The 53433-nt window shown below is 59.2% G+C and carries 64 protein-coding genes (1 of these 64 only partly in view); 49 read left to right on the top strand and 15 right to left on the bottom strand.

The features are described 5' to 3' along the window. Window positions 1-113: the 3' end of a chromophore lyase CpcT/CpeT gene (locus tag AB5Y90_RS05800; RefSeq protein WP_368166649.1), read on the top strand. 526 nt of this gene lie to the left of the window's left edge; only the last 113 of its 639 coding nucleotides appear in the window; the start codon falls outside the window, past its left edge; the stop codon is at window positions 111-113. Window positions 114-225: 112 nt separating this feature from the next. Here the strand turns inward: AB5Y90_RS05800 and rpmE are convergent, their stop codons facing one another. Then, entirely contained in the window at window positions 226-441 is a 216-nt protein-coding gene (gene rpmE, locus AB5Y90_RS05795) for a 50S ribosomal protein L31 (RefSeq protein WP_005340673.1), read from the bottom strand. A gap of 147 nt (window positions 442-588) precedes the next feature. Here rpmE and priA point away from each other — a divergent pair, with 147 nt between their 5' ends. Further along, entirely contained in the window at window positions 589-2796 is a 2208-nt protein-coding gene (priA, locus tag AB5Y90_RS05790) for a primosomal protein N' (RefSeq protein WP_368166648.1), read from the top strand. 64 nt (window positions 2797-2860) lie between these two features. Here the strand turns inward: priA and AB5Y90_RS05785 are convergent, their stop codons facing one another. Then, window positions 2861-3952 (bottom strand): hypothetical protein, encoded by a 1092-nt coding sequence (locus AB5Y90_RS05785; RefSeq protein ID WP_368166647.1) that lies wholly within the window; start codon window positions 3950-3952, stop codon window positions 2861-2863. 167 nt (window positions 3953-4119) lie between these two features. Here AB5Y90_RS05785 and AB5Y90_RS05780 point away from each other — a divergent pair, with 167 nt between their 5' ends. The 5 genes from AB5Y90_RS05780 (at window position 4120) to dtd (ending at window position 10018) form a co-directional block, all read left to right on the top strand. After that, window positions 4120-5553, top strand: coding sequence for a DUF2867 domain-containing protein (locus AB5Y90_RS05780; protein WP_368166646.1), 1434 nt, complete (start codon window positions 4120-4122; stop codon window positions 5551-5553). A gap of 169 nt (window positions 5554-5722) precedes the next feature. After that, window positions 5723-6949 (top strand): aromatic amino acid transporter, encoded by a 1227-nt coding sequence (locus tag AB5Y90_RS05775; protein WP_236767749.1) that lies wholly within the window; start codon window positions 5723-5725, stop codon window positions 6947-6949. A gap of 254 nt (window positions 6950-7203) precedes the next feature. Further along, window positions 7204-8445, top strand: coding sequence for a malic enzyme-like NAD(P)-binding protein (locus tag AB5Y90_RS05770; protein ID WP_266134967.1), 1242 nt, complete (start codon window positions 7204-7206; stop codon window positions 8443-8445). 176 nt (window positions 8446-8621) lie between these two features. Then, a complete protein-coding gene (locus tag AB5Y90_RS05765) occupies window positions 8622-9494 on the top strand; it encodes a virulence factor BrkB family protein (protein ID WP_005340664.1) in 873 nt (290 codons plus the stop codon). Window positions 9495-9580: 86 nt separating this feature from the next. Then, entirely contained in the window at window positions 9581-10018 is a 438-nt protein-coding gene (dtd, locus tag AB5Y90_RS05760; protein ID WP_368166645.1) for a D-aminoacyl-tRNA deacylase, read from the top strand. On the opposite strand, the gene AB5Y90_RS05755 is transcribed toward dtd, so the two are convergent. Then, window positions 10007-10687 carry a spermidine synthase gene (locus tag AB5Y90_RS05755; protein ID WP_266134983.1) on the bottom strand — a complete coding sequence of 227 codons (681 nt, stop codon included), beginning with the start codon at window positions 10685-10687 and terminating at the stop codon, window positions 10007-10009. The genes dtd and AB5Y90_RS05755 overlap by 12 nt on opposite strands. A gap of 51 nt (window positions 10688-10738) precedes the next feature. On the opposite strand from AB5Y90_RS05755, the gene AB5Y90_RS05750 reads away from it, so the two are divergent. Then, a complete protein-coding gene (locus AB5Y90_RS05750; protein WP_115544223.1) occupies window positions 10739-11647 on the top strand; it encodes a bifunctional GNAT family N-acetyltransferase/hotdog fold thioesterase in 909 nt (302 codons plus the stop codon). 54 nt (window positions 11648-11701) lie between these two features. Here the strand turns inward: AB5Y90_RS05750 and AB5Y90_RS05745 are convergent, their stop codons facing one another. From AB5Y90_RS05745 to gntU, 4 genes are all read right to left on the bottom strand, one after another. Then, the gene (locus tag AB5Y90_RS05745) at window positions 11702-13819 is read right to left on the bottom strand and encodes an AsmA family protein (RefSeq protein WP_266134968.1); all 2118 of its coding nucleotides are present in this window, start codon (window positions 13817-13819) and stop codon (window positions 11702-11704) included. A gap of 143 nt (window positions 13820-13962) precedes the next feature. After that, on the bottom strand, window positions 13963-16032 hold the full coding sequence (recG, locus tag AB5Y90_RS05740; protein WP_368166644.1) for an ATP-dependent DNA helicase RecG: 2070 nt from the start codon (window positions 16030-16032) through the stop codon (window positions 13963-13965). A gap of 190 nt (window positions 16033-16222) precedes the next feature. Next, window positions 16223-17572: a CDP-diacylglycerol--serine O-phosphatidyltransferase gene (pssA, locus tag AB5Y90_RS05735; RefSeq protein WP_307896000.1), complete on the bottom strand. Its 1350-nt coding sequence runs from the start codon at window positions 17570-17572 to the stop codon at window positions 16223-16225. Window positions 17573-17722: 150 nt separating this feature from the next. Then, window positions 17723-19063: a gluconate transporter gene (gene gntU / locus AB5Y90_RS05730; protein ID WP_005355418.1), complete on the bottom strand. Its 1341-nt coding sequence runs from the start codon at window positions 19061-19063 to the stop codon at window positions 17723-17725. Between the two features lie 245 nt (window positions 19064-19308). Between gntU and AB5Y90_RS05725 the strand changes: the two genes are divergently transcribed. Genes AB5Y90_RS05725 through AB5Y90_RS05715 form a run of 3 tightly spaced genes read left to right on the top strand, consistent with a single transcriptional unit; the run spans window position 19309 to window position 22262 of the window. Then, on the top strand, window positions 19309-19818 hold the full coding sequence (locus AB5Y90_RS05725) for a gluconokinase (RefSeq protein ID WP_005340649.1): 510 nt from the start codon (window positions 19309-19311) through the stop codon (window positions 19816-19818). Further along, window positions 19815-21611: a phosphogluconate dehydratase gene (gene edd, locus AB5Y90_RS05720; RefSeq protein ID WP_111900466.1), complete on the top strand. Its 1797-nt coding sequence runs from the start codon at window positions 19815-19817 to the stop codon at window positions 21609-21611. The genes AB5Y90_RS05725 and edd overlap by 4 nt, the downstream gene beginning before the upstream one ends. 9 nt (window positions 21612-21620) lie before the next feature. Further along, window positions 21621-22262, top strand: coding sequence for a bifunctional 4-hydroxy-2-oxoglutarate aldolase/2-dehydro-3-deoxy-phosphogluconate aldolase (locus AB5Y90_RS05715; RefSeq protein WP_182969982.1), 642 nt, complete (start codon window positions 21621-21623; stop codon window positions 22260-22262). Window positions 22263-22346: 84 nt separating this feature from the next. Here AB5Y90_RS05715 and AB5Y90_RS05710 read toward each other — a convergent pair whose 3' ends face one another. Next, window positions 22347-23354, bottom strand: a complete 1008-nt coding sequence (locus AB5Y90_RS05710; RefSeq protein ID WP_005355407.1) for a substrate-binding domain-containing protein — start codon at window positions 23352-23354, stop codon at window positions 22347-22349. A gap of 89 nt (window positions 23355-23443) precedes the next feature. Between AB5Y90_RS05710 and AB5Y90_RS05705 the strand changes: the two genes are divergently transcribed. Next, a complete protein-coding gene (locus AB5Y90_RS05705) occupies window positions 23444-24094 on the top strand; it encodes a Qnr family pentapeptide repeat protein (protein WP_368166643.1) in 651 nt (216 codons plus the stop codon). Window positions 24095-24227: 133 nt separating this feature from the next. On the opposite strand, the gene envC is transcribed toward AB5Y90_RS05705, so the two are convergent. Both envC and gpmM read right to left on the bottom strand, forming a co-directional pair. Continuing rightward, window positions 24228-25580: a murein hydrolase activator EnvC gene (gene envC, locus AB5Y90_RS05700; protein WP_368166642.1), complete on the bottom strand. Its 1353-nt coding sequence runs from the start codon at window positions 25578-25580 to the stop codon at window positions 24228-24230. Window positions 25581-25589: 9 nt separating this feature from the next. Continuing rightward, a complete protein-coding gene (gene gpmM, locus AB5Y90_RS05695; protein ID WP_005356867.1) occupies window positions 25590-27119 on the bottom strand; it encodes a 2,3-bisphosphoglycerate-independent phosphoglycerate mutase in 1530 nt (509 codons plus the stop codon). 246 nt (window positions 27120-27365) lie between these two features. On the opposite strand from gpmM, the gene AB5Y90_RS05690 reads away from it, so the two are divergent. Genes AB5Y90_RS05690 through gpsA form a run of 3 tightly spaced genes read left to right on the top strand, consistent with a single transcriptional unit; the run spans window position 27366 to window position 29325 of the window. Next, a complete protein-coding gene (locus tag AB5Y90_RS05690) occupies window positions 27366-27797 on the top strand; it encodes a rhodanese-like domain-containing protein (protein ID WP_005340640.1) in 432 nt (143 codons plus the stop codon). Between the two features lie 50 nt (window positions 27798-27847). Next, the gene (gene secB, locus AB5Y90_RS05685) at window positions 27848-28318 is read left to right on the top strand and encodes a protein-export chaperone SecB (protein WP_005340639.1); all 471 of its coding nucleotides are present in this window, start codon (window positions 27848-27850) and stop codon (window positions 28316-28318) included. Window positions 28319-28320: 2 nt separating this feature from the next. Next, window positions 28321-29325 (top strand): NAD(P)H-dependent glycerol-3-phosphate dehydrogenase, encoded by a 1005-nt coding sequence (gpsA, locus tag AB5Y90_RS05680; RefSeq protein WP_368166641.1) that lies wholly within the window; start codon window positions 28321-28323, stop codon window positions 29323-29325. Window positions 29326-29394: 69 nt separating this feature from the next. On the opposite strand, the gene nfuA is transcribed toward gpsA, so the two are convergent. Together nfuA and AB5Y90_RS05670 are read right to left on the bottom strand one after the other, a co-directional pair. Continuing rightward, window positions 29395-29973 (bottom strand): Fe-S biogenesis protein NfuA, encoded by a 579-nt coding sequence (gene nfuA, locus AB5Y90_RS05675; protein ID WP_005340636.1) that lies wholly within the window; start codon window positions 29971-29973, stop codon window positions 29395-29397. A gap of 80 nt (window positions 29974-30053) precedes the next feature. Then, complete coding sequence (locus AB5Y90_RS05670; protein ID WP_257124151.1) at window positions 30054-30782, bottom strand: ComF family protein; 729 nt, start codon at window positions 30780-30782, stop codon at window positions 30054-30056. Between the two features lie 38 nt (window positions 30783-30820). On the opposite strand from AB5Y90_RS05670, the gene bioH reads away from it, so the two are divergent. The 4 genes from bioH to AB5Y90_RS05650 all read left to right on the top strand — a co-directional run bounded on the left by bioH (window position 30821) and on the right by AB5Y90_RS05650 (window position 33024). Beyond that, window positions 30821-31585, top strand: a complete 765-nt coding sequence (gene bioH, locus AB5Y90_RS05665; RefSeq protein ID WP_069527609.1) for a pimeloyl-ACP methyl ester esterase BioH — start codon at window positions 30821-30823, stop codon at window positions 31583-31585. A 71-nt stretch (window positions 31586-31656) separates the two neighbouring features. Further along, a complete protein-coding gene (locus AB5Y90_RS05660; RefSeq protein WP_005342675.1) occupies window positions 31657-31890 on the top strand; it encodes a flagellar basal body rod C-terminal domain-containing protein in 234 nt (77 codons plus the stop codon). A 1-nt stretch (window position 31891) separates the two neighbouring features. After that, window positions 31892-32659, top strand: a complete 768-nt coding sequence (locus AB5Y90_RS05655; RefSeq protein ID WP_257124152.1) for a putative metalloprotease CJM1_0395 family protein — start codon at window positions 31892-31894, stop codon at window positions 32657-32659. 86 nt (window positions 32660-32745) lie between these two features. Further along, entirely contained in the window at window positions 32746-33024 is a 279-nt protein-coding gene (locus AB5Y90_RS05650) for a hypothetical protein (protein WP_005340630.1), read from the top strand. 69 nt (window positions 33025-33093) lie between these two features. Here the strand turns inward: AB5Y90_RS05650 and AB5Y90_RS05645 are convergent, their stop codons facing one another. Then, window positions 33094-35403: a Tex family protein gene (locus AB5Y90_RS05645; RefSeq protein WP_257124153.1), complete on the bottom strand. Its 2310-nt coding sequence runs from the start codon at window positions 35401-35403 to the stop codon at window positions 33094-33096. Between the two features lie 201 nt (window positions 35404-35604). Further along, on the bottom strand, window positions 35605-36078 hold the full coding sequence (gene greB, locus AB5Y90_RS05640) for a transcription elongation factor GreB (RefSeq protein WP_005355349.1): 474 nt from the start codon (window positions 36076-36078) through the stop codon (window positions 35605-35607). Between the two features lie 249 nt (window positions 36079-36327). Here greB and ompR point away from each other — a divergent pair, with 249 nt between their 5' ends. Both ompR and envZ read left to right on the top strand, forming a co-directional pair. Continuing rightward, window positions 36328-37050, top strand: a complete 723-nt coding sequence (gene ompR, locus AB5Y90_RS05635; RefSeq protein ID WP_005340625.1) for a two-component system response regulator OmpR — start codon at window positions 36328-36330, stop codon at window positions 37048-37050. Then, window positions 37047-38357 carry a two-component system sensor histidine kinase EnvZ gene (gene envZ, locus AB5Y90_RS05630; RefSeq protein ID WP_139747017.1) on the top strand — a complete coding sequence of 437 codons (1311 nt, stop codon included), beginning with the start codon at window positions 37047-37049 and terminating at the stop codon, window positions 38355-38357. The genes ompR and envZ overlap by 4 nt, the downstream gene beginning before the upstream one ends. 37 nt (window positions 38358-38394) lie before the next feature. Here envZ and AB5Y90_RS05625 read toward each other — a convergent pair whose 3' ends face one another. After that, the gene (locus tag AB5Y90_RS05625; protein WP_005355344.1) at window positions 38395-39309 is read right to left on the bottom strand and encodes a DMT family transporter; all 915 of its coding nucleotides are present in this window, start codon (window positions 39307-39309) and stop codon (window positions 38395-38397) included. 356 nt (window positions 39310-39665) lie between these two features. Here AB5Y90_RS05625 and rpsJ point away from each other — a divergent pair, with 356 nt between their 5' ends. The 28 genes from rpsJ (at window position 39666) to rplQ (ending at window position 53289) form a co-directional block, all read left to right on the top strand. Next, window positions 39666-39977 (top strand): 30S ribosomal protein S10, encoded by a 312-nt coding sequence (rpsJ, locus tag AB5Y90_RS05620; RefSeq protein ID WP_005307944.1) that lies wholly within the window; start codon window positions 39666-39668, stop codon window positions 39975-39977. Window positions 39978-39999: 22 nt separating this feature from the next. Next, entirely contained in the window at window positions 40000-40632 is a 633-nt protein-coding gene (gene rplC, locus AB5Y90_RS05615; RefSeq protein WP_005340620.1) for a 50S ribosomal protein L3, read from the top strand. A gap of 17 nt (window positions 40633-40649) precedes the next feature. Beyond that, window positions 40650-41255 carry a 50S ribosomal protein L4 gene (gene rplD, locus AB5Y90_RS05610; RefSeq protein WP_005340616.1) on the top strand — a complete coding sequence of 202 codons (606 nt, stop codon included), beginning with the start codon at window positions 40650-40652 and terminating at the stop codon, window positions 41253-41255. Then, window positions 41255-41554, top strand: a complete 300-nt coding sequence (rplW, locus tag AB5Y90_RS05605; RefSeq protein ID WP_342690021.1) for a 50S ribosomal protein L23 — start codon at window positions 41255-41257, stop codon at window positions 41552-41554. Before rplD ends, rplW begins: the two co-directional genes overlap by 1 nt. A gap of 15 nt (window positions 41555-41569) precedes the next feature. Beyond that, window positions 41570-42391: a 50S ribosomal protein L2 gene (gene rplB / locus AB5Y90_RS05600; protein WP_005340614.1), complete on the top strand. Its 822-nt coding sequence runs from the start codon at window positions 41570-41572 to the stop codon at window positions 42389-42391. Between the two features lie 22 nt (window positions 42392-42413). Next, window positions 42414-42692: a 30S ribosomal protein S19 gene (gene rpsS, locus AB5Y90_RS05595; protein ID WP_005307960.1), complete on the top strand. Its 279-nt coding sequence runs from the start codon at window positions 42414-42416 to the stop codon at window positions 42690-42692. 10 nt (window positions 42693-42702) lie between these two features. Further along, window positions 42703-43047, top strand: a complete 345-nt coding sequence (gene rplV / locus AB5Y90_RS05590; protein ID WP_005319741.1) for a 50S ribosomal protein L22 — start codon at window positions 42703-42705, stop codon at window positions 43045-43047. 3 nt (window positions 43048-43050) lie between these two features. After that, window positions 43051-43764: a 30S ribosomal protein S3 gene (gene rpsC, locus AB5Y90_RS05585; RefSeq protein WP_005307962.1), complete on the top strand. Its 714-nt coding sequence runs from the start codon at window positions 43051-43053 to the stop codon at window positions 43762-43764. A 13-nt stretch (window positions 43765-43777) separates the two neighbouring features. After that, entirely contained in the window at window positions 43778-44191 is a 414-nt protein-coding gene (gene rplP / locus AB5Y90_RS05580) for a 50S ribosomal protein L16 (RefSeq protein WP_005340612.1), read from the top strand. After that, window positions 44191-44382 carry a 50S ribosomal protein L29 gene (gene rpmC / locus AB5Y90_RS05575; protein ID WP_005307965.1) on the top strand — a complete coding sequence of 64 codons (192 nt, stop codon included), beginning with the start codon at window positions 44191-44193 and terminating at the stop codon, window positions 44380-44382. Before rplP ends, rpmC begins: the two co-directional genes overlap by 1 nt. Beyond that, window positions 44382-44630 (top strand): 30S ribosomal protein S17, encoded by a 249-nt coding sequence (gene rpsQ, locus AB5Y90_RS05570; RefSeq protein ID WP_005307966.1) that lies wholly within the window; start codon window positions 44382-44384, stop codon window positions 44628-44630. The genes rpmC and rpsQ overlap by 1 nt, the downstream gene beginning before the upstream one ends. Before the next feature lie 147 nt (window positions 44631-44777). Then, window positions 44778-45146, top strand: a complete 369-nt coding sequence (rplN, locus tag AB5Y90_RS05565; protein ID WP_005307975.1) for a 50S ribosomal protein L14 — start codon at window positions 44778-44780, stop codon at window positions 45144-45146. An 11-nt stretch (window positions 45147-45157) separates the two neighbouring features. Continuing rightward, window positions 45158-45475 carry a 50S ribosomal protein L24 gene (rplX, locus tag AB5Y90_RS05560; protein WP_005307977.1) on the top strand — a complete coding sequence of 106 codons (318 nt, stop codon included), beginning with the start codon at window positions 45158-45160 and terminating at the stop codon, window positions 45473-45475. Between the two features lie 13 nt (window positions 45476-45488). Next, on the top strand, window positions 45489-46028 hold the full coding sequence (gene rplE, locus AB5Y90_RS05555) for a 50S ribosomal protein L5 (RefSeq protein ID WP_005331162.1): 540 nt from the start codon (window positions 45489-45491) through the stop codon (window positions 46026-46028). 10 nt (window positions 46029-46038) lie between these two features. Next, window positions 46039-46344 carry a 30S ribosomal protein S14 gene (rpsN, locus tag AB5Y90_RS05550; RefSeq protein ID WP_005340609.1) on the top strand — a complete coding sequence of 102 codons (306 nt, stop codon included), beginning with the start codon at window positions 46039-46041 and terminating at the stop codon, window positions 46342-46344. Window positions 46345-46365: 21 nt separating this feature from the next. Beyond that, entirely contained in the window at window positions 46366-46758 is a 393-nt protein-coding gene (gene rpsH, locus AB5Y90_RS05545; RefSeq protein ID WP_005307980.1) for a 30S ribosomal protein S8, read from the top strand. A 13-nt stretch (window positions 46759-46771) separates the two neighbouring features. Next, on the top strand, window positions 46772-47305 hold the full coding sequence (gene rplF, locus AB5Y90_RS05540; RefSeq protein WP_005340607.1) for a 50S ribosomal protein L6: 534 nt from the start codon (window positions 46772-46774) through the stop codon (window positions 47303-47305). Between the two features lie 9 nt (window positions 47306-47314). After that, complete coding sequence (rplR, locus tag AB5Y90_RS05535; protein ID WP_005340606.1) at window positions 47315-47668, top strand: 50S ribosomal protein L18; 354 nt, start codon at window positions 47315-47317, stop codon at window positions 47666-47668. 14 nt (window positions 47669-47682) lie between these two features. Beyond that, window positions 47683-48183, top strand: a complete 501-nt coding sequence (gene rpsE, locus AB5Y90_RS05530) for a 30S ribosomal protein S5 (RefSeq protein ID WP_005340605.1) — start codon at window positions 47683-47685, stop codon at window positions 48181-48183. 6 nt (window positions 48184-48189) lie between these two features. Beyond that, a complete protein-coding gene (gene rpmD, locus AB5Y90_RS05525; protein WP_005307985.1) occupies window positions 48190-48369 on the top strand; it encodes a 50S ribosomal protein L30 in 180 nt (59 codons plus the stop codon). Between the two features lie 2 nt (window positions 48370-48371). Then, window positions 48372-48809, top strand: coding sequence for a 50S ribosomal protein L15 (gene rplO / locus AB5Y90_RS05520; RefSeq protein WP_005340604.1), 438 nt, complete (start codon window positions 48372-48374; stop codon window positions 48807-48809). 8 nt (window positions 48810-48817) lie between these two features. Further along, a complete protein-coding gene (secY, locus tag AB5Y90_RS05515) occupies window positions 48818-50146 on the top strand; it encodes a preprotein translocase subunit SecY (RefSeq protein WP_005340602.1) in 1329 nt (442 codons plus the stop codon). A gap of 27 nt (window positions 50147-50173) precedes the next feature. Further along, complete coding sequence (gene rpmJ, locus AB5Y90_RS05510) at window positions 50174-50287, top strand: 50S ribosomal protein L36 (RefSeq protein WP_005319705.1); 114 nt, start codon at window positions 50174-50176, stop codon at window positions 50285-50287. A 139-nt stretch (window positions 50288-50426) separates the two neighbouring features. Beyond that, window positions 50427-50783: a 30S ribosomal protein S13 gene (gene rpsM / locus AB5Y90_RS05505; RefSeq protein WP_005307991.1), complete on the top strand. Its 357-nt coding sequence runs from the start codon at window positions 50427-50429 to the stop codon at window positions 50781-50783. Between the two features lie 14 nt (window positions 50784-50797). Further along, on the top strand, window positions 50798-51187 hold the full coding sequence (gene rpsK, locus AB5Y90_RS05500) for a 30S ribosomal protein S11 (RefSeq protein ID WP_005307993.1): 390 nt from the start codon (window positions 50798-50800) through the stop codon (window positions 51185-51187). A gap of 39 nt (window positions 51188-51226) precedes the next feature. Further along, on the top strand, window positions 51227-51847 hold the full coding sequence (gene rpsD / locus AB5Y90_RS05495) for a 30S ribosomal protein S4 (RefSeq protein WP_005340600.1): 621 nt from the start codon (window positions 51227-51229) through the stop codon (window positions 51845-51847). 25 nt (window positions 51848-51872) lie between these two features. Then, the gene (gene rpoA / locus AB5Y90_RS05490) at window positions 51873-52862 is read left to right on the top strand and encodes a DNA-directed RNA polymerase subunit alpha (RefSeq protein WP_005307997.1); all 990 of its coding nucleotides are present in this window, start codon (window positions 51873-51875) and stop codon (window positions 52860-52862) included. 43 nt (window positions 52863-52905) lie between these two features. Beyond that, complete coding sequence (gene rplQ, locus AB5Y90_RS05485; RefSeq protein ID WP_005307999.1) at window positions 52906-53289, top strand: 50S ribosomal protein L17; 384 nt, start codon at window positions 52906-52908, stop codon at window positions 53287-53289. Window positions 53290-53433 lie beyond the last annotated feature (144 nt).

Below are 53433 nucleotides of genomic sequence, written 5' to 3'. Positions count from 1 at the left end.
TCTGGATTGGCCCCGATAGCGTCAGATTGCTGGATCGCGCCTATGACAACGCAGGGAGTCCGCGCTGGGGTAGCCCGGGTGAGGGGTATGTCTATTTGCGTCGTTCCAAATGATTTGGCCAGTAGGGGAGAGAGCGTCTGGCTGCGGGAACATGAAGGATGAAAAACAGGGATCGTAAAAAAGGCGCCCGATGGGCGCCTTTTTCAGAATTCTTCAGAAGTAAAATTACTTCTTGGTGGTCATCGCACCGAAACGCTTGTTGAACTTGTCTACGCGGCCGCCGCTAGAAACTTCTTTCTGCTTGCCGGTGTAGAACGGGTGGCACTCGGAGCACACGTCCAGGTTCAGATCTTTACCGATGGTAGAGAAAGTGTTGATGACGTTACCGCAAGAGCACTTGGCGGTGATGGCTACGTAGTCAGGATGGATACCAGCTTTCATGGACAACCTCAATTAATAGGCCGTGTCGCCATCCGATCTCTTGTCGGACACCACACGATTGTTGAACACAGTTTCAAAGGCTGCGAATAATATAGGAAATGCCTGAGATCAGGCAAGTGGCTTCGCAGAAAAAATAGGCAACCCCTGGTGAATTCTTCCCAAACGCTGGATCTGGTTCGTGTCGCTGTCCCGGTACCGTTACGCCGTCACTTCGACTATCTCTCTCCCCTGCCGTTACCTGCCCCCGGTTGCCGGGTCGAGATCCCTTTCGGTCCCCAGACCATGGTCGGGCTGGTGGTGGATCATCCGGCTGACAGCCAGGTGCCCCGCAACAAGCTCAAGCCCATCAAACGGGTATTGGATACGGCTCCGGTGCTGGGGCCGGATATTCTGGCGCTGATGAACTGGAGCGCCAGCTACTACCAGCATCCGCTGGGGGAAGTGCTGCCCCACGCCCTGCCGGTGCTGGTGCGCAAGGGGGAGCCTGCCGCTTATCGTGAACTGGAGTTCTGGTTTGCTACCGAGGCTGGCATGGCCATCGACCTTAACGAGCTCAAGCGGGCGGCCAAGCAGCAGCAAGCGCTCGCCTTGCTGCGCAAGGGGCCGCAGACCCCCTCCGCCCTCAAACAGGAGGAGATCCAGAGCGCCACACTCACCGCGCTGGAGAAGAAGGGGCTACTGGAGAAGCGCTCGCTGGAGCCGAGTCACGACGGCGATTGGGCTACCCGTTTCGAGCCGGGGGAGGGGCTGCGCCTCAATGGCGAACAGGCGTTGGCTGTCTCTGCCGTTACCAGCCAGAGCGACAAGTTCGGCGCCTTCCTGCTGGACGGCATCACCGGCTCCGGCAAGACCGAGGTCTACCTGAGCATCCTCGAGCCGTTGCTCAAGGCGGGCAAGCAGGCACTGGTGATGGTGCCGGAGATCGGCCTCACCCCGCAGACCATCAACCGCTTCCGGCGCCGCTTCAACGTGCCGGTGGTGGCGATGAACTCCGCCATGAACGATCGGGAACGGCTCGACGCCTGGCTCGCCTGCCGCGACGGCGCCGCCGCCATCCTGATCGGCACCCGCTCGGCGGTGTTCACCCCGTTTCACAACCTCGGCATCATCATCATCGACGAAGAGCACGACGGCTCCTTCAAGCAGCAGGACGGTTTTCGCTACCATGCGCGGGATCTGGCGGTGATGCGGGCCCATCGTGCCGGTATTCCGATCCTGCTTGGCTCGGCTACCCCATCGCTGGAGACATTGCACAACGCCCGCACCGGCAAATATCACCATCTCACCCTGACTCGCCGTGCCGGTAACGCCCAGACCGCCCGTCAGGTGATCCTGGATATCAAGAGCGTGCGGCTGCAGGCCGGGCTATCCCCCCAATTGGAGCAGCTGATGGCGGAGCATCTGGCGGCGGGCAATCAGGTGATGCTGTTTCTCAACCGCCGTGGCTATGCCCCGGCTCTGATCTGTCACCAATGTGGCTGGAGCGCCGCCTGCGAGCGTTGCGATGCCTGGTACACCTGGCATCAGGCCGGGCGGCGGCTGCACTGCCACCACTGCGACAGCGTGCGTCCCTTGCCCCACCACTGCCCCGAGTGTGGCAGCAACGAGCTGATTGGATCGGGAGTGGGCACCGAGCAGTTGGAACAGCTGCTTACCACTGTGTTCCCGCAATATCCGGTAGTGCGCATCGATCGGGACAACACCCGCCGCAAGGGGGAGCTGGAGACCCATCTCGGCGACATCAAGGCGGGCAAGTACAAGATCCTGATCGGCACCCAGATGCTGGCCAAGGGCCACCACTTCCCGGATGTGACGCTAGTGGGTCTGCTGGATGTGGATGGTGCCCTGTTCAGCGCCGATTTTCGCGCCGCCGAGAAGCTGGCCCAGCTCTACACCCAGGTGGCGGGTCGCGCCGGTCGCGCCAGCAAACCCGGGTTGGTAGTGCTGCAGAGCCATCATCCCGAGCACGCCCTGCTGCAGGATCTGACCCAGAATGGTTACGGCCACTTCGCCGATACGGCGCTGAAAGAGCGCCGTCTGCTGGGGCTGCCGCCCTTCAGCTATCAGGGGCTGTTCCGCGCCGAGGCCAACGGCCGCGACGAGGTGCTGCTGTTCCTCTCCCGTCTCGCCGATACCCTGCGCAGCGCCCGCTATCCCCACGTTCAGGTGCTGGGGCCCATTAGCGGCTTTATGGAGCGCAAGGCGGGCAAGTTTCGCATGCAGTTGCTGGTGCAGGGGCAGAACCGGGCACCGCTGGCCCAACTGCTGGATTGGGCGGTGAAGGAGCTGGAAGGCTGGCCCGAGACCAAAAGGGTGCGCTGGAGTCTGGATATCGACCCCACCGAGCTGAATTGATAGTGCCGGAGCCGGTCGCTGGCAGAGCTCGTCAGCGACCGGGCTGCTGATTCCGTTTAAAGGCTCAGACCCGCAGATCGATCTGCTGCACCCAGCCTCCTTTACCCTGTTCGGTGAGATAGAGGCCGGATTGGCGCAGCACCCCCTGATTGCCGTTCTCCCCCAGATGGTTAAAGGGGGTGTCGAGGGGGCGCAGCAGGATGGCGCCGATCCCCAGTTCGACCAGAGCTATAGGTGCGTGCTCCGGATGCCAGAACTGCAGCGCTGAAAACTGGCTATCCCCCTCATCCAGCACCCCGTTGCCATCCTCATCCAGGGTGGCCAACTCGCCGAAGCCATTGCCGGAGCGGGCCCCGAACAGCTCGCCGCCATCGTCTATGGCGCCGTTGCCGTTGCGATCCAGCGCCACAAAGCCGCTCCCTTCCCGCAGACCCGGCAGGCTATCCTCTTTGCCATCCTGATCAATATCGAAAGTGACCCGTGCCTCGGTCAGATCGGCAATCTTGCCATCCAGACTGAGCACTAGCGGATCTTTGAGGGCATTGAGGGTGGTGCGCCGCTGGCTCACCTCCAGCTGGCGCCAGTCGAGCACAAAGCCGAGATCGAGCTGAATAGTCTGACCATCCCGAGTCGCTATGCTGGCCGATGCCACCACGTTGAGCTGCTCCTGTTGCAACAGGCTGTCAGTCACCTCCACCAGTTGATCCGGCTCGGCGGCTTGAGCCGCGGCGTCTCCTTGGGTCACCCCTTCGCCCCCCTCTTCGGTGGGCTTGATCGGCTTGGGCAGCTCGATTTCGTGGCCCAGCATCGCCTCGATCATCAGCTTGATCAGCCGCTGGCGGTTATCCAGTCCATCGTCGGGAATACCATCCTGCTCTTTGCCGACGTCCGCTGCGGGCGGGGCGGGAGGTGTTGTCGCTTGCTTGCTGGCGGCGGATTGCCTCGAGGTTTGCAGCATCAGGGCGCTGGTGAGGGTCAGGGTGCTACTGCGTTCGCCGGCCACTGCCGCGTTGTTGCCTTCCGGTGGATTGACGGCGGGTGGCACTGGCCCGAGGTTGCGCACCTTGCGGCTCTGGGCCTGCTGTTGCCGGTATTGCACCTCCCCCTGGAGGTCGTAGTGATCGATGCGCATACGTTCGCCCTCGGCGTTATACATCTGGTCAGTTATCGACCGGTTAGTGAGCAGGGCTTAACACCAAATCAGACTAATCAGGGAGGTGGTTAGTACTAGGTTGCAAGGTGGTGGCGTGGCAGGATGATGGGCATGCGGGTGCTAGCCCGTTTGCCCAAGCGCAGGGCGCAACATGTGAAGAGGAAGAGAGGATGAGAAATTGTCTGGTGATGGGAGCGGCAGGCTATATCGGTTCCTATCTGGTGCCCCACCTGCAAACGCTGGGCTACAGGGTGATTGCCGGGGCGCGCCGTCCCTGCCGCTTGCCTGAGGGAGTCGAGTTTCGCCTCGCCGACAGCCTCAAACCCATCACACTGCTGCCTGCGCTGGCGGGCATCGATACCGTCTTCTATCTGGTGCATGCCATGGGGGCGGGGGCCGATTTTCACCGGCTGGAGCAGCAGGGGGTGAAGAACTTTGCTGCCGCTGCCCGTGCCGCCGGGGTGCGCCGCATCATCTATCTCGGGGCAATCCAGCCCGAGCAGTGCAACAGCCGCCATCTCAACTCCCGCCGCCACTGTGGCGAGCTGTTTCGCGAATCCGGTGTGCCGACGGTGGAGCTGCGCGCCGGCATCATCATCGGGCCCGGTTCGGCGGCGTTCGAGGTGATGCGGGATCTGGTATTCAACCTGCCGCTGATGGTGACGCCCAAATGGGTGCGCTCGCGCACGCCGCCGATTGCGCTGTCCAACCTGTTGCACTATCTGGGCGGGCTGGTAGAGGCAGACGAGGTGGATGGCCGCATCTTCAATGCGGTCGGCCCCGAGCTGCTCAGCTATCAGCAGCAGTTGCAGAAGTTCGCCTCCCATATCGGCAAGCGCTGCCCCATCATTCCCATCCCGTTTCTGAGCCCGCGCCTCTCTGCCTGGTGGCTGCAGTTCGTCACTTCTGTGCCGCAGCCGGTGGCCAAGGCGCTGGTGGGCGGTCTCAAGCACGACATCCCGGCCGATGATGGCCCGCTGCGAGCCCTGCTGCCACAGACCCTGCTCAGCTTCGATGAGGCGCTGGCGGAGAGTCTGGCGCTGGAGCAGAAGCTGGGGGCCGAACAGCAGGGGCAGGAGACGCCCCTCGGCCTGCGCTGGCGCCATCCCGAATATGGCTTCTACGACCGTACCGCCAGCGGCGAGGCCATCTGTCTCGCCTCCCCCGAGGTGGTGTGGCAGGTGTTGCAGAAGCTGGGGGGAGAGCAGCGTTACTTCTACATGAACGAGCTGTGGGTGGTGCGCGAATGGATGGATCATCTGATCGGCGGCCCGGCCCGCACCCGTGGCCGCACCAATCCGGATCGTTTCGTGAAGGGGGATATGCTCGACTCCTGGCAGATCCTCGGGGTGGATGAGGGGCGCAGGCTCGATCTCTTGTTCAACATGAAGGCCCCGGGCGTCGGGCGGCTGGAGTTCAACATCCTGCCGGAGGAGTCCGGGTTGACCCGCATCCGGGTCACCGCTCACTGGCACCCGCAGGGCGCCTGGGGGCTGGCCTACTGGCTCGCCATGCTGCCGTTCCACCTCTTTATCTTTCAGGGGATGACAGAAGCCATCGCCCGTCAGGCCGAAGCGAGGGCAGGTATCCCGGTGATGGATTAACCCCTCTTCACACCATTCCCGCTTATAGAGTGCCCCGTTCGGGGCATTTTTTATGCGGCGGCCATGCCCGGTTATGGCAGATAGTGGTAGGCGTCTTATGGCAAAGGCTGGCATCATGCCGCGGTCTTGTTTACCGCGGATAGATAATCAGTCAGAAAAAGAAGGGATTATGAAGAAAAAACCGTCAATTTTGGGGGGCGCCTGCATCATTGCCAGCGTCTGCGTGGGAGCCGGCATGCTCGGTCTGCCGAGTTCGGGGGCGGGGGCCTGGACCCTCTGGTCGGTGCTGGCGCTGACTGTCACCATGGTGATGATGACTCTCTCCGGCTGGATGCTGCTGGAATCCTTCCAGCACCACGACATGCGGGTCTCCTTCAATACCGTGACTCGCGAGCTGCTGGGGGAGAAGCTCAATCTCCTCAACAACCTCTCGGTCTACTTTGTTGGCGGCATTCTGCTCTACGCCTATATCACCTCCTCCGGTGCCATCCTGCAGGGGATACTGGGGATCGACAGCAAGCTTGCATCCGTGCTGTTCGTGGCGCTCTTCTCTGCGGTGGTGTGGCACTCGACTCGCGCCGTTGACCGTATTTCGGTGGTACTGATCGCCTTCATGATCCTCAGTTTCGCCCTCGGTGTGGCCGGTCTGCTCGGCAGTATCAAGCTGCCGACCCTGCTCGATCTGGCGGGCAGCGAGAGTCGCTACGCTCCCTATGCCATGGCGATGCTACCGGTGGCGCTCACCTCGTTTGGTTATCACCACTCGGTGGCCTCTCTGCGTGCCTACTACCAGAACGAGCAGCAGGCCAGATGGGCCATTCTGGGGGGAACCCTGATCGCGCTGGCGCTCTACGTGCTCTGGTTGCTGGGGATCTTCGGCAACCTGCCCCGTCAGGATTTTGCCCCCGTGATTGCCAAGGGGGGCGATGTGAGCGTGCTGCTCTCCGCCCTCTCCGGGGTCATTGAATCGGAGAAGGTGGCCAGCGCCATCAACGGCTTCTCCATGGCGGCCATCCTCTCCTCCTTTATCGGAGTGGGGCTCGGGGTGTTCGACTATCTGGCTGATCTGTTCAAGTTCGACAACAGCCGCGCCGGTCGCTGCAAGACCTGGGCGGTCACCTTCCTGCCGCCGCTGGTGCTCTCCCTGCTCTTCCCGTTCGGCTTCCTGCTGGCCATCGGCTATGCCGGTGCCGCCGCCACCATCTGGACCTGCATCATCCCGGCATTGCTGGTGCTGCGCACTCGGGCGCGGGCCGAGCGGGGCGAGGTGATTCCCCACTTCGTCACCCCCGGCGGCAAGCTGATGGCCTGGCTGCTGATCCTGTTCGGATTGGCGACCGCGCTGTTCCACTTCCTGTCGATGGCAAATCTGTTGCCGGTCTATCTGGGCAACTGAGTCAGGTCTACAGCACTGACAGAAAGGGCGGCAAGGCCAACTTGCCGCCCTTTTTGCTCCATTTTCACTCCATGCGGCAGAATCTATAACTAAAGTGGTAGGTGTGGGTGGGGTAAGGTGCTGAAATAACTGGTCTGATCTGGCTGATGGCAGCATGATCTGCTGGGCATGCCCGCCGCTTTCTTTTATGATCCCCGCCCTTCTGCGTGCCCCCTGTCGGCACCTCATTTGCACCAACCACATCGGGGTCCCCCATGTCCGATCTGCGTCAAGAAGCTCTCGATTACCACGCCCAGCCCGTACCGGGCAAAATTGCCATCGCCCTGACCAAGCCTGCCGAAACCGCCCGTGATCTGGCGCTGGCTTACAGCCCGGGTGTTGCCGAGCCGGTGCGCGAGATCGCTGCCAACCCGGCCGATGCCTACCGTTATACCGGCAAGGGCAATCTGGTGGCCGTCATCTCCAACGGCACCGCCATTCTGGGTCTGGGCAATCTGGGGCCGCTCGCCTCCAAGCCGGTGATGGAGGGCAAGGCCCTGCTGTTCAAGCGCTTCGCCGGTATCGACGCCATCGACATCGAGGTGAAGCACGAGACCAGCCAGCAGTTCATCGACACGGTGGCGGCTATCGCTGATACCTTCGGCGGCATCAATCTGGAAGATATCAAGGCACCTGAGTGCTTCGAGATTGAAGAGGCGCTGATCGCGCGCTGCGATATTCCGGTGTTCCATGATGACCAGCACGGTACCGCCATCGTCACCGCCGCCGGGCTGCTCAACGCGCTGGAAGTGCAGGGCAAGCAGATCAGCGACAGCCGCATCGTCTGCATGGGGGCGGGGGCTGCCGCCACCGCCTGTATGGATCTGCTGATCAAGTGTGGTGCCAGGGCGCACAACATCTTCATGCTGGATCGTCAGGGGGTGATTCACACCGGCCGCAGCGATCTCAACAAGTACAAGCAGCGTTTCGCCAACGAGACCCCGCTGCGCACCCTGATGGATGTCATCGAAGGGGCGGATGTGTTTGTCGGTGTTTCCGGCCCCGATGTGTTGCCCGCCGAAGCGGTCGCACTGATGGCACCCAATCCGGTGATCTTCGCCTGCTCCAACCCGGATCCGGAGATCAAGCCTGCGCTGGCCCACGCGGTGCGCAGCGACCTTATCATGGGTACCGGCCGCTCCGACTACCCGAACCAGATCAACAACGTGCTCTGCTTCCCCTTCATCTTCCGCGGCGCCCTCGACGCCCGTGCCAGCCGCATCAACGATGCCATGAAGATCGCTGCGGTCGAGGCGATCCGCGCGCTGGTCAAGGAGCCGGTGCCAGCCGAGGTGCTGACCGCCGCCGGGGTGAGCGAGCTCGCCTTCGGCAAGGATTACGTCATTCCCAAGCCGATGGATGCCCGTCTGCTGCCGCGGGTTGCCCGCGCCGTGGCGCTGGCGGCGGTGGCCTCCGGCGTTGCCCGCATCGAGCTGCCCGCGGACTACATGCTGTAATCCGGCGTTGCAAACGGCCCCATAGCGGGGCCGTTTTGATTTCTGCTTCTGGCGACAGCCAGAGACGCCAGTCGGGTGACAGGTTGGGGCAGATGGAGGCAAATCGGGTTCAAAGGTGGTCAAACAGCGCTCTCCTCTGACACAATATTGCAACTATGACGCTAACGAGAATCAAGATGCAGCAGCCTGTCAGTGGCCGTTTGGCCCACGCCCTCTCCTTCTTGCGCCATGATGGTCGCCACTTTGCCCAGTTTGTCTGGGGCCGTTTCCAGCAGGACAGATTGACGGTTACCGCCGGTTATCTGGCCTATGTCACCCTGCTTTCACTGGTGCCGATGATCGCCGTGGTCTTTGGCATGATGTCAGCCTTCCCGGTGTTCCAGAGCCTCAAGCAGGCGATGGAGCAGTTCGTCTACCACAACTTTGTGCCGACAGCGGGCGACATGCTCAAGGAGTACATCGACGGCTTCGTCGCCAATGCCACCAACACCACAGCGGTGGGGATTGGGGCGCTGGTGGTGGTGGCGCTGATGCTGATCTCCGCCATCGACAAGAACCTCAACTACATCTGGCGTTCGACCCAGGGCCGCCCGCTGGCGCAGGCCTTTGCCATGTACTGGATGATCCTGACCCTGGGGCCTGTGCTTATCGGGGCCAGTATCGCCATCTCTTCCTACATCTTCTCGCTGCGGCTGTTTGGCGCCGAGAGCCTGTTTGGTATCGGTTATCTGCTGTTGCGCGGCTTGCCGTTCCTCTTCTCGGTGCTCACCTTCCTGCTGGTCTATACCGTGGTGCCGAACTGCAAGGTGCGGCTGATCCACGCCTTTATCGGTGCGCTGGTAGCGGCGACCCTGTTCGAGCTGGCCAAGCGCGGTTTTGCCATCTACATCACCAACTTCCCCTCCTATCAGGCCATCTACGGCGCGCTGGCCACCATCCCAATCCTGTTTGTCTGGGTCTATCTCAGCTGGCTGGTGGTGCTGCTGGGGGCTGAAACCACGGCCTGCCTCGGTGAATATGAGAAACCGGCGAGCGAAGAGCTTGGCTAAGCCATCGCCTTGCCCACCGGTTTATTGGTAGCATCGACGACCGCCCCTGCGAGGGGGCGGTCGTTCTGTTTTCAAAGGAGAGGGATGTGATTGCATTGATTCAGCGGGTCAGCGAGGCCAGCGTGACCGTCGAGGGCGAAGTGACAGGCGCCATCGGTCAGGGGCTGCTGGTGTTGCTTGGGGTGGAGCAGGGGGATGATGAGGCCAAGGCCAACAAGCTGCTGCACAAGGTGAGCGGATATCGGGTGTTCAGTGACGAGAACGGCAAGATGAACCTCAATGTCGGTCAGGTCGGCGGCAGCCTGCTGGTGGTCTCCCAGTTTACCCTGGCGGCCGACACCAAGAGCGGGATGCGCCCCAGCTTCTCCTGCGGTGCCCACCCGAGCGAGGCCGAACGCCTCTATGACTACTTCGTGGCGAAGGCTGCTGCCAGCGGCATCCCGACCGCAACCGGCCGTTTTGCCGCCGACATGAAGGTGGCGCTGGTCAACGACGGCCCGGTTACCTTCTGGTTACAGGTCTGAGGATGCTTGATCCCGTGGTATGACGTGGACAATCACGTTGATGAAACCTGCGACCGGATAGGGGGTAGCCGGGCCAATCCACTGTTCTATCAGTGTCAGGGCGTGGGTTAGCTCCAGTTCGGTGCGCGGCAACAGGTTGATGACCAGAGTGCCGCAGAGGCGGGGAGCCAGCGCCCGGTAGAGCCGCTCCTGAAAAAGCAGCAGCGGGTTGCCATCCTGACTGAAGAGATCGAGCAGGATGAGGTCGTACTGCTGCTCGCTCTGCTCCAGAAAGGCGAGGGCATCGGCCTGATGGAGTGCCGGAGCGGCGTGTTCATCGCTCTCCTGATGCTGGAAAAACTGCTGATAAACGGTCAGCACCTCTTCGTCGAGGTCAACGCACTCGTGGCGAGCATCGGGCCAGCGCTGACCCAGATGGCGGGTGAGATCGCCGCCACCCAGCCCCAGTTCTAGGATCTGCCCGGCCTGTTCTGGCAGCAGGCAGGCGATGACCCGCTGATGGGGTAGACAGAGGGCGGCGGGGTTGGCGAGCGACATGGCGGATTGCACCACGCCATCTATCTCCAGCCAGCGGTGCTGGTCATTTTCCTGCACGGTGAGGCGGCGCTGGGGTTTGACGCTGAGGTGCAACAAGTGATCGGCTTGGTACGCTTGCAGATTGAAGTCCATGAATTTGCACGGCAAGATGGTTTCCGACCAGTGTAACTCAAGGATGAAACTATGTACCGGGTAGTCACCCCTCAGACAGTCGCCGAGCTGGATGCCTACTACCAGTTGCGCTGGGAGCTACTGCGTAAGCCCTTCAATCTTCCCGTCGGTTCCGAGCGGGACGAATACGACACCGTCGCCATTCACCGGCTGATGCTGGCACCCGATGGCACTCCCATTGCGGTGGGCCGCCTCTTTATCGGTGGTGACGAGGCGCAGATCCGCTTTATGGCGCTGCGTCCCGAATACCGCGGCCAGGGGCTGGGTGCCCAAATGGTGGAAGATCTCGAGCAGTTGGCCCGCAGCGAGAAGGTGAAACGGCTGGTGATGAACGCCCGTCAGGAGGCGGTGGAGTTCTATCGCAAGTGCGGCTTTCTCGAAGTGGGGGGCGGTCCCGTCTCCTTTGGCCGGATTCCCCATCGCCAGATGATCAAATCCCTGAGCCCGTTGCAGACTATCCAGTATCGGCCGGAGTGGTGTCAGGATCTCACCACCCGTTGGTCGCGCGGGGTGCCCATCAGCGAGAAGATGGGGATGCACATCAGCCACTACGACGGCCAGACTTTCCACCTCAAGGCCAATCTGGCGGCCAACTTCAACGTGCATGGCAGCATGTTCGCCGGCAGTGTCTACAGCCAGTGCGTGCTGGCGGGCTGGGGGCTGATCTGGCTGCAGCTTAAAGAGGAGGGGCTGGTGGGCGAGCCGGTGCTGGCCGAGAGCACCATCAAATATCATGGCCCTGTTGATGAGGAGCCGGAGGCGCGAGTGGCCCGCGAGGGTATGCCCGCCGTGCTGCAGCCGCTCAAACGGGGGGAGCCTGCCACCTTCAGCCTCAAGATCCAGCTGTTCAGCGGCAGCAAGCTGGCGGCGGAGTTCTGCGGTCACTACGTGGTGCAGCCGCCCCGCCGTCCGGGCCAGTAACCGCGTCGTTTCCCCATCAAACAACAAGGCCTCATCATGAGGCCTTGTCTGTTTTTACCCTTGCTGGCTGTCGCTTGTCTGCCCGGCTTGGGTCTGCACTTGGGCCTGGTTTTGGGCTTTCGTTGCGGGAGCCGGTCGCCAGAGCGGGGCGCTGTTGCCTTGCGGCGGATAGCGTACTCCCACTTCCCAGCCGCAGGCGTCCTGCTTTTGCGGGAAGTTCCAGGCCAGCGTGGGTTCCGTCAGCGGCCCGCGCCACTGGCCGAGCAGCTCGGCGCAGCGGTTGCTATTGAGGATCCCCAGATCCAGCTGCCACTGCTCGTTGACCAGGTCGATCCCCCCTTGCAGCGCCAGCAGATGAGTGATGGTGGAGGCGCCAGCCTGCTCGATCTGCAGTTGCCCCTTGTCGATCTTGCCCTGCAGCTTGATGCGGTAGAAGGGGGTGTCACCCTCCTGCATCGCCTGCCACAGCTGATCCGGCGTCAGGGTGGGCGGGGTCGTCCCTTTGAACCACTCATCCAGCAGCGGATCTATCTTCACCTTGTCCCAGAACGGCTCGTCGGCATCGAGGGCAAAGCTGCCTTGCAGGGTCTGGCGCCACTCGCCCGCCGTTTTGCCGTGTTCGGCTTGCAGGTCGGCGCTCACGTCCGCCTTGCCAGCGAACGAGACAGGGGAGTGGAATATCTTGCCCCATTGCTGCAGATCCAGCTTGGTCGCCTGCAGTTGGAGGCGGCTGCTCTGGCCCGGTTCGCGGCCCCACTGGCCACTCAGGCTGAGAGTGCCCTCATCCGGCAGCGAGCTGGTGAGTTTGCCCAGTTGCCAGGAGCTGGGGGTCAGCTCCCCATCCAGCTCGCCGTTGCGGGCGCTGAGGCCATCCCACACCAGCTCGAACCACTTGCTCTCGATACGGGCGCGGCCGAGCAGCGGGCCGGGTTGGTTATCGCGCAGGGCGAGATCACTCAGATAGAGCTGCCAGCCGGTCAGCGACAGGGGCAGGGTATCGTCGAAGGAGAGCACCTTGAGCTTGTCGAACGCCAGCTTGCGGATATCGACCTGCTGCGGGCGCCAGCTCTGCCAATCCTGCCACCACCCTTGCGGCAGGCTGATATCCATGCCGCTTAGCGCCACGTCTTTCAGGGTCAGCTTCTGCTGCAGGGTATCGAGGGAGAGCTCGACATTGAACTCCCCTTCATAGGCCTTGCCCTGCAGTTCGCCGTCGATCTGCTGGGGCGAGAAGGCGAGCTTGCCCTTGATCTCCTCCAGCTGGAACAGGCCACGGCCCATGTCGCCCAGGGTGCCGCTCAGATAGCCGGTGGGCTGGTTGCCCGCCTGCCAGTTGAAGGCGGTGAGCTGGCCGCTGAAGTTGTTGAAGGAGAGCTCCTGATTGATGTCGTTGAGGCTGACGCCGTCCAGCTGACCGCGATCCAGCGACACGCTTTGCAACGGGAAGCGCAGTGGGAAGCCTTGCTGTGTCAGATCCCCCAGCTCCACCCGCATGCCGCGCGCCTTGAGATCGTGCAGTTGCAGGGTGCGGGCTGGCCAGTCCAGCACCATGCCGGTCTCCAGCAGACCGTCGAACATGTTGGTCACCAGCTTGTCGGTGCGCAGCATTTCTCCTTCCAGCCGTCCTTGCAGGTTGAGACGGGCGAAGGTGAACTGCGGGGTCTCCAGCTGGCCGATATTGAGGCTCAGGTTGGCCTGTGGTTGCCGTTTCGGGTCGATCAGCTCCCAGTCGCTCAGGGTGGCATTGAGGCCGCGCAGGGTCAGCTCGGGGCTCTCCAGACTGAGGCGATCGATAGTGCTGTCACTGATGGTGAGGGAGTGCACCGGCAGGTTCGGCAGCTGGTTGGGCAGCGGCAGCTTGATGGCGGGACGAATGAGATCGAGATGGGCGATGCGCACGTCGCGGCTCAGCCAGTCGATGCTCTCGATCTCCAGATAGATCTTGTCGAGTGAGACTGCATCGCCGTAGCGTACCTGCTCTGCCAGCAGGGTGTAAGGGTGCAGCGGGTTGAACACCAGTCGCCCTATGGTGACCGGCACGCCGGTCTGCTGGCTGATCCAGCTGGCGATGGGGCCTTTGGCGCGCTCGGCGTCGAACAGGCCGAGGGCAACCCAGACAAACAGCAGCAGGAAGGCGAAGGTGTAGAGCAGGCCGCGTAGCCAGGAATTCATGGTTGCTTTCCTCCTGTTTTGGGATCTGTTGTCAGGCGTTTGAGTAGTGGTCTCGCAGACCGAGCCAGCGCCGTATCAAGGGTTCGACATGACTCGGATGCCTATCCATAAGGACATGTGCCCATCTTCTGCATTTACTTCGATCAGGCATTGGAATAGTGATCCCGTAAGCCGAGCCAACGGCGAATCAAGGGTTCGACATGGCTTGGGTGCCTATCCATGAGGAAGCGCGCCATTTTTTGCACCTGTGGAATAAGCGGCTGATCCCGCACCAGATCGGCGATCTTGAGATCGGCCAGACCGGTCTGGCGGGTGCCGAGCAGTTCCCCCGGGCCGCGCAGTTCCAGATCGCGCTGGGCGATGAGGAAGCCGTCGTTGGTCTCCCGCAGCACCCCGAGCCGGCTCTGGGCCGTCTTGGACAAGGGGGCATGATAGAGCAGCACGCAGTGAGAGGCCACCGCCCCCCGGCCAACCCGGCCGCGCAGCTGGTGCAACTGCGCCAGCCCGAGACGTTCTGGGTTCTCGATGATCATCAGGCTGGCGTTGGGCACATCCACCCCCACCTCGATGACGGTGGTGGCGACCAGCAGTTGCAGTATGCCTGCCTTGAACTCCTCCATCACCCGCTGTTTCTCCACCGGCCGCATCCGGCCGTGCACCAGCCCGATATGCAGACCGGGCAACAGGTTCTGCAGCTCGGCGGCGGTATCCTCGGCAGCCTGGCACTCCAGCACCTCCGACTCCTCGATCAGGGTGCATACCCAGTAGGCCTGCTTGCCCTCGGTGCAAGCGAGCTTGACCCGCTCGATCACATCGCCGCGTCGGCTGTCGGGCAGCGCTACCGTGGTGATGGGGGTGCGGCCCGGCGGCAGCTCGTCGATGACCGAGGTGTCGAGGTCGGCATATGCGGTCATTGCCAGAGTGCGGGGGATGGGGGTGGCGGTCATGATGAGTTGATGAGGATGTACCCCTTCCCGCTCCCCTTTCTCGCGCAGGGCGAGGCGCTGATGCACCCCGAATCTGTGCTGTTCATCGATGATGACCAGCGCCAGACGCTGGAACACCACCTGCTCCTGAAAGATGGCATGGGTGCCCACCACCATCTTGACGCTGCCATCTTTGATCGCGGCCAGCGCCTCCTCCCGCGCCTTGCCTTTCTGCTTGCCCGCCAGCCAGCCGACTCCGATGTCGAGCGGCTCCAGCCACTTGGCAAAGTTGATGGCGTGCTGTTCCGCCAGCAGCTCGGTCGGCGCCATCAAGCCCACCTGACAGCCGTTGCCGATGGCCTGCAGGGCGGCCATCGCCGCGACCAGGGTCTTGCCGGAGCCCACATCCCCCTGCACCAGCCGCATCATGGGGTGGCTCTGTTGCAGATCCTTGCTTATCTCCGCTACTACCCTACTCTGGGCGCCGGTGGGTTTGAACGGCAGAGCGCCGAGCAGCTGTTCAACCAGCTCGGGCGCCGGTTTGAGGGCGTGGGCCAGCTGGGTTTGTGCCTGAGCACGCACCTTGAGTACCGAGAGGTTGTGAGCCAGCAGCTCCTCCAGCACCAGTCGCTGCTGGGCCGGATGCTGGCCGCTTTCCAGTAGCGGCAGCGCCACCGAGGGAGGCGGGCGGTGCAGCAATTTCAGGGCGGCGGCCAGCTCAATCTGATGGGGATAGAGGCCAGCGGGCAGCAACTCCTCGACGCCGTAGAGGTCGAGCTGGGCCAGCGCCTGATCGGTGAGGTTGCGCAGGGTGAGCTGGCGCAGCCCTTCGGTGGTCGGGTAGACGGGGGTGAGCGCCTCTTCGGTCTGGCCTGCCTGCTCCTCGCCGAGCAGCTTGTACTCGGGGTGAGCCATCTCCAGCCCGTATTTGCCGGGGCGCACCTCGCCAAAACAGCGGATCAGGCGGCCCGCCGCCAGACTGTTTTTCTGGGCGGCGGTGAAGTTGAAGAAGCGCAGGGTGAGGGTGCCGGTACCGTCGCTGATGCGACAGACCATCATGCGGCGGCGCCCCATCACCAGCTGAGTGTCCTGGATTTCGCCCTCGACGGCGCCGTGCAGGCCGGGCGGCAGATCGCCGATGGGCCACACCTGGGTGCGGTCCTCGTAGCGCAGGGGGAGGTGGAACAGCAGATCCTGTACCGTGGCCAGCCCCAGCCGCTCGAGCTTCTCCAGCATCTTGCTGCCGACACCCTTGAGGCTATCGAGAGGAATTTTATCCAATTTCATCAATTAGATGCCCGAAAACACTGTAAATATGTCCAGATGATAGGGGTTGTTGAGGGGCCGATGCAAGCCGAGTTGCTGCTGGCAGGGCCGCCAAGGCGGGGGAAACGGCCGATATAACAAAGGCCTGCCGAAAACGGGAGGCCTTTGTGTGGTTGCCAACAGGCAAGGTGCGGGCGCATGGCGCCCAAGGTCAGATGATGCGTTTGAGCAGCAAATGGGCCTTGACCCGGTGGATCCGTCCCAGCAGCTTGCGCACCTGTTCCGGGTAGTCCTGGATCTGCTCAACCTGATCGAAGTGGCTGATCCGCTTGGTGTTGGTCAGGATGTTCTCCCGCTCCGCGTTGAACTGGGGGCGCAGCAGGTGGCGACGATCGTGTACCAGCAGGCCGTTCTCCAGATCCAGCGCCCAGGCGCGGGGGTTGAGGTTGTTGCCTGTTAGCAGGGCCCACTCGTCATCCACGAAGATCCCCTTGAGATGGTAGGAGTTGCGCTCGCAACACCAGAGCATCAGGTTGAGGCGGCCGTCGTCGATGTGGCGCTGGTTGCGCTCGGCAAACTTGCGCAGGTTGGTCTCGTAGAGATAGGGCAGGCCACCGATGGTGGAGAACTTCTCTTCCGGCGGAATGAAGAAGTCGTTGGCGGTCTTGTCGCCCACTACGATGGTCACCTTGCAACCGCGCTGCAGCAGATCCTCGATATCCTTGCTCAACTCCTTGGGGGGGTTGAAGTAAGGGGTGCAGATGAAGATCTCCCGCTCGGTGGCGCGCACCAGATTGCGGATCATCAGGTTGAGCTGATTGTTGCGCTTGCCCAGACCCACCATGGGGGTGACGGCCACCTCCTGGGTGTTGACCGGCATGGTGCTGAAGCGGTACTGGCTCTGGCGCAGGCTCTGCTTGAAGCGGCGGATTGGCCCCTTCAGCTGTTTGGCGCTGGGGATGTCGCTGTGATCCAGTCGCTGCACCGCGTCGCTCTTCACGAACAGGTCGTCCACATAGTTGACCATGCTGCGGGCCAGCTCCGGGCTGGTGATCTGGTGATAGCGATCGAAGCGGTATCGATCCTGCTGATGCAGGTAGATGTCGTTGAGGCTGGCACCGGAGTAGAGCACCACATCATCGAAGATGAAGCCCTTGAGGTGGAGCACGCCGAGCAGCTCGCGCCCTTTGACCGGCACGCCGTAGATTTCGAACTGGTGCTCGTGTTCGGCAGCCATGGCCTGATACATCAGGTGGTTGCCGCCCTGCTTGCCTTTGCCGATCAGGCCGCGCTGGGCACGGTGGAAGTCGACGAACAGCTTGATGTCGAGGGCCGGATTGCGCTGCTTGGCGGCGTAGAGGGCGGCGAGGATCTCCCGGCCAGCTTCGTCATCCTGCAGATAGAGCGCGACCAGATAGATGCGCCGGGTGGCACTGGCGATAAGCGCAAGAATGCGGCGTTTGAAATCCTGGGCGCTGTAGAGCACTTCAAACTGATCCGCTGCGACGGCGATCTGGGGCAGGCGCGCCAGCAGTTGTCGATAATGGGCCGATGAATGCATAGATAAACCTGAAATCACGGGGTTAAGCGTTCCACTCGGAGCGATGAATAGGCGATTCTAGCAATCTCGCCCTCTCAGCCAAAGAAAGAATCATCAGAAAGATGAAAAAGGCCTCACGAGTGAGGCCTTTTTGTCAGCATTTTGCCCTTGTCAGAGGAAGCTGTAGATGATCATCGCCATCACGCCGCCAGTGGTGCCGATGATGGTCTCCATCACGGTCCAGGTCTGCAGGGTCTGCTTCTCGGTCAGGCCGAGGTAGCGGTTCGCCAGCCAGAAACCGGAGTCATTGACGTGAGAGAGCACGATGGCACCGCCGCCGATGGCGATGGTGACGGCAGCCAGCTGGGCACCGTTCAGGCCGAGCGGCTCCAGCATCGGCAGCACCAGACCGCAGGCGGTCAGCATGGCGACGGTGGCAGAGCCCTGAATCACCCGTACCGCAGCGGCCAGAATGAAGGCCAGCGCGACGATGGGCAGACCGGAGTCGGCCAGCATGTTGCCCAGAGCGGCACCCACACCGGAATCAACCAGTACCTGTTTGAACACGCCACCGGCACCGGTAACCAGAATGATGACGCCGGCCGGCTGGATGGCGCTGTTGCAGACGCTCATCACCTCGTCACGGGACATGCCGCGGCGAATACCCAGCAGGTAGAAGGCGGCCAGACAGGCGACCATGATGGCGGTGAAGGGGTGACCGATGAACTCCAGCCAGTTGTGCAGGGTAGAGCCCGCCTCGACGAAGCGGCCGACGATGGTCTTGAGGCCGATCAGCAGCAGCGGCAGGCCGATGAGACCCATGGCCAACCCGAAGGAGGGCAGGGATTTGCTGTCATCGTGAACGCTGTTCTGGGCATCGGCAGGCAGCGGTACATCGACGATCTTGCTGATGAAGTCACCGAACAGCGGGCCAGCCAGGATCAGCGCCGGTACGGCGGCGATCAGGCCGAACAGGATCATGTAACCGAAGTCGGCACCCAGCTGGGATGCCACCAGGATCGGGCCCGGCGCCGGAATAAGGAACGCCTGACAGGTGGCGATACCCGCCAGCAGGGCGATACCGATCTTCACTACGCTGCCGCCGCCACGACGGACGATGGCGAAGGCGACGCCGATCAGCAGCACCACGGCCACGTCAAAGAAGAGCGGCAGGGCGCAGACAAAGCCGGTCAGGGCCATGGCCCAGTTGGCGCGCTTGACGCCAAACTTGCCGAGCAGAGTGTGGGCTACCCGGTCGAGAGCACCGGTCACTTCCATCACCTTGCCGAACATGGCGCCCAGCGCCACCACTACCGCGACGAAACCGAGGGTGCCACCCATCCCTTTCTGGATGGTGTTGGCGATGTCGGCCGGGTTCATGCCAGCGGCGAGACCCGCCACCATGGAGACCAGGATCAGGGCTACCACGGCGTGGAGCCGGGCCTTCATCACCAGGAAGAGCAGCAGCACAATCGAGCCGGCGGCTGTCATGATCAGGGAGAGGTCAGACATTGTTATGCGTTCCTTTTTCCAAGTTCAGTCGTGACACCTTGCCGATCCGTCGGCAAACCATATCTTTATGATTTATTTAGATTTATGGCAAGGGCTCAACATCATATGCCCAGGTGACTATGGGTTTGCTCAGTCTGTGGCAGACTTCACATTTTTAATCGTTACCGGTAACATGTTACCGGTAACGTGTTAGATTAGAACCCATCAACAGCTGGTTTTTTGAAAAGTGGGACAGAGGTCAAATTATGGCGGGTAAGTGCATTATCGTGATGGGTGTGTGTGGTAGCGGCAAATCCAGCGTGGGTCTGAAAGTGGCCGAAGCGCTGGGCGCCAAGTTCATCGATGGTGATGACCTGCACCCCAAGGCCAACATCCAGAAGATGGCTGGCGGCAACCCCCTCAACGATGAGGATCGTGCCCCCTGGCTGGAGCGGATCCGCGATGCCGCCTACAGTCTCGAGCAGAAGAACGAGACCGGCATCATTGTCTGTTCCGCCCTCAAAAAGAAGTACCGCGACCAGATCCGCGAAGGCAACGAGTCGGTCAGCTTCATCTTCCTCGATGGCAGCCAGCCGCTGATCCTCGAGCGGATGCGTGCCCGCAAAGGCCATTTCATGCGTGAAAGCATGGTACAAAGTCAGTTCGATACGCTGGAGCGCCCGGATGGCGAAGCTGGTGTATTCCACATCGATATCGACGGCACCTTCGAACAGGTGGTTGACCGCGCCGTCACAGCATTGGAGCAAGCCCAATGATTCATCAGGTAATTTCCGACGTCACCGCCCGCATCCGCGAGCGCAGTGTCGCCCGTCGTCAGGCATTTCTGGCCCGCATCCAGCGTCAGGCAGAGCAGGGCAAGACCCGCGCCGCGCTGGCCTGCGGCAACCTGGCCCACGCCGTGGCCGCCTGCAGCAGTGACGAGAAGGGCCGTATTCTCGATATGACTCGCGCCAACGTCGGCATCGTCACCGCCTACAACGATATGTTGAGCGCACACCAGCCCTATCAGGGCTATCCGGATCAGATCAAGGCAGTGCTGGCCGAGCTGGGCCACAGTGCCCAGGTCGCCGGCGGCGTGCCCGCCATGTGCGATGGCGTGACCCAGGGGCAGCCGGGGATGGATATGTCCCTCTTCTCCCGCGACCTGATCGCCCAAGCGACCGCGCTGTCGCTCTCTCACAATACCTTCGACGCCACCCTGCTGCTCGGCATCTGCGACAAGATCGCTCCGGGCCAGATCATGGGGGCCCTCTCCCACGCTCACCTGCCGACTGCATTTGTGCCTGCCGGCCCGATGGCGAGCGGCATCAGCAACGATGAGAAGGTGAAGGTGCGTCAGAAGTACGCCGCCGGTGAAGTGGGTCGCGATGCCCTGCTGGAGATGGAGTGCGGTGCCTACCATGCGGCAGGCACCTGTACCTTCTACGGCACCGCCAACACCAACCAGCTGGTATTCGAGGCCATGGGCCTGATGCTGCCGGGCTCCGCCTTTGTGCATCCCCATAGCGAGCTGCGCCGCGCCCTGACCGCCGAAGCGGCCCGCCGTATCAGCGCCATGATCCCGGGTTCCCCGGCCTATCGCCCGCTGAGCGAGGTGCTGGATGAGCGCTCGCTGGTCAACGGTCTGGTGGCCCTGCTCGCCTCCGGCGGCAGTACCAACCACAGCATCCACATGGTGGCGCTGGCCCGCGCGGCCGGTCTGGTACTGACCTGGGATGACATCAGCGATCTCTCCGACGTGGTGCCGCTGCTGGTTCGCATGTACCCGAACGGCCCGGCCGACGTCAACGCCTTCGAACAGGCAGGCGGCGTGCCCGGCCTGATGCGCCGTCTGGCGCAAGAGGGGCTGATCCATATGGATGCCACCCCGGTCTTTGGCGAGATGCAGGATTACCTCAGCCGTCCGGCTCTGGTGGATGGCCAGCTGGTATGGCAGCCGGTCGGCGAGAGCGGCGATGCGAGCGTGTTGTCGCCTTCCGGCAGTGTATTCCAGGCCACCGGCGGTACCAAGTTGCTGGCGGGCAATCTGGGCCGCGCCGTGGTCAAGGTCTCCGCCGTGGCTCCCGAGTATCGGGTGATTGAAGCCCCGGCGCGGGTTTTCTCCTCCCAGCATGCGGTGGAAGCGGCCTACAAGGCGGGCGATCTCAATCAGGATGCCGTGATCGTGGTGCGCCACAATGGTCCGGCCGCCAACGGCATGCCGGAGCTGCACAAGCTGATGCCGGTGCTCGGCAACCTGCAGAAGGCTGGTTACAAGGTGGCGCTGGTCACCGATGGCCGCCTCTCCGGTGCCTCCGGCAAGATCCCGGCCGCCATCCATGTCACTCCGGAAGCGCTGCACGGCGGGGCCATCGGCCTGCTTGCCGATGGCGACCTGCTGCGGGTTGATGCGGTAAACGGCAGCCTCGACTGCCTGACCGATTTGAGTGGCCGTACCCAGGCCGAGATTGACCTCACTCCGGAACAAGAGGGGTGGGGCCGTGAACTGTTCAGCGTGATGCGTCGCGCGGTATCGAGCGCCGAGTGCGGCGCTACCATCTTTGACTAAGGAAGAGCTATGCAGAACTGGAAAGTGACCCCGGCCGAGGTGTTTGCCGCCTCCCCGCTGGTACCCGTGATGGTTATCAACGAGCTGGATCAGGCCCTGCCGATGGCCAAGGCGCTGCTCGACGGCGGCATCTCTGTCTTCGAAATCACCCTGCGCACCCCGGTGGCCCTCGATGCCATCGCCCTCATCGCCAAGGCGATGCCGGATGCCATGGTCGGTGCCGGTACCGTGCTCAACTGCGAGCAGTTTGACGCAGCCGTCGCTGCCGGTGCCCGCTTCGTCATCTCCCCGGGGATGACCCCGGCCCTGCTGGCCCACGCGGCCAATAGCACTGCGCCGCTGATCCCGGGCGTGGCCACTCCGTCTGAAGTGATGCAGGCGCTGGAAGCGGGCTACGACCACCTGAAGTTCTTCCCGGCCGAAGCGAACGGCGGCACCAAAGCACTCTCAGCCATTGCCGCCCCACTGCCCCAGGTGAAGTTCTGCCCGACCGGCGGTATCGGCCCGAAAAACGTGGCCGACTATCTGGCGCTCAAGTGCGTCGCCACCGTCGGCGGCTCCTGGATGCTGCCGGCCGATGCGGTCAAGAGCGGCAACTGGGAAGAGGTGACTCGCCTCTCCCGCGAAGCGGTTGAGCTGGTAAAACGCTAAGCATCAGTTGTGCCGAAAACCAAACAGGCCACCCTCGGGTGGCCTGTTTGTTATCAGCGTGACTTAAGTGGGTGAGGGAAGGGATTACCCTAGACTCTCCCCGACATAGAGGGAGAAGCCGATATCTTTGCGGGTATCGGGTTGGGATTGGCCGTTGAGACGCGCCAGCAGCATGGTGGCCGCCTCCCGACCGATCGCTTCCCGCGGGGTGGCGATACTGGCCAGCTTGGGGGTCATGGCGTGGCCGATGTCGAGGGCGTTGCAACCGGCGATGGCGATCTGCTGGGGCACCGGGATCCACTTGGCCTGACACTGCAGCAAGGCGCCCACCGCCAAGTCATCGTTGGTGCAGAACAGGCCGTCGAGGTCGGGATAGCGCACCAGCGCCTGATCCAGCAGCTCGCCCCCCAGAGTGAAGCTGGAAGATTGTTCGGTCAGCAGATGCTGGCCGGTGAGGCCGAAGTCGGTCATCGCCTGATAGTAACCCTCCATCCGCAGCTGGGTACGCACGTCGAGCCGCGCCCCCAGATAGACCACCTTGCGTCGGCCCCGGTGCAGCATCTCTGTTACCATGGCCCGGGCGGCGGCTCTATGGTCCATACCGACCACCATGTCGATGGGGGTTTGCGGCAGATCCATGGTCTCCACCACCGGAATGCCGGCGGTGGCGATCATTTTGCGGGTGCGTTCGGTGTGCTGGCTGTCGGAGAGGATGAGGCCATCCACATGGTAGGAGAGCAGGGACGCGACTTGCTCCTCCTCTCGCTCCGGACTGTAGCCGTAGTGGGCCAGCAGGGTCTGATAACCGGCCGGTCGGGTTACCGACTCGATGCCATGGATCACCGCCGAGAAGACCTGGTTGGAGAGGGAGGGGATCAGGATGCCGATCGCTTTGCTGGTCGCGTTGGAGAGAATATCCGGCGCCCGGTTGGGGATATAACCCAGCTCTTCCACCACAGCCGCGATCCGCTCGCGGGTCCCCTCCGCCACGGTCTGCGGGTCGCGCAGATAGCGGCTGACAGTCATCTTGGTCACGCCGGTCTGGTCGGCGATATCTTGCAGGGTGGGGCGGCGCTTGCGGGTGGGGCTCATAGGGGTGTCCAGCGTGGATGTTACATGTAACATTACCGTTTTTGGCGGATAAAGTCAGCATATGAAGCCGTTTTTGCAGGAGTTTTCCGATGATCAGAGGCAAGCAGTTCGTGGATGTCCGGTTCGAGCAACAGGATGTGGAGGGGGAGCAGTTCTCGGAGTGCCGCTTTATCGGATGCAACTTCTCCTGGCTGGATTTGAGCGATAGCCGCTTCATTGACTGCAGCTTCTACGATCGGGAGAGTGAACAGGGCTGCCTGTTGCAGGGTTGCGATCTGCGCGAGGCCAGCTTTTTACGCTGCGATCTCACCATGGCCGATTGCAGCCGCAGCCAGTGTCTGGGGTTGGAGATGCGCGACTGTCAGGCGGTCGGTATCAACTTCAGCCATACCAGCTTCGCCAACCAGATCACCGCCAAAAGCTACTTCTGTGAGGCTCATCTGACCGGCAACAACTTTAGCTACGCCAGCTTCGAGGGCTGTCTGCTGGAGAAGTGCGAGCTGACCGGCAACCGCTGGCAGGGGGCCAACCTGTTTGGTGCCTCGCTGGCGGGTTCCGATCTTAGCGGCTCCGAGTTTGGCCAGATCGACTGGACCAGCTTCAAGCTGCAGGGCTGCGATCTGCGCCAGTGCGATCTGCCAGGGCTGGATCTGCGCCGGGTCGATCTGCAAGGGGTGCAAATTAACGAGGATCAGCAGCAGACATTGCTGGAGCAGATCGGTCTGGTTGTCTTCCCCTGAGCCGAGCGAAAAATTAGGTAATTTTTCATCAAATGGGAGTGACAGCGGGTTGCTGTACTCCTGAAACGACAAAAGCCTGCGTGATGCAGGCTTTTGCTAGTGAGCGTGTGATGCGTTTGTCGGCCGGGTTGACTCAACCCTTGGCCAGCCATTTGGTTGGGTTGATGGCCTCGCCCTGATAGCGAATTTCGAAGTAGAGGCCCGGTCTGTCCTGACCGCCACTGTCACCGACCAGCGCCACCGGCTCACCCTGTTCCACGTTCTGGCCAACTTGGCGCAGCAGCGACTGATTGTGACCGTAGAGGCTCATATAGCCTTTACCGTGGTCGATCACCAGCAGCATGCCGAAGCCGTCGAGCCAGTCGGCGTAAACCACTTGTCCTGGTGCAACCGCCTTGACCTGGGTTCCTTCGCTGGCGCCGATCAGGGTGCCTTTCCACTTGAGCTGGGCGGTGCGCGGCGAACCGTAGGAGATGAGGATCGGCCCCTGTACCGGCCAGCGCAGGCTGCCATTGGTCTTGAGACCACTGTAGTGACCAGCACTGCTGATGCCCGAGCCACGCTCTGGTTTGCTGCTGGCCACCTCTTCGACCGGTTCTGCCGGTTTGACGGTTTTGTTCTGCTGAGCGGTGAGTCGTTGTTGCTCGGCGCGGCGTTGTTCGGCCAGCTTGCGCTGACGCTCCTGCTCCGCTTTCAGCTTGGCCAGCCGTTCCCGCTCGGCCCGTTCACGGCGCTCCTGCTCTTCCCGCTTGCGGCGCAGCTCTTCCAGCCGGGCTTTCAGCGCTTTCTCCGCCTTGACCAGCTTGGTGAGCTTCTGCTCGTCATCCTGTACCGACTGCTGCAACTGGTTGCGCACCTTGGCCCGGCTCTGCTGGCTGGCCAGCAGGGTCTGGTGATGCTCCTGCTGTTCGGCAAGCAGGGTTTGCAGTCTGGTCTCGGTCTCTTTGGTGGCTTGCTGGTTTTTCGCCAGCTTGTCGCGGGTGGCACGCAGGGCGTCGATGGCCTCGATGCGGGCCTTGTTGAGGTAGTCGTAGTAGTCGAGTGAGCGGCTCAGTTTGGCCGGATCCTGCTGATTGAGCAGCAGTTTGAGGTAGTCGTGGTTGCCCGCTTGAAAGGCGCTTTCCGCCTGCTTGGCCAGCAACTGCTTTTGATGTTTGGCTTGAACTTCCAGCGCCAGCTTGTCTTTTTGCAGGGCCGCCAGCGTCTGCTGGTTCTGCTTCAACTTCTGCCTGGTCTGGTTGAGTTTGGCGGCGGCGGCCGAGATGGCCTGCTCGTCAGCCTTGAGCTGGGTATTGAGCTTGGCAAGCTCCTGCTTGCTGAGCTTGATGGTCTTCTGTTGCTCTTTGATCTGGGACTGCATGGTGCCCAGCTGCTGATTGGCGGCCAAAGCCGGTTTGCTGGCGCCAAACGACAGGCAAAAAAACAGCGCGCCGGCCAACAGGCCGACGCGACTGGTTTTCTGTGAAATAACTTCGCATCCCCGCATGGGGAAGGATTATTTCAGAATCATCAGGGGCTTGCCAGTCATTTCCGGCGGCACCGGCAGACCCATCAGGGTCAGCATGGTGGGGGCCAGATCGGACAGTTTGCCACCTTCAACCACCTCGGCTTTGCGACCGAAATAGATGAGCGGAACCGGCAGATTGGTGTGGGCGGTGTGGGCCTGACCAGTCTCTTCGTCCAGCATCTTCTCGGCGTTGCCGTGGTCGGCAGTGATCAGACACTCGCCACCCACTTCGGCCAGGGCGTCGGTGACGCGACCGATGCAGTGGTCAACAGCTTCACAGGCTTTGACAGCGGCATCGAATACACCGGTGTGACCAACCATGTCGCCATTCGGGTAGTTACAGATGATGACGTCGTACTTGCCGCTCTTGATGGCCGCAACCAGCTTGTCGGTCAGCTCTTCGGAGCTCATTTCCGGCTGCAGGTCATAGGTCGCCACTTTCGGGCTGGCCACGATCTCGCGATCTTCGCCGGTGAAGCAGGACTCTTCGCCACCGTTGAAGAAGAAGGTGACGTGAGCGTACTTCTCGGTTTCGGAGATGCGCAGCTGGGTCTTGCCCTGCTTGGCCAGCCACTCACCCAGGGTGTTGACCAGAGCGGTCGGCGGGTAGGCACAGGCAGTTTTGATGTCGGCCGCGTATTCGGTCAGCATCACGAAGTTCAGCTTCGGCTCGACTGCACGGGCGAAGCCGGTGAAGTCGGTGTCAACGAAGGCGCGGGTGATTTCACGGGCACGGTCGGCACGGAAGTTCATGAAAATCAGCGCATCGCCATCTTCCATCGGGGCAGCTTCGCCGATGCGGGTTGCTTTGACGAACTCGTCGTTCTCGTCGCGGGCATAGGCGGCAGCCAGCGCTTCGGTGGCGCTCTCGGCGGTGAACTCGCCCTTGCCCTGGGTCATCAGGTCATAGGCTTGCTGCACGCGATCCCAGCGGTTGTCACGGTCCATGGCGAAGTAACGACCGATCATGGAGGCGAAACGACCTTTGCCCAGCTTGGCGAACAGGGCGTCGAACAGCTCGATGGAGGACTGGGCGGAGCGCGGCGGAACGTCACGGCCATCCAGGAAGGCGTGCAGGTAGATCTTCTCGGCGCCACGCTTGGCCGCCATTTCGATCATGCCCATGATGTGCTCTTCGTGGCTGTGTACGCCACCCGGGGACATCAGGCCCATGATGTGAACGGCTTTGCCGTTGGTCACGGCAGCGTCAACAGCCTTGGCCAGCTCGACGTTCTGGAAGAATTCACCGTCCTGGATGTCTTTGGAGATGCGGGTCAGCTCCTGATAGACGATGCGACCGGCACCGATGTTGACGTGGCCTACTTCAGAGTTGCCCATCTGGCCATCCGGCAGACCGACATCCAGACCGGAGCCGGAGATCAGGGTGCTGGTGTAGTCACGGGCCAGACGATCGAGGTTGGGAGTCTTGGCGGCAGCGACGGCGTTGTGCTCTTGCTTGGTGCTGTAGCCCCAACCGTCCATGATGACCAGAACCAAAGGTTTCTTAGCTGTTGACATAAGACTATGTCCTCTCGGATTGGAAAAAATGCGGGAAATGAAACTAGCGTAATATTACTACATCTGCCGAAATAGTCACCTGATAGCCAAGGGTCGCTCCCGTGGCCCCGCAAGCCACGCCTTTCCTGCCATGCTCGCTGCCCAATGATGATGGGAGCCTGCTCGCGCTTTGCCGCCAAGATGGCTGATCTTATCAATACCCCCATGTATACTCGGGCCCTTGTCTTGGTCCCTGGATAGTAGAAGATGCAAGAGTATTTGGATTTTGCGGCCCGTAACCCGCTGCTGACCGCAGCCTGGTTGGGTCTGGCTGGCACCCTGGTTTACACCACTGTGCGTGCCCGTTTGTCTCCGGTAAAAACCGTCAACAATCACACCGCGACCCTGCTGATCAACCGCGAGAATGCCACCGTGGTGGATATTCGCAGTCAGGAAGAGTACGCCAAGGGCCATCTGGCCGGTGCCCAGCACCTGCCGCTGACCCAGATCCAGAGCAATAATCTGGGCCCGGTTGAAAAGCATAAAGATGCCCCCATCATAGTGGTGTGCGAGTCGGGAATGACTGCGGGCGGCGCGGGCCGTCAGCTGAGCAAAGCTGGCTTCAAGCAGGTTTATGTGCTCGGCGGTGGCATGGCCCAATGGCGTGCAGAAAATCTGCCGGTAACCAAGAAACGCTGATTTAAGCAGGGCCTGAGCCCACTTATCCATATAACAAGGAATCAAACGAAATGGCTGACGAGATCAACAACCAGGAAGTACAACCGGAATTCCACATCCAGCGTGTTTACACCAAGGATGTCTCTTTCGAAGCGCCGAACACCCCGCACATCTTCCAGAAAGAGTGGCAGCCGGACGTCAAGCTGGATATGGATACCAAGACCAACATCCTGGCTGAGAACGTCTACGAGGTTGTCCTGACCCTGACCGTGACTTGCAAACTGGAAACCGAAACTGCCTTCCTGTGCGAAGTACAGCAAGCCGGTATCTTCACCATCGGTAACCTGCCGGAGCCGCAACTGGCTCACTGCCTGGCTGCCTTCTGCCCGAACATCCTGTTCCCATATGCCCGCGAAGCCGTGGCCAACATGGTGAGCAAGGGTTCCTTCCCGCAGCTGAACCTGGCACCGGTCAACTTCGATGCCCTGTTTGCCCAGCACATGGCGCAAGCACAGGCCCAGCAGGCGACTGCGGAAGCCTGATAATGGCTGACCAGATCGCTATCTCGGTCTTGGGGGCGGGGTCTTATGGCTCCGCCCTTGCCATTTCTCTGGCGCGCAATGGTCATCCGACCCTGCTGTGGGGTCACGACCCCGCTCATGTCGCCGAGCTGGAACAAGACCGCTGCAACAAGGCATTTTTGCCTGATGTCCCTTTTCCTGCCGATTTGCAGCTGACTGCGGATCTGCAACGTGCGGTACAAGCTGCCCCCGTGCTGCTGCTGGTCGTGCCAAGCCATGTATTTGGTGATGTACTGACCCGGATCAACCCCTTCTTGCGCCCCGATACCCGTATCGCCTGGGCCACCAAGGGTCTGGAGCCGGACAGTGGCCGTCTGCTGCAGGATGTGGCCCGCGAAGTGCTGGGTGACGAGATACCGTTGGCGGTCATCTCCGGTCCCACCTTTGCCAAGGAGTTGGCTGCCGGTCTGCCGACCGCCATCTCGGTCGCCTCGACTCACGACGAGTTTGCCGACGATCTCTCCCACCTGCTGCACTGTGGCCGCTCATTCCGGGTCTATACCAATCCGGACTTCATCGGTCTGCAGCTGGGCGGGGCGGTGAAGAACGTCATCGCCATCGGTGCCGGTCTTTCCGACGGGCTAGGGTTTGGCGCCAATGCCAGAACCGCGCTCATCACCCGGGGTTTGGTGGAGATGCAGCGTCTGGGTGCGGCGCTGGGTGCCGATGCCAAAACCTTTATGGGGATGGCGGGGCTCGGGGATCTGGTGCTCACCTGTACCGACAATCAGTCGCGCAACCGTCGCTTCGGGCTGGCCCTCGGGGCTGGCAAGGATGTGAACACCGCCATGACCGAGATCGGTCAGGTGGTGGAGGGGTATCGCAATACCAAAGAGGTGCATCTGCTGGCGGCCCGCTGCGGCGTCGAGATGCCCATCTGCGAGCAGATCTTCAAGGTGCTCTACGAGGGTAAGAACCCGAAAGAGGCGGCCATCGCCCTGCTGTCGCGAGACAAGAAGGACGAGTAATCTGCCGATTGTCCATGCAAAAGGCCCCGCCATCTGGCGGGGCCTTTTCTTTGCTGCAAGGGCTACAAATCAGTAGTAGGAGTGGTCGCCGCGCTGGTGCTCGGTGGCGTCTTTCACACCGTTGAGCTCACCCGGGAACTTCTCCAGCAGCTGCTTCTCGATCCCCTCTTTCAGGGTGTAATCGACCATGGAGCAACCGTTGCAACCGCCGCCAAACTGCAGGATGGCCAGTTTGTCTTCAGTCAGCTCGACCAGGGTGACTTTGCCACCGTGACCGGCCAGCATGGGGTTCACTTCGGACATCAACACGTACTCGATGCGCTCGATCAGCGGCGCGTCGTCGGCCACTTTACGCATCTTGGCGTTCGGTGCTTTCAGGGTGAGCTGGGAGCCCATCTGATCGGTCACGAAGTCGATGGTGGCATCCACCAGGAAGGGGGCGCTCAGGGGATCAACCATGCAGTCGAAGCCGCTGAAGGGCAGGTGTTGATCTTCCGGGTCCACGGCATCGGGCGGGCAATAAGATACGCCACACTCGGCATTCTGGGTTCCCGGATTGACCACAAACACCCGGATATTGGTGCCATCAGGCTGTTTTTCCAGCAGTTTACGGAAATGGGCCTGGGCGGCGTCGGAAATGCTGATCATCACTATCCTCATAAACCTGAGTGTACGACTAGGGTATTCATGATAACGCGGTTATTAATGCTTGGGTAGCATGCCGATGGCTACTTGCTGTGCCGCAGGGTACGACAGATTGCCCACACTTCTACCTTTGTGATGCCGCTCTCATGGAGCAGACGGCTGAGCTGACCGGCGGTGGCGCCTGTGGTCACAACGTCATCGAGCAGGGCGACATGACGGTATTTGTGGGAGCGGATCCGGAATGCCCCGCGCAGATTGCGCCGCCGCTGCCCGGCGCTCAGGGTTGTTTGTTGCGGGGTCGCCTTGATGCGCTGCAACAGAGTGTTGTCGCAGGGAATGTCGGTGAACTCGCCAAGGGCTTGCGCGATCTCCTCCGCCTGATTGAACCCGCGCCGCCACTGCCGCCACCAGTGAAGGGGAACCGGAATGATCGCTTCTGGCGGATTGCTGCTATCCAGATGATCGGCCAAGAGGCGTGCCAGTAGCGGCGCCAGCAGGATCTGGCCGGAATACTTAAGCTGGGGGATCAACATGGGATAGGGGGTTTGGTAGTCGCCAATCACCTGTAACCGCTCCCAGGGGGGAGGTCTGCGCTGGCAGCGACCACAGACCGGTATGCTCTCTTCTATATAGTCAGCCAGCGGTGCGGCGCAGAGGTGGCATCTCGGCTGTGACTGGTGCAGCGCCTGCCGACACCAGCTGCAGAGCAGGGGCTCGTTATCGCAAGGCTGATGACAGAGGAGGCAACTCCCTTGCCAGTCGCCGTGGTTGCCGAGCAGCGGGCTTGCTTTAGCGAGCAGTCGCTTTAACATGCTGACCCCAAGAGCATGAACAGGGATCTTGAGTCTAGATGAGCATATCGGTAGAGCAGTTTGGCCAGGGGCCCGATCTGGTGCTGTTGCACGGTTGGGGGATGAATGGTGCGGTCTGGCATGGTATTGCCCAACAGTTGGCGCCCCACTATCGGGTTCATCTGGTAGATTTGCCTGGTTTTGGCAACAGCCTGCTGGCAGACGAGGTGGATTACAGCCTGCCCTGGCTTGCCGAGCAGGTGGTCGCCATCTTGCCGCAGAAGTGTCATCTGCTTGGCTGGTCGCTCGGCGGTCTGGTGGCAAGCCAGTTGGCGCTGACGCATCCCGATCGGCTGCACTCCCTGATCACCGTGGCCAGCTCCCCCTGTTTCATGGCCCGTGATGAGTGGCCGGGGATCGCCCCCAAGGTTCTGACCGGCTTCAACCAGATGCTGGCGGGGGATTTTCGCCAGACCATAGAGCGCTTTCTGGCGATCCAGGCCATGGGCAGTGAACACGCCCGGGACGATATCCGTCAGTTGCGCCACTGGCTGGCCGAGCGCCCGGCGCCCCAGTTTGCCGCACTCGAGGCCGGGCTGACGCTGTTGGCCGAGATTGACCTGCGCGAACCGCTGCGGGAGCTGGATCTGCCCTGGTTGCGGATCTATGGCCGACTGGATTCATTGGTGCCCAAGGCAGCCATTCCCCTGCTGGACGATCTCTACCCTGCCAGCCGCAGCGTGACCCTCAATAAGGCCTCACACGCACCTTTTATCTCTCACCCTGACGAATTCATTGAAATCGTTCGAGATTTTGTTGGCTAAAAAACAGCCGGCAAGCTTCATTAATCCTCTGGTCTGGCGGATAATTAAGCTGTGACCAGAGGAGTAACACCATGCGTATTGATTCTGCTTTCAACAGCGGGGTACAGGGTTTTCAGCGAGCCGAGCAGATTGCCGACAAGGCATCCAATCAGATCGCCCGCCTCAACACCCCCAGCGGGGATCAGGTGCAAGTGACCGATGAGCTTGTCAATCTCAAGGTGGCCGAGCAGCAGGCTGGCGCTTCAGCCAAGGTAGTGCAGACCGCCAGCGAGATGATGGGAACCCTGATCGACATCCGGGTGTGAGATGAACATCAATGTCAGTCTGCCCCCTCTTATCCCGACACAGCTGCAACCCCAGGTGGAAGCGGCGAGGACGGATAATCGCCGGGCAGAACTGATCCCGCAGGCCCGAGCGGGCCAGGCCTCCGTTGCTGAATCCGAAGTCGGCTCCCAAAAAGAGAAATCCAAAGCCGGTCAGGCCTCCAGCAATCAGGCCTCCCAGAACAGCCGTGAAACCGGGCAATTAGCCCCGACGACACTGCCAGACAATCGCTTTGTCGAGGCAACCGGTGAGGATGGGCAGCGCAAGCAGCAAGATCCCAAACAACAGGAGCAGCAACAGCGGCAAGAGCAGCAGGTTCAGGATCTTATCGAGCGTGACAAGGAGGTGCGCACTCACGAGCAGGCGCACCAGTCTGCGGGTGGAGAGTACGCCAGCTCGCCCACCTATCAGTTTACGCAAGGGCCGGATGGCAAGCGTTATGCGACGGGTGGCGAAGTCCAGATCGATACCAGTGTCGTACCCGGTGACCCTGCCGCTACCATCGCCAAGATGCAGCAGATCCGCTCTGCAGCGCTGGCGCCTGCCGAGCCTTCTGCGCAGGATTTGGCCGTCGCGCGCAGCGCCGCCGCCAGTGAAGCCAAGGCGCGCAAAGAGCTGATGGCCGAGCAGAGCGCAAAATCGGGCGGCGTGCTGAGTGCCTATATGGACAAGCGCAACAGCGTCATCGCTGGCCACTATCGACAGGCTGTCAGCCCGGCCTCGACCCAGTCCCTCAGTCTGCATATCTGAATCCCCCCTCACCAAACTTTCAGCTGCTTTGCCTGTTTTGCAACTAACCTGAAGATCAGGCCCATTCCAATTTCACAGGAGCTGTCATGCATTTCGATGAAGTCAAAGCGGAAGATTTCACCACCTTCTCCCGTGTACCGCCTCCCCACCTGCAGATGGAGCAGTTTCTGATGCAGCTCGGAGGAGGGGGAACTGAAGGAACCAGTTTCAAGAAGAAAGTGATGCTGGCGGCTGGCTGGAGCCACACCGGCGTCGTCTCTTACGGCAAGTATCCGCAAGAGGCCTGCAAGGCATTCAACCGACTGCGGGAGGTGCTGGCCCAGCATGGAGAGCCCGAGAGCATTCTTGCTGCCTTGGCGCAGTGATCCAGAGCTTCGCGTGTAAAAAAGCCCCTTGCGGGGCTTTTTGCATTCAGAGGCGTTCGGGCGGTGTCGTTACTTTTTCGCTTTGGAGAGCGCCGCCGCGAAGGCGTTGCCCATGGCACCACCCATAGGGGGGCTTTGGCGCGGCTCATTTCTTGGTTTGGTGTTGCCAGCACTGCTGTTGCGCGCTTCAGCCGGCTTGCGGGCGGGTTGCCCTGCCTTTTCGTCGAGGCGCATGGTCAGACTGATCCGCTTGCGCGGGGCGTCCACTTCCAGCACCTTGACCCGCACAATGTCGCCCGCCTTGACCACCTCACGGGGATCCTTGACGAAACGGTCGGTCAGGGAGGAGATGTGCACCAGACCGTCCTGATGAACACCGATATCGACGAAGGCGCCGAAGTTGGTGACGTTGGTGACTACACCTTCCAGTACCATCTCTGGCACCAGGTCGCTGATCTGCTCCACACCTTCCTTGAAGGTCGCGGTTTTGAACTCGGGGCGCGGGTCGCGGCCCGGCTTGTCAAGCTCGCCGATGATGTCGGTGACGGTAGGTACGCCGAATTGCTCATCGGTGTAATCGGCCGGTTTCAGGCTGCGCAGCAGGCTGCTGTTGCCGAGCAGGCTCTCCACGGTCTGCTCCAGCTTGGCGAGGATCCGCTCCACGACCGGATAGGACTCCGGGTGTACCGCTGAGCTGTCGAGGGGATTGCTGCCGCCGCGAATGCGCAGGAAGCCGGCGCACTGTTCGAAGGCTTTGGGGCCGAGTCGGCTCACTTTCAGCAACTGCTGACGGCTCTTGAAGGCACCGTGCTCATCCCGATAGGCGACGATGTTCTGGGCCAGCGTCTGGGAGAGGCCGGAAACCCGGTTGAGCAGGGCGACCGAGGCGGTGTTCACATCGACCCCGACCGCGTTCACGCAATCCTCAACCACGGCATCCAGTCGGCGGGCCAGCTGGCTCTGGCCGACGTCGTGCTGATACTGGCCCACCCCGATACTCTTGGGGTCGATCTTGACCAGCTCGGCCAGCGGGTCTTGCAGGCGGCGGGCGATGGAGACGGCGCCACGGATCGAGACATCGAGATCCGGGAATTCCTGGGAGGCGAGCTCGGAGGCGGAGTAGACCGAGGCCCCCGCTTCGCTGACTACTATCTTCTGCGCCTTGGCGGCGGGGTAGCGCTCGAACAGATCGCTTACCAGCCGGTCGGTCTCTCGCGAGGCGGTGCCGTTGCCGATGCTGATGAGCTCGACCTTGTGTTTCTGGCACAGCTCGCTCAGGGTCTTGAGGCTCTGATCAATCTGGCGTTTCGGTTCGAACGGATAGATGGTGGCGTGATCGACCAGCTTGCCGGTGGCATCCACCACGGCAACCTTGACCCCGGTGCGGATGCCCGGATCCAGCCCCATGGTGCAGCGCATGCCGGCCGGGGCCGCCATCAGCAGATCCTTGAGGTTCATGGCGAACACCTTGATCGCCTCCTCCTCTGCCGACTCGCGGATGCGACCGATCAGCTCGGTCTCCATCTGAAGCGACAACTTGATCTTCCAGGTCCAGCTCACTACCCCCTGCAGCCATTTGTCGGCCGGGCGGTTCTGCAGATTGAGCTTGAGGTGGTGGGCAATGATCCCTTCGCAGGGGCTGGCACTCTCGTCGTCACCGGTGACCAGCGCCAGATTGAGGATCCCCTCATTGCGGCCGCGCAGCATGGCCAGCACCCGGTGGGAGGGGGCCTTGTGCAGTGGTTCGTCGTGTTCGAAATAGTCCTTGAACTTGGCCCCTTCCTGCTCCTTGCCTGCCACCACGCGGGCGCGCAGGGTGGCATTTTGCCACAGGTAGTCGCGCAACTTCTCCAGCAGGTCGGCCTGCTCGGCGAAGCGCTCCATCAGGATATAGCGGGCGCCGTCGAGGGCAGCCTTGCTGTCGGCAATGCCCTGTTCGGGATTGAGGAAGGTGGCTGCAGCTTGCTCGGGATCCTGCATCGGGTCGCTGAGCAGCAGGTTGGCAAGCGGCTCCAACCCGGCTTCGATCGCCATCTGCCCCTTGGTGCGGCGCTTGGGCTTGTAGGGGAGGTAGAGGTCTTCCAGTCGGGTCTTGCTGTCGGCGCCATTCAATTCGCGCATCAGCTCGGGGGTCAGTTTGCCCTGCTCTTCGATGGAGCGAATGATCACCTGACGGCGATCTTCCAGTTCACGCAGATAGCCGAGGCGGCTCTCCAGAGTACGTAGCTGGCTGTCGTCCAGACCGCCGGTCACCTCTTTACGGTAACGGGCGATAAAGGGCACGGTCGAGCCTTCATCCAGCAGGCGCACTGCGGCCTGCACCTGCTCGGGGCGAGCATTGAGCTCACCGGCAATCTGTCTCTCTATGGTTTGCATCATGATGTTGTTGAGGGCCTCTGTGGTCGAGTCCGCGCCATCAGGCGCCAAGTGTGAGCACTATATGGGGTCGTGTTGCGGGATGCCACCCTGCGCCGGGGTCTGCACCAGTCAGACTGATAAGTCGCAGGGGAGAGCGCATATCTTGCCATTGCACCTGTGACCCAGGATGTGCCTGTGGCAAGCCGCTCACCAGTAGTCCGGCTATTTGGGGTAGCTGATCTCGTTGATATACCAGCAGACGTCACCAACTGGCGTACGGACGATGGCCTCATCACCGACCTCTTTCTTGAGCAGGGCGCGGGCCATGGGGGAGTCGATGGAGATGTAATCCTTGCGCTCGAAGATCTCGTCATAGCCGACGATGCGAAAGCGCTTGGTCTCGCCCTCTTCGTTTTCCACCTCGACCCAGGCGCCGAAGAAGACCTTGCCCTCCTGCGCCGGGGCATAGTCGACGATCCCCAGCTCTTCGAGACATTTGCGCAGGTAGCGCACCCGCCGGTCGATCTCCCGCAGCCGCTTCTTGTTGTACTGGTAGTCAGCATTTTCGCTGCGATCCCCCAGGCTGGCGGCCCATGCCACCTTCCTGGTGACCTCGGGGCGCTCCTGACGCCAGAGGAAATCGAGCTCTTCTTTCAGCTTGTTGTAGCCTTCGCGGGTGATCAGCTTTGTCTTCATGGTGATGCGGACCTGGTCAAAGAGGGGTATTCATCGCTAACTGCTCGGGAATATTAGCTTTTGTCCTCTGGCTGTCGAGAGAAATTGCGCCAGCTTGGCGGGAGCCATTCAGGATGTGGATGGCCAGCGCAGTGACTTGATGGCCGTCACGCTCTCGGGATGGGTAATAACCGGTAACATATTTGTGCTTTGCTCCCGCTATATCCCCCCCTAGTATTGGGGGCAGCTAAAGAATGAAGAGGCAAAGCAATGAGTCAGCAGCAATACAAGGTCCTGGTCGTGGACGATGACCTGAAATTACGTTCCCTGTTGGAACGCTATCTCACCGAGCAGGGATTCGTAGTGCGCGGCGTGGCCAATGGCGAGCAGGCCGATCGCTTGCTGACTCGTGAAAACTTCAGCCTGATGGTGCTCGACCTGATGCTGCCGGGGGAGGATGGGCTCTCCATCTGCCGCCGTCTGCGCGAGGCTGGCAACCAGATCCCGGTGCTGATGCTCACCGCCAAGGGGGATGAAGTGGATCGCATCGTCGGGCTCGAGATGGGGGCTGATGACTATCTGCCCAAGCCGTTTAACCCCCGCGAACTGCTGGCGCGGATCCGTGCCGTGCTGCGCCGCCATACCGTCGAGCTGCCGGGGGCCCCTTCTGCTGCAGAGAAGGTGGTCAACTTCGGCGCCTTTCAACTCAATCTGGCGACCCGCGAGCTGAGCCGGGATGGCGAGCCGATGGCGCTCACCAGCGGTGAATTTGCGGTGCTCAAAGTGCTGGTCAGCCATCCGCGTGAACCGCTCTCCCGCGACAAGCTGATGAATCTGGCCCGTGGCCGCGAATACACCGCCACCGAGCGCAGCATCGACGTGCAGGTCTCTCGCCTGCGCCGCCTGCTGGAACAGGATCCGGCCCAGCCCCGCTATCTGCAGACCGTCTGGGGTCTGGGGTATGTGTTCGTGCCAGATGGTGACGGTGCATGAAAAAGGTCGGCAGCATGTTCTCACGCATGCTCTGGTTTCTGGCCGCCGTTCTGGTGGTCTATCAAGCAGTCTCCTACGTCACCTTCTATAACTATCTGCTGGCACCAACCGTCAAGCAGATCAGTCACTTGCTGGCCAACCAGGTCAAGCTGATCTTTCCGGTCAACACTGAACAACTGGCACTGAGCGAAGATGCCGAGGCGCTGGTCTATGTGACGACCGGTACCGACATCTATACCCAGAGCGAGGCGGTGCAGCATGGCTTCAACGAGGCCAAGCCGTACCCCTATCTGGAGGAGAACATCAGCCGCGAGCTGGGTGGCCCGGCCAAGGTGCGGGTCGAGATCCAGGATCACTACATCATCTGGATCCAGCCGCCGCAGGCCAGCAAAATCTGGGTGCGGATCCCGCTGACCGAGATCGAAGATGACGATATCGAACCCCTCATCATCTATCTGAGCGTGCTGCTGGTGATCACCCTGTTTGCGGCCTGGCGCTTTGCCCGGCAGTTGGTGCGCCCGCTCGAGGATCTCGAAGCTGGCGCTGTTGCGGTGGCCAGAGGCCATTTCCCCGAGGCGCTGGGGGAGCTGGGTTCACGAGAAGTAAGGCGACTGACCCGCACCTTCAACCATATGTCGCACTCCATCAAGAGCCTGATCGAAGAGCGTAACCTGATGATGGCGGGGGTCTCCCATGATCTGCGTACCCCGCTGACCCGCATCCGGCTGGCGACCGAGATGATGTCCTCCGGTGACGAGTACCTCAAGGAGAGCATCAACGCCGACATTGATGAGTCCAATGCCATCATCGATCAGTTCATCGATTACATCCGCCCGGATGAGGGCCAGGATCTGGAGCCGATCGACCTGACCCAGCTGGTGCACGATACCTTGCTGATCTACTCGGAGCAGGGGCTGGAGGTCGATCTGGCGCTGCCGCAAGAGGCGGTGCGGGTGGCCTGCAATCCGGTCAGTATCCGGCGGGTGTTGAACAACCTCTCAAGCAACTCGCAGCGCTATGGGGCGAGCCGCTTGCATGCCGAGCTCAAGGACGATGGGCACTGGGTGCGCCTGCGCCTCTCCGATGATGGCCCCGGCATTCCGGAGCAGGACTATTCCCGGGTGCTCAAGCCGTTTACTCAGGGGAATGTGGCGCGTACCGTTGGCGGCAGTGGCTTGGGGTTGGCCATCGTGGCCAAGATAGTCGCCCAGCACCATGGCACTATCCGGTTGGGAAGCTCGGAGCTCGGCGGCCTGCTGGTCGAGATGCGGCTGCCGAAACATCAGCCACAGGAGTGGATGGATTGAGAGAAGGGCGTATCCGTGGATACGCCCTTCTGCATGGTCAGCTTTTGGTTTCGACTGATGCTCGATAGCGTTTGCCGTACTTGAGCTGCTGGATCAGCAGGGCGGCAACGATGAGCGCCAACCCGATGGGGGTGGCCGGATGGATGGCTTCGCCGATCAGCAGATTGAGCAGCACCAGTGAGGCAAACGGCGAGATAAAGATGAGGTTGCTGATGGGAGCCGTGTTGGTGGCATGGCGCAGCGCCATCAGCCAGAGCACGAAACCGAAGCCCATTTCGAACAGTCCCACATAGATGGCTCCAGCCCATCCCTGCCAGGCGGTCATGGCAAAATCGGAGAGCAACCAGGTTGCAACGACGATAAAAGGCAGGCTGATCATAAAGCCGAGCAACAGGCTGACGATGGGATCGCCCTGATTGCGGGTGTTGAGGATCCAGTAGCTGGCCCAGATGAGGGTCGAGACCAGCGCCAGCGTCACGCCGAGGGGGCTGTCGAACTGGAGGCCGAATACATCCCCTCTGGTGGCGATCACCAGTGCGCCAAAGTAGCCGAGCACGATGGCGACGCCATCGCGCCGACGCAGCTTCTGGCCGAGGAAGGGGACGGCCAGCAGACTGAGGGTAATGGCCCAGGTGTAGTTGAGGGTCTGTGCCTGCTGGGCAGGCAGCAGATCATAGGCTTTGAACAGCAACAGGTAATAGAGAAAGGGATTCAGCACGCCCAGAGTCAGGTAGTAGAAAGGGCGGGCCTTGATGTAGCTCCCCAGCAGCGGCAGTTTGCCCTGTTTGGCGACGACGGCTGTCAGCGTGAGAGTCGAGGTGAAGGCGGCCACAAGCAACAGTTGCACAGGTTCGAAATAGGCGAGGGAGATCTTGAAGGCTGTGGCGACCGTCGACCAGAGGGCAACGGCGCAAAGGCCATACTGATAGGCTTTCTTTTGATCTTTGAGCATGGGATGTCGTTCCACTGACAGAGGCAAGCGCACAGTCTACCAGTCTGCTTGTAACATTGTCGTTACCTTGGTGTCGGCAGCAGAGTGTGTTGCCGCAGGCGAGATCCATCTGTCACATAAAACTGCGCATAATCTGTTCGCTCTCCCTTGCGCAAATTTGAAAAATCCGTATAATCCCCTCCGCTTACCCATGAGGTAAGCCAGACGATATGTCTGCTGCTGAGTTTCCTGTTTACAGGAGCCAGCCATACAGTCCTCCCGATATGGGGGGAAACGTGAAAAATCACACCTCTGGCGGGAGCAATCTCGGTCGGGCGGTGTTGATTTATGTTCTTTTATCTATTGGAGCTCTGTCAATGCAGAACCAAAGAATCCGTATCCGCCTGAAGGCTTTTGATCATCGCCTGATTGATCAATCCACTGCGGAAATCGTTGAAACTGCTAAGCGCACTGGCGCGCAGGTTCGCGGTCCTATTCCGCTGCCGACTCGCAAAGAGCGCTTCACCGTCCTGATCTCCCCGCACGTCAACAAAGATGCGCGTGATCAGTACGAGATCCGCACTCACAAGCGTCTGGTAGACATCGTTGAGCCGACTGACAAGACCGTAGACGCCCTGATGCGTCTGGATCTGGCAGCTGGTGTAGACGTCCAGATCAGCCTGGGTTAATTACGGAAAGAGGTTGATAACAATGACAATCGGTCTTGTAGGTCGCAAAGTGGGTATGACTCGCATCTTCACTGAAGATGGCGTTTCTATCCCGGTGACTGTTATCGAAGTTGAAGCTAACCGTGTAACTCAGGTCAAATCTGTAGAAACCGACGGCTACAACGCTATTCAGGTTACCACTGGCGCCAAGAAAGCCAGCCGTGTGACCAAGCCGGAAGCTGGCCACTTCGCCAAAGCTGGTGTAGAAGCCGGTCGCGGTCTGTGGGAATTCCGCCTGAACAACGGTGAAACTTTCACTGTTGGTAGCGAGCTGAAAGTAGATCTTCTCGCTGACGTTAAGCTGGTAGACGTTACCGGCACATCCAAAGGTAAGGGCTTTGCTGGTACTGTTAAGCGCCACAACTTCCGCACCCAGGATATGACCCACGGTAACTCCTTGTCTCACCGCGTTCCGGGTTCTATCGGTCAGAACCAGACTCCGGGTCGTGTATTCAAGGGCAAAAAGATGGCTGGTCACATGGGTGCTGAGCGTGTAACGACTCAGAACCTGGAACTGGTTCGTGTTGACGCTGAACGCAACCTGCTGCTCATCAAAGGTGCAGTACCGGGTGCAACCAACGGCAACGTGATCGTCAAACCTGCCGTCAAAGCGTAACGTCTGAGGAGATAGTAATGGAATTGGTAATGAAAGACGCCAAGAGCGCTCTTGAAGTTTCCGAGACTACCTTCGGGCGCGAATTCAACGAAGCTCTGGTTCACCAGGTCGTCGTTGCATATGCCGCTGGTGCCCGTCAGGGTACTCGTGCGCAGCTGACTCGCTCTGAAGTGTCTGGTGGCGGCAAAAAGCCGTGGCGTCAGAAGGGTACTGGTCGTGCCCGTGCTGGCTCCATCCGTTCGCCCATCTGGCGTTCCGGTGGTGTGACTTTTGCTGCTAAGCCGCAAGATCACAGCCAGAAAGTAAACAAGAAGATGTACCGCGGCGCTATCCGTAGCATTCTGTCCGAGCTGGTACGTCAAGAGCGCCTGATCGTTGTTGAGAAGTTCGGCATCGAAGCTCCGAAGACCAAAGAACTGATCGCCAAGCTGAAAGAAATGGAACTGACTGACGTTCTGATCGTGACTGCTGAAGTCGATGAGAACCTGTTCCTGGCTGCTCGCAACCTGTACAAAGTTGACGTGCGTGACGTTGCCGGTATCGACCCGGTCAGCCTGATCGCTTTCGACAAGGTTCTGATGACTGCTGACGCAGTTAAGCAAATCGAGGAGATGCTGGCATGATCCGTGAAGAGCGTCTGCTGAAAGTTCTGAAGGCTCCGCACATCTCTGAAAAGAGCACCATGGTTGCAGAAAAGCAGAACACTATCGTGTTCAAAGTTGCTGTTGATGCTACCAAGGCGGAAGTCAAAGCTGCAGTTGCGAAACTGTTCGAGGTCGAAGTTGAGACCGTCCGTACCCTGAACATGAAGGGTAAGACCAAGCGCGCAGGTGCACGCGTAGGCCGTCGTTCCGATTGGAAAAAGGCTTATGTGACCCTGAAAGCTGGTCAGGACATCGACTTCATGGGCGCAGCCGAGTAAGAGGAGTTCTCAAAAATGGCAATCGTTAAGTGCAAGCCTACTTCTCCGGGCCGCCGCCACGTCGTCAAGATCGTCAATCAAGAGCTGTACAAGGGCAAGCCCTTCGCCGCTCTGCTGGACAGCAAAAGCAAGTCCGGTGGTCGTAACAACAACGGCCGTATCACTACCCGTCATATCGGTGGTGGTCACAAGCAGCACTACCGTATCGTCGACTTCAAGCGCGACAAAGACGGTATCCCGGCTAAAGTAGAGCGCCTGGAATACGATCCGAACCGTACCGCTAACATCGCTCTGGTGTTGTATGCAGACGGTGAGCGTCGTTACATCCTGGCTCCGAAAGGCCTGAAAGCTGGTGACGCGATCGCTTCTGGTGCTGATGCAGCCATCAAGGTAGGTAACGCCCTGCCGATGCGCAACATCCCGGTTGGTTCTACCGTTCACGCTGTAGAGATGAAGCCTGGTAAAGGTGCCCAGCTGGCTCGTTCCGCTGGTACTTTCATCCAGATCCTGGCTCGTGAAGGTAACTATGTAACTCTGCGTCTGCGTTCCGGCGAAGTACGTAAAGTTCTGGCCGAGTGCCGCGCTACCATCGGTGAAGTCGGTAACTCCGAGCACATGTTGCGTCAACTGGGTAAAGCCGGTGCAAACCGCTGGCGTGGTATTCGTCCGACCGTTCGCGGTATGGCGATGAACCCGGTTGACCACCCGCACGGTGGTGGTGAGGGTCGTAACAAGGGCATGCAGCCTGTGTCCCCATGGGGCCAGAAGGCTAAAGGCTTCAAGACCCGTAAGAACAAGCGTACCGACAAGTACATCGTACGTCGTCGTAACAAGTAATTGTTAACATAGAGGAATCACCATGCCACGTTCTCTCAAGAAGGGTCCATTTATTGACCTGCACTTGCTGAAGAAGGTAGAGAAAGCGGTGGAAAGCGGGGATAAAAAGCCGGTTAAAACCTGGTCCCGTCGTTCAATGATCATCCCGAACATGATCGGTTTGACCATCGCTGTCCATAATGGTCGTCAGCACGTTCCGGTTTTCGTTACCGAAGAAATGATCGGTCACAAACTGGGTGAATTCGCACCGACTCGTACTTATCGCGGCCATGCTGCTGATAAGAAGGCTAAGAAGCGCTAAGGGATAAATGATGGAAGCTATCGCTAAACACCGTTATGCCCGTACTTCTGCCCAGAAAGCTCGTCTGGTAGCCGATCAAGTACGTGGTCTGTCCGTAGACAAGGCTCTGAATATCCTGACCTTCAGCCCGAAAAAGGCTGCAGTGCTGGTTAAGAAAGTGCTGGAATCTGCCATTGCAAACGCTGAGCACAACGAAGGCGCCGATATCGACGCGCTGCGTGTTGCTACTATCATGGTCGACGAAGGTCCCTCCATGAAGCGCATCCGTCCGCGTGCCAAAGGTCGTGCGGATCGTATCCTCAAGCGTACCGCTCACATCACTGTAGTGGTATCCGACGCTAAGGCTGGGAGATAAGCAATGGGTCAGAAAGTACATCCTAATGGCATTCGCCTGGGTATTACCAAGCCTTGGAATTCTACCTGGTTCGCGAACACCAAAGACTTCGCTGACAACCTGTACAGCGATTTTCAAGTACGCCAGTTCCTGACCAAGGAACTGAAAAACGCGTCCTTGTCCAAGATCACCATTGAGCGTCCGGCCAAGAGCATCCGTGTGACCATTCACACCGCTCGTCCGGGTGTTGTCATCGGTAAGAAAGGCGAAGACGTTGAGAAACTGCGCAAAGCTGTAGCCACTATTGCTGGCGTGCCTGCTCAGATCAACATTTCCGAAGTCCGCAAGCCGGAGCTGGATGGCAAACTGGTTGCCGACAGCATCACTTCCCAGCTGGAGCGTCGTGTAATGTTCCGTCGTGCTATGAAGCGCGCCGTACAGAACGCAATGCGCCTGGGTGCCAAGGGCATCAAAGTGGAAGTTTCCGGTCGTCTGGGCGGCGCTGAAATCGCGCGTACCGAATGGTACCGTGAAGGTCGTGTGCCGTTGCACACCCTGCGTGCCGACATCGACTACGCAACTTCTGAAGCCCACACCACTTACGGTGTGATCGGCGTTAAAGTTTGGATCTTCAAGGGCGAAGTTCTGGGCGGTCTGGCTGCTGTTAACGCTGCCGCTGCTCAAGAGCAAGCTCCTGCAAAGCCCAAGCGTGACAACAAGCGCCGCGCTGCTAAGTAAGGAGATTCGGTAAATGTTGCAACCTAAGCGTACTAAATTCCGCAAGACCCACAAGGGTCGTAACCGCGGTCTGGCCACCTCTGGTAACGAAGTATCCTTCGGTACCTTTGGCCTGAAGGCGACATCCCGTGGTCAACTGACTGCTCGTCAAATCGAAGCAGCCCGTCGTGCCATGACCCGTCACGTTAAGCGTCAAGGTAAGATCTGGATCCGTGTGTTCCCGGACAAGCCCATCACCGAAAAGCCCCTCGAAGTTCGTATGGGTAAAGGTAAGGGTAACGTGGAATACTGGGTTTGCCCGATCCAGCCTGGCAAGGTTCTGTACGAGATGGACGGTGTACCTGAGGCTCTGGCGCGTGAAGCGTTTGCCCTGGCCGCAGCTAAGCTGTCTGTTCAGACCACTTTCGTAATTAAGACGGTGATGTGATGAAAGCCCAAGATCTGCGTCAAAAGAGCGTCGAAGAACTGAACCAGGAGCTGCTGGGCCTGCTGCGTGAGCAATTCAACATGCGCATGCAAGCGTCCACCGGCCAGCTGGCTCAGACTCACACTCTGAAACAAGTGCGTCGTGACGTCGCACGTATCAAGACTGTACTGACTGAGAAGGCAGGTGCGTAATGACTGACAAGATCCGTACTCTGCAAGGTCGTGTAATCAGCGACAAGATGGACAAGTCCATCACTGTTGCTATCGAGCGCAAGGTAAAGCACCCGATCTACGGTAAGATCATCAAGCGCACTACCAAGCTGCACGTGCATGACGAAAACAACGAGTGCAAAGCTGGTGACCTCGTGGAAATCCGCGAATGCCGCCCGCTGTCCAAGACCAAGTCCTGGACCCTGGTTGCCGTTGTAGAAAAGGCCTAATCGGTACTTTGTAGTCCAAGCGGCCCCTTTCAGGGGCCGTTTGTTTTTTAGGCTACCTTTTCTGAAAATCCTGTGTTATAGTTTCGCGCCTTTTGAAGGCAGCCAGATCCCATTAGGGATAAGAAGTAAACAAAGCGGAGCACTAAGATGATCCAGATGCAAAGTATGCTGGGTGTTGCCGACAACTCCGGCGCTCGCAGTGTAATGTGTATTAAGGTTCTGGGTGGCTCGCACCGCCGTTACGCCGGCATCGGCGACATCATCAAGGTTTCCATCAAGGAAGCCATTCCTCGCGGTAAAGTGAAGAAAGGTGATGTGTATAACGCGGTGGTCGTACGCACCCGTAAAGGCGTTCGTCGTCCGGACGGCTCTGTCATCCGTTTCGACAACAATGCGGCTGTGTTGCTTAACAACAACCAACAGCCAATCGGTACTCGTATTTTTGGCCCGGTGACCCGTGAACTGCGTAATGAGAAGTTCATGAAGATTGTGTCCCTGGCACCCGAAGTACTGTAAGGAGTCGAACGATGGCAGCTAAAATCCGTCGCGAAGACGAAGTGATTGTTCTTACCGGCAAAGACAAGGGCAAGCGTGGCAAAGTCACTCAAGTCCTGATTGCAAAAGGTAAGGTAATCGTGGAAGGCATCAACCAGGTGAAGAAACACCAGAAGCCGGTACCCGCACTGGGTCAGGCTGGCGGTATCGTCACCAAAGAAGCCCCCATCGATGTATCAAACGTAGCGCTGTTCAACTCTGCCACTGGCAAAGCTGACCGCGTTGGTTTCCGGATTGAAGACGGCAAAAAAGTCCGTTTCTTCAAATCCACCGGCGAACTTGTGAAGTAATTGGAGTTTAACGATGGCGAAACTGCATGATTACTACAAATCCGATGTAGTAAATGAACTGTCCAAGCAGTTCGGTTACAAGACTATCATGCAAGTCCCTCGGATCGAGAAAATCACCCTGAACATGGGTGTTGGTGAAGCGATCTCTGACAAGAAATTGCTGGAAAATGCTGCTGCCGATATGGCTGCCATTTCCGGTCAGAAGCCGCTGATCACCAAAGCTCGCAAATCTGTTGCGGGCTTCAAGATTCGTGAAGGCTACCCGATAGGTTGTAAAGTAACCCTGCGTGGCGAGCGTATGTGGGAGTTCCTGGAACGGCTGATCTGCATCTCCGTACCGCGTATCCGTGACTTCCGTGGCCTGAACGCTAAAGCGTTCGACGGTCGTGGTAACTACTCCATGGGCGTGCGTGAGCAGATCATCTTCCCGGAAATCGACTATGACAAAGTCGATCGCGTCCGTGGTCTGGATATCACCATCACCACTTCCGCGAATACCGATGAAGAAGGCCGTGCTCTGCTGGCTGCCTTTAACTTCCCATTCCGCAAGTAAGGTTAGGGTTATGGCTAAAACATCCATGAAAGCGCGCGAAGCAAAGCGTGCCAAGCTGGTAGCCAAGTACGCGACCAAGCGTGCCGAGCTGAAAGCTATCATCGTTGACATGAACGCTTCTGAAGAAGCGCGTTGGGATGCTGTACTGCAACTGCAACAGCTGCCCCGTGATTCCAGTCCGTCCCGCCAGCGTAACCGTTGCAATATTACTGGTCGTCCGCACGGTTTCCTGCGCAAGTTTGGCCTGTCTCGCATCAAGGTGCGTGAGCATGCCATGAAGGGCGAAATTCCGGGCCTGAAGAAGGCTTCTTGGTAACGAATCTCGGGAGTTAGACTTATGAGCATGCAAGATCCGATCGCGGATATGCTGACCCGCATCCGTAACGGTCAGGCGGCGAGCAAAGTTGCGGTTTCCATGCCTTCTTCCAAGCTGAAAGTGGCTATCGCCAAAGTGCTGAAAGAAGAAGGTTACATCGCTGGCTACTCCGTAGCTGGTGACGTGAAGCCGGAACTGGAAATTGAACTGAAATATTTCCAGGGCAAGCCAGTTGTAGAACTGATCCAACGCGTAAGCCGTCCAGGCCTGCGTATTTACAAGCGCACTACTGATCTGCCGAAAGTTATGGGCGGTCTCGGTGTTGCTATCGTGTCCACGTCTAAAGGTGTGATGACTGACCGTGCTGCTCGCAAAGCAAGCATGGGCGGTGAGATCATCTGCTACGTCGCTTAATAGGAGGTAGGAAATGTCTCGTGTTGCTAAGGCACCCGTCACTATTCCTGCTGGCGTAGAGGTGACTCTGAACGGCCAGGAACTGACCATCAAAGGTGGTAAAGGTTCTCTGGTTCGCTCTATTCACGCCGGTGTAGAAGTGACCAAAGAAGACAATGTACTGAAGTTCGCCCCGCGCGGCAGCATCGCTGGTGCTGACGCTCAGGCCGGTACTGCCCGTGCATTGGTCAACAACATGGTAATCGGTGTTACCCAAGGCTTCGAGCGCAAGCTGCAGCTGGTTGGTGTAGGTTATAAAGCCTCCATCAAGGGCAATGCTGTTGCGCTGGCTCTGGGCTTCTCTCACCCGGTAGAGCATGCGCTGCCGGCTGGTGTGACCGCTGAGTGCCCGACTGCTACAGAAATCGTTCTGCGTGGCGTCGACAAGCAGCTGGTTGGCCAAGTCGCCGCCGATATCCGTGCTTACCGCGCTCCGGAGCCCTACAAGGGCAAGGGTGTACGCTATGCCAACGAGCAAGTGCGTACTAAAGAAGCTAAGAAGAAGTAAGGTAACACTATGGACAAGAAAGCAGCTCGTCTCCGTCGTGCTACTCGTGCTCGGAAAAAGATGCAGGAACTGGGAGCTACCCGTCTGGTTGTTCACCGTACCCCGCGTCATATCTATGCGCAGGTTATTGCAGCCAACGGTTCCGAAGTTCTGGCCTCTGCTTCCACAGTAGAGAAAGCCATCAGTGAAGCTCTGAAATACACCGGTAACGCAGATGCTGCTACCGCTGTAGGTAAGGCTATCGCTGAGCGTGCTATTGCCAAAGGCGTTCAGAACGTATCTTTCGATCGTTCCGGTTTCAAGTATCACGGTCGCATCGCTGCCCTGGCAGCTGCCGCACGTGACGCTGGTCTTCAGTTCTAAGCTAGGAGTCGAAGATGGCTAAAGTCGAATCTCAAGCCGGCGAACTGCAAGAAAAGCTCATTGCAGTAAACCGTGTTTCGAAAACTGTTAAAGGTGGTCGTATCATGTCCTTCACCGCGTTGACCGTGGTGGGTGATGGTAACGGCCGTGTAGGTTACGGTTACGGTAAAGCCCGTGAAGTTCCGGCTGCTATTCAAAAAGCAATGGAACAGGCTAAGCGTAACCTGAACAAGGTTGAGCTGAACAACGGCACTCTGCACCACCCGGTGCGTGGTGTTCACTCTGGCTCCACCGTGTTCATGAAGCCGGCCTCCCAAGGTACTGGTATCATTGCAGGCGGCGCCATGCGTGCTGTTCTGGAAGTTGCCGGTATCCACAACGTGCTGGCCAAGACCTACGGTTCCACCAACCCAATCAACGTTGTTCGCGCTACTGTAGACGCTCTGGTTCACGGTCAATCACCGGAACAGATCGCTGCCAAGCGTGGTCTGCGCGTTGAAGAAATTCTGGGGTAATGCGACATGGCTAACACTGTAAAAGTAACTCAAACTCGCAGCTCTATCGGCCGTCTGCCAAAGCACAAGGCGACTCTGCGTGGTCTGGGTCTGCGTCGCATTGGTCACACCGTTGAGCTGGAAGATACTCCTTGCGTACGCGGCATGATCAACCAGGTTTATTACATGGTTAAGGTGGAGGGCTAAGCATGCGTCTGAACACTCTGTCTCCGGCCGCTGGTTCCAAGCCTGAAAAACAACGTCGTGGTCGTGGTATCGGCTCCGGCCTGGGCAAGACTGGTGGTCGTGGTGTTAAAGGCCAGACCTCTCGTTCCGGTGGCGGTAAAGTCCGCAACGGTTTCGAAGGCGGCCAGATGCCTTTGAAAATCCGTCTGCCGAAGTTCGGTTTCTTCTCTCGCAAATCTTTGGTTTCTGCCGAAGTGCGTCTGAACGAAATCGCCCTGGTAGAAGGTGATGTGGTCGACCTGAGCACTCTGAAGCAAGCCGGTGTTGTTACTAAGAACATCGTGTTCGCTAAAGTTGTTCTGTCAGGCAACATTGACCGTGCTGTGACCGTTCGTGGTCTGTCCGTCACCAAAGGTGCACGCGCAGCCATCGAGGCCGCTGGCGGTAAAATCGAGGAATAATCAGTACAATGGCTAAGAAACCAGGATTGGATGTTAAAGCACAGGGTGGTCTGAGTGAACTGAAGAGCCGTCTGCTCTTCGTTCTCGGGGCGATTATCGTTTTCCGTGCAGGCTCTTATGTGCCGATTCCTGGTATTGACGCCGCCGTACTGGCCGAGTTGTTCCAGCAACAGAAGGGCACCATCATTGAGATGTTCAACATGTTCAGTGGTGGTGCACTCTCGCGTGCTTCTATTCTTGCGTTGGGGATCATGCCGTACATTTCGGCGTCGATCATTATCCAGCTGCTGACAGTGGTTCACCCCGCTCTTGCTGAACTCAAGAAAGAAGGTGAATCCGGCCGTCGCAAGATTAGCCAATATACCCGTTGGGGCACGCTGGTTTTGGGAACTTTCCAGGCCATTGGTATTGCAACCGGTCTGCCGAATATGATGCATGGACTCGTGACTAATCCGGGTCTAGGCTTCTATTTCACAGCGGTTGTGAGTCTGGTCACCGGTACCATGTTTTTGATGTGGTTGGGTGAGCAGATTACCGAGCGTGGGATTGGTAATGGTATCTCGTTGATTATTTTCACAGGTATCGTTGCTGGTCTGCCGCATGCCATTGGCGCTACGGCCGAACAGGCACGTCAAGGGGAATTGCACATCCTGCTGTTGTTGTTGCTGGGCTTGATTGTTTTCGCAGTGACTTACTTTGTGGTGTTCGTAGAGCGTGGTCAGCGTCGTATCGTCGTTAACTATGCCAAGCGTCAACAAGGCCGCCAGGTATTTGCCGCGCAAAGCACACACCTGCCGTTGAAAGTGAATATGGCTGGTGTGATTCCTGCGATTTTCGCATCCAGTATCATCCTCTTCCCGGGGACCATTACCTCTTGGTTTGGTCAGGGTGAGGGTAAAGTAGCTGATATCTTGCAACAGGTCTCTATGGTCCTGCAGCCGGGTCAACCGCTTTACGAGATGCTGTATGCAGCAGCCATTATCTTCTTCTGCTTCTTCTATACCGCGCTGGTGTTCAACCCCCGCGAGACAGCAGATAATCTGAAGAAGAGTGGAGCCTTTATCCCGGGGATTCGCCCGGGCGAGCAGACAGCACGTTACATCGATAAGGTTATGACTCGCCTGACATTGGCAGGTGCGCTCTATATAACCTTTATCTGTCTGGTACCCCAGTTCTTGATGACTGCCTGGAACGTACAGTTCTACTTCGGTGGCACTTCGCTGCTGATTATCGTGGTAGTTATCATGGACTTCATGGCTCAGGTACAAACCCATATGATGTCTCATCAATATGGCGACGTCCTGAGGAAGGCCAACCTGAAGGGCTACGGCCGCTAAAGGTCGGCGTAGTTACGGAGTTAAGCAATGAAAGTTCGTGCTTCCGTTAAGGCAATCTGCCGTAACTGCAAAATCATCAAGCGTCACGGTGTGGTGCGTGTGATTTGCAGCGAGCCAAAGCATAAACAGCGCCAAGGCTAATTTTTTACGGTTAGTACTTGCAACAAATAGTTGTGCTGGCTAATATAGCCAGCCAACTTTTGTTGTGTATTGGTTGACCGCCACGTATCCGCTCACGGGCTTTGTGGTGGTCGTAATCTACTATATGTAGGAGTGAATAGTGGCCCGTATCGCTGGCATTAACATTCCTGACCATAAGCATGCAGTCATCGCTTTGACTGCGATTTATGGCGTCGGTCGTACCCGCTCCAAGGCCATCTGTGCCGCAGCCGGTATCGCTGAGAATGTGAAAATTAAAGACCTGGACGAAGCTCAGATCGAGAGTCTGCGTGAACAAGTAGGTAAATTCACCGTTGAAGGTGACCTGCGTCGTCAGATTTCCATGAACATCAAGCGATTGATGGATCTGGGTTGCTACCGTGGTTTGCGTCACCGTCGTAGCCTGCCTGTTCGTGGTCAACGTACCAAGACCAACGCTCGTACCCGTAAGGGTCCGCGCAAGGCTATCAAGAAGTAACGGGAAGGTAGAAAATGGCTAAAACTCCGACTCGTGCTCGCAAGCGCGTTAAAAAGCAAGTGAGCGACGGTATTGCGCACGTTCATGCATCTTTCAACAACACAATCGTGACCATTACTGACCGTCAGGGCAATGCTCTGTCTTGGGCTACTTCTGGTGGTTCCGGTTTCCGTGGTTCTCGTAAGTCCACCCCGTTCGCTGCTCAGGTAGCTGCCGAGCGCGCTGGTGAGATGGCCAAAGAATATGGCGTCAAGAACCTGGAAGTCATGGTCAAAGGTCCGGGTCCCGGTCGTGAGTCTTCCATCCGCGCCCTGAACGCGGCTGGTTTCCGCATCACTAACATTACTGATGTGACTCCGATCCCGCACAACGGTTGTCGTCCTCCCAAGAAGCGCCGCGTATAACGCTGTAGCTACTTGGTCTAGGATTGTTGGAGAAAGAAGATGGCAAGATATATCGGTCCTAAGCTTAAGCTTAGCCGTCGTGAGGGCACCGACCTCTTCCTGAAGTCAGGTGTTCGTGCGATTGATTCTAAGTGCAAGATTGACACCGCCCCTGGTCAGCACGGTGCGCGTAAAGCGCGCCTGTCCGACTACGGTGTTCAGCTGCGCGAGAAACAAAAAGTTCGTCGTATCTACGGCGTATTGGAAAAACAGTTCCGCAACTACTACCGCGACGCTGCCCGTCAAAAGGGTAACACCGGTGAAAACCTGTTGCAGCTGCTGGAAGGTCGTTTGGACAACGTTGTTTACCGTATGGGCTTCGGCGCTACCCGTGCTGAATCTCGTCAGCTGGTGAGCCACAAGGCCATCATGGTAAACGGTCGCGTTGTGAACATTCCTTCTTTCCAGGTTTCCCCTGAGGACGTGATCTGCGTTCGTGAGAAGGCTAAGAAGCAAGCGCGTATCAAAGCTTCCCTGGAAGTTGCTGGTCAGCGTGAGAAGCCGACTTGGGTAGAGGTTGACGCCGCTAAAATGGAAGGTGCTTTCAAGCGTCTGCCAGAGCGTTCCGACCTGTCTGCCGACATTAACGAACAGCTGATCGTCGAGCTTTACTCCAAGTAAAGCTAGCTTCTAAAGAGAGGACACAATGCTGGGTTCTGTAACAGATTTTCTTAAACCGCGGCTAGTTGACATCGAGCAAGTTAGCCCGACTCATGCGAAAGTGACTCTTGAGCCACTCGAGCGTGGCTTTGGTCACACGCTGGGCAACGCCCTGCGTCGTATTTTGCTGTCATCTATGCCCGGTTGTGCAGTTACTGAAGTCGAAATTGACGGGGTACTGCATGAGTACAGCAGCAAAGAAGGTGTACAGGAAGACATTCTTGAAATCCTGCTCAACCTGAAAGGTATCGCTGTGAAGCTGGAAGGCAAGGACGAGGTAACTCTGTCCCTGACCAAGTCTGGAACAGGCCCCGTTACCGCTGGTGATATCACTCACGGTGATGAAGTCGAGATCGTAAACCCGGAGCACGTAATCTGCCATCTGACTGGTGCCAATGCTGAAATCAGCATGCGCCTGAAAGTTCAGCGTGGTCGTGGTTATGTGCCTGCTTCTGCTCGTGTTCACAACGATGACGAAGAGCGCCCTATTGGTCGCCTGCTGCTGGACTCCGCGTTCAGCCCCATCGTTCGTATTGCCTACAATGTTGAGGCAGCACGTGTGGAACAGCGTACCGACTTGGACAAGCTGGTCATCGACATGGAGACCAATGGTACCCTGGATCCTGAAGAAGCCATCCGTCGTTCTGCCACTATCTTGGCCGAGCAACTGGAAGCCTTCGTGGATCTGCGCGATGTCAGCGTGCCCGAGAAGAAAGAAGAGAAACCCGAGTTTGATCCGATTCTGCTACGTCCTGTCGATGATTTGGAGCTGACAGTTCGTTCTGCGAACTGTCTGAAGGCAGAAGCTATCCACTATATTGGTGATCTGGTACAGCGTACCGAAGTTGAGTTGCTTAAGACTCCTAACCTCGGTAAGAAGTCCCTGACTGAGATCAAGGACGTGTTGGCCTCCCGTGGTCTGTCTCTTGGCATGCGCCTTGAGAACTGGCCGCCCGCCAGCATCGCTGACGAGTAATCCAGATTACGGGTTTCACAGATTTAGTTAGAAGGATAAGGTCATGCGCCATCGTTTGAGTGGTCGTCAACTGAACCGGAACAGCAGCCATCGTCAGGCAATGTTCCGCAACATGGCCAGCTCCCTGGTTCGTCATGAGATCATCAAGACGACTCTGCCTAAGGCAAAAGAGCTGCGTCGTGTAGTTGAACCGCTGATCACCCTTGCCAAGACTGATAGCGTTGCTAATCGTCGCCTGGCATTTGCCCGTACTCGCGACAACGCGATCGTGGCTAAGCTGTTCAATGAACTGGGCCCGCGCTACCTGGAGCGCGCCGGCGGTTATACTCGCATTCTGAAATGCGGTTTCCGTGCAGGCGACAACGCCCCTATGGCTTATATTGAGCTGGTAGACCGCCCGGCCGCTGCTGAAGCAGCTGCTGAGTGATAAAGAAAAAGCCGGGCTTGTCCCGGCTTTTCTTTTCATGAATTCTGATACTGCCTCAACTGCCTCAACTGCCTCAACTGCCTCAACTGCCTCAACTGCCTCAACTGCCTCAACTGCCTCAACTGCCTCAACTGCCTCAACTGC

The organism is Aeromonas sp. R4-1 (genome assembly GCF_040908325.1).
Classification (GTDB): domain Bacteria; phylum Pseudomonadota; class Gammaproteobacteria; order Enterobacterales; family Aeromonadaceae; genus Aeromonas; species Aeromonas veronii.
The sequence above is the reverse complement of the archived record's forward strand: the minus strand, read 5'-3'. Positions and strand labels throughout refer to the sequence as shown.

Bases quoted from the DNA above. Each gene is read 5' to 3' on its own strand.
- rplX (WP_005307977.1), top strand. From the start codon at position 45,158: ATGGCAGCTAAAATCCGTCGCGAAGACGAAGTGATTGTTCTTACCGGC.
- gpmM (WP_005356867.1), bottom strand. From the start codon at position 27,119: ATGTCAACAGCTAAGAAACCTTTGGTTCTGGTCATCATGGACGGTTGG.
- rplF (WP_005340607.1), top strand. From the start codon at position 46,772: ATGTCTCGTGTTGCTAAGGCACCCGTCACTATTCCTGCTGGCGTAGAG.
- rpsS (WP_005307960.1), top strand. From the start codon at position 42,414: ATGCCACGTTCTCTCAAGAAGGGTCCATTTATTGACCTGCACTTGCTG.
- ompR (WP_005340625.1), top strand. From the start codon at position 36,328: ATGAGTCAGCAGCAATACAAGGTCCTGGTCGTGGACGATGACCTGAAA.
- rplN (WP_005307975.1), top strand. From the start codon at position 44,778: ATGATCCAGATGCAAAGTATGCTGGGTGTTGCCGACAACTCCGGCGCT.
- rpsH (WP_005307980.1), top strand. From the start codon at position 46,366: ATGAGCATGCAAGATCCGATCGCGGATATGCTGACCCGCATCCGTAAC.
- AB5Y90_RS05710 (WP_005355407.1), bottom strand. From the start codon at position 23,354: ATGAGCCCCACCCGCAAGCGCCGCCCCACCCTGCAAGATATCGCCGAC.
- greB (WP_005355349.1), bottom strand. From the start codon at position 36,078: ATGAAGACAAAGCTGATCACCCGCGAAGGCTACAACAAGCTGAAAGAA.
- AB5Y90_RS05715 (WP_182969982.1), top strand. From the start codon at position 21,621: ATGCAGAACTGGAAAGTGACCCCGGCCGAGGTGTTTGCCGCCTCCCCG.
- rplR (WP_005340606.1), top strand. From the start codon at position 47,315: ATGGACAAGAAAGCAGCTCGTCTCCGTCGTGCTACTCGTGCTCGGAAA.
- rpmJ (WP_005319705.1), top strand. From the start codon at position 50,174: ATGAAAGTTCGTGCTTCCGTTAAGGCAATCTGCCGTAACTGCAAAATC.
- rplV (WP_005319741.1), top strand. From the start codon at position 42,703: ATGGAAGCTATCGCTAAACACCGTTATGCCCGTACTTCTGCCCAGAAA.
- AB5Y90_RS05645 (WP_257124153.1), bottom strand. From the start codon at position 35,403: ATGATGCAAACCATAGAGAGACAGATTGCCGGTGAGCTCAATGCTCGC.
- bioH (WP_069527609.1), top strand. From the start codon at position 30,821: ATGAGCATATCGGTAGAGCAGTTTGGCCAGGGGCCCGATCTGGTGCTG.
- AB5Y90_RS05780 (WP_368166646.1), top strand. From the start codon at position 4,120: ATGAGAAATTGTCTGGTGATGGGAGCGGCAGGCTATATCGGTTCCTAT.
- rpoA (WP_005307997.1), top strand. From the start codon at position 51,873: ATGCTGGGTTCTGTAACAGATTTTCTTAAACCGCGGCTAGTTGACATC.
- rpmD (WP_005307985.1), top strand. From the start codon at position 48,190: ATGGCTAACACTGTAAAAGTAACTCAAACTCGCAGCTCTATCGGCCGT.
- rpmC (WP_005307965.1), top strand. From the start codon at position 44,191: ATGAAAGCCCAAGATCTGCGTCAAAAGAGCGTCGAAGAACTGAACCAG.
- rplC (WP_005340620.1), top strand. From the start codon at position 40,000: ATGACAATCGGTCTTGTAGGTCGCAAAGTGGGTATGACTCGCATCTTC.
- secY (WP_005340602.1), top strand. From the start codon at position 48,818: ATGGCTAAGAAACCAGGATTGGATGTTAAAGCACAGGGTGGTCTGAGT.
- rpsC (WP_005307962.1), top strand. From the start codon at position 43,051: ATGGGTCAGAAAGTACATCCTAATGGCATTCGCCTGGGTATTACCAAG.
- AB5Y90_RS05670 (WP_257124151.1), bottom strand. From the start codon at position 30,782: ATGTTAAAGCGACTGCTCGCTAAAGCAAGCCCGCTGCTCGGCAACCAC.
- AB5Y90_RS05770 (WP_266134967.1), top strand. From the start codon at position 7,204: ATGTCCGATCTGCGTCAAGAAGCTCTCGATTACCACGCCCAGCCCGTA.
- envZ (WP_139747017.1), top strand. From the start codon at position 37,047: ATGAAAAAGGTCGGCAGCATGTTCTCACGCATGCTCTGGTTTCTGGCC.
- AB5Y90_RS05690 (WP_005340640.1), top strand. From the start codon at position 27,366: ATGCAAGAGTATTTGGATTTTGCGGCCCGTAACCCGCTGCTGACCGCA.
- nfuA (WP_005340636.1), bottom strand. From the start codon at position 29,973: ATGATCAGCATTTCCGACGCCGCCCAGGCCCATTTCCGTAAACTGCTG.
- rpsK (WP_005307993.1), top strand. From the start codon at position 50,798: ATGGCTAAAACTCCGACTCGTGCTCGCAAGCGCGTTAAAAAGCAAGTG.
- AB5Y90_RS05750 (WP_115544223.1), top strand. From the start codon at position 10,739: ATGTACCGGGTAGTCACCCCTCAGACAGTCGCCGAGCTGGATGCCTAC.
- AB5Y90_RS05755 (WP_266134983.1), bottom strand. From the start codon at position 10,687: ATGGACTTCAATCTGCAAGCGTACCAAGCCGATCACTTGTTGCACCTC.
- pssA (WP_307896000.1), bottom strand. From the start codon at position 17,572: ATGCATTCATCGGCCCATTATCGACAACTGCTGGCGCGCCTGCCCCAG.
- AB5Y90_RS05705 (WP_368166643.1), top strand. From the start codon at position 23,444: ATGATCAGAGGCAAGCAGTTCGTGGATGTCCGGTTCGAGCAACAGGAT.
- AB5Y90_RS05785 (WP_368166647.1), bottom strand. From the start codon at position 3,952: ATGTATAACGCCGAGGGCGAACGTATGCGCATCGATCACTACGACCTC.
- rplP (WP_005340612.1), top strand. From the start codon at position 43,778: ATGTTGCAACCTAAGCGTACTAAATTCCGCAAGACCCACAAGGGTCGT.
- recG (WP_368166644.1), bottom strand. From the start codon at position 16,032: ATGAAATTGGATAAAATTCCTCTCGATAGCCTCAAGGGTGTCGGCAGC.
- gntU (WP_005355418.1), bottom strand. From the start codon at position 19,063: ATGTCTGACCTCTCCCTGATCATGACAGCCGCCGGCTCGATTGTGCTG.
- AB5Y90_RS05660 (WP_005342675.1), top strand. From the start codon at position 31,657: ATGCGTATTGATTCTGCTTTCAACAGCGGGGTACAGGGTTTTCAGCGA.
- secB (WP_005340639.1), top strand. From the start codon at position 27,848: ATGGCTGACGAGATCAACAACCAGGAAGTACAACCGGAATTCCACATC.
- edd (WP_111900466.1), top strand. From the start codon at position 19,815: ATGATTCATCAGGTAATTTCCGACGTCACCGCCCGCATCCGCGAGCGC.
- envC (WP_368166642.1), bottom strand. From the start codon at position 25,580: ATGCGGGGATGCGAAGTTATTTCACAGAAAACCAGTCGCGTCGGCCTG.
- AB5Y90_RS05655 (WP_257124152.1), top strand. From the start codon at position 31,892: ATGAACATCAATGTCAGTCTGCCCCCTCTTATCCCGACACAGCTGCAA.
- rpsE (WP_005340605.1), top strand. From the start codon at position 47,683: ATGGCTAAAGTCGAATCTCAAGCCGGCGAACTGCAAGAAAAGCTCATT.
- rpsD (WP_005340600.1), top strand. From the start codon at position 51,227: ATGGCAAGATATATCGGTCCTAAGCTTAAGCTTAGCCGTCGTGAGGGC.
- AB5Y90_RS05725 (WP_005340649.1), top strand. From the start codon at position 19,309: ATGGCGGGTAAGTGCATTATCGTGATGGGTGTGTGTGGTAGCGGCAAA.
- rpsN (WP_005340609.1), top strand. From the start codon at position 46,039: ATGGCTAAAACATCCATGAAAGCGCGCGAAGCAAAGCGTGCCAAGCTG.
- rplO (WP_005340604.1), top strand. From the start codon at position 48,372: ATGCGTCTGAACACTCTGTCTCCGGCCGCTGGTTCCAAGCCTGAAAAA.
- rplD (WP_005340616.1), top strand. From the start codon at position 40,650: ATGGAATTGGTAATGAAAGACGCCAAGAGCGCTCTTGAAGTTTCCGAG.
- rplE (WP_005331162.1), top strand. From the start codon at position 45,489: ATGGCGAAACTGCATGATTACTACAAATCCGATGTAGTAAATGAACTG.
- AB5Y90_RS05745 (WP_266134968.1), bottom strand. From the start codon at position 13,819: ATGAATTCCTGGCTACGCGGCCTGCTCTACACCTTCGCCTTCCTGCTG.
- AB5Y90_RS05765 (WP_005340664.1), top strand. From the start codon at position 8,622: ATGCAGCAGCCTGTCAGTGGCCGTTTGGCCCACGCCCTCTCCTTCTTG.
- AB5Y90_RS05625 (WP_005355344.1), bottom strand. From the start codon at position 39,309: ATGCTCAAAGATCAAAAGAAAGCCTATCAGTATGGCCTTTGCGCCGTT.
- AB5Y90_RS05775 (WP_236767749.1), top strand. From the start codon at position 5,723: ATGAAGAAAAAACCGTCAATTTTGGGGGGCGCCTGCATCATTGCCAGC.
- rpsJ (WP_005307944.1), top strand. From the start codon at position 39,666: ATGCAGAACCAAAGAATCCGTATCCGCCTGAAGGCTTTTGATCATCGC.
- rplQ (WP_005307999.1), top strand. From the start codon at position 52,906: ATGCGCCATCGTTTGAGTGGTCGTCAACTGAACCGGAACAGCAGCCAT.
- rpsQ (WP_005307966.1), top strand. From the start codon at position 44,382: ATGACTGACAAGATCCGTACTCTGCAAGGTCGTGTAATCAGCGACAAG.
- AB5Y90_RS05650 (WP_005340630.1), top strand. From the start codon at position 32,746: ATGCATTTCGATGAAGTCAAAGCGGAAGATTTCACCACCTTCTCCCGT.
- gpsA (WP_368166641.1), top strand. From the start codon at position 28,321: ATGGCTGACCAGATCGCTATCTCGGTCTTGGGGGCGGGGTCTTATGGC.
- rpmE (WP_005340673.1), bottom strand. From the start codon at position 441: ATGAAAGCTGGTATCCATCCTGACTACGTAGCCATCACCGCCAAGTGC.
- rplB (WP_005340614.1), top strand. From the start codon at position 41,570: ATGGCAATCGTTAAGTGCAAGCCTACTTCTCCGGGCCGCCGCCACGTC.